Raw genomic sequence first — 57,671 nt, 5'->3', positions numbered from 1 at the left:
CATTTAAGTACGTCAATTCAATCAAGAATGCACATCCTGCAACGACACCGCCAAGTTTTTCCACAAGTTCCACAGTTGCACCGACAGTTCCGCCAGTTGCAAGAAGATCATCGACGATTAATACACGTTGGCCAGGCTTAATGGCGTCTTTATGGATTGTCAACGAATCTGTGCCGTATTCAAGATCATACTCGACAGCAATCGTCTCCCGCGGCAATTTACCAGGTTTCCTGACGGGGGCGAAACCTACTTCGAGCGCATACGCGACAGGGCAGCCAATGATGAACCCTCTCGCTTCCGGCCCAACGATAATATCCGTCCCGACCTGTTTTGCAAATTCAACGATCTGATCAGTCGCATATTTATACGCTTCTCCATTATCCATAATCGTTGTAATATCTTTAAAGCTAATACCTTCTTTTGGATAGTCCGGGACAATCGTCACGAAACTTTTCAAATCCATAATTGTTCCTCCCTATTGACGGTTTCATTGCAAATTTCGTCAAACCAATTTTTCAATTCCATATATGGTGCATAGACGAGCATCTTTTCCAATTCGATCTGATGCTCCCGCTGTTTGTAAGAAGGTGCTTCGGAAAGATTTTTCTTTCCTGCATCCTCCATTATATAAGCAAGACCATTCTCTATCTTAACAAATCCGAGCTCAGAAAACACCTTTGTCATGAAATAAATTGTGTCGATCTTCCAACCTCGGTGCTTGGACAACTCTTGCACTTGCTTACGCAAATCAAATGAGCCACGTTTCTTTAAAAAGCTATAATACCATCCGAAATGTTCCCGGCTCGGAATGCCCTCAAAATACAATGATTCGTTGACGAAGAAATGAGCATATACCCGTTTCGGATTCGTCCGCTCAATCAGTTCCTTCATTTGCTCCGTTCCAGGCGGCATATCCAAAATAATGACATGATCGAATTCCGTCAATTCCACTTTCCCGAATTGATGGATCTGTACATTTTGTAAAATAGACTTGAAATGGGTGATTGACGATTCATGGAATGCAATGAATAGATTATTCTTTTTCGGAATAGTTGAAATCCATCGATTCGGTTCCCGGATCCCTCTAAGATCGAAAAGCTGTCGATCTTTAGATTGAATGTCGTCAAGGAGCATTTGCGGTTTCTTCCGTCCGTTCCATTCGTTCACTTGCAAATCACCAGTAACGGACAATGTGACGCCTGGACTCATTTCATCAGCAATGGATCCGTTTCCGAAACCAATCACATCCAGACTATTCACTCCGTCAGTCAGTTCAAGCTTCAAATGATTTTTTGCCGCACCGATTTTCCTGACAGATGACGCAGAAAGATTTTCGATTAAAAAGACGGGCTTCTCAAACGCCACACCGAATGGCCGTAGCAATTCCAATGCTTCGAGAACGTCTACATCGATCTCCCCGATTTCAAGAGGGACATCGATCTGCACTTTAGGTGTAAGCATTTCATCGGTCAAACATAATTTACCTTGATCATTTAAACGGGTCCGAAGAGTCTCTACATCTTCTATCGAAAGCGACATACCTGCAGCCATTTCATGACCGCCGAAATGCGGTAAAATATCGGCGTTCTTTGACAGCTCCTTGAATAAATCAAAGCCGGCAATACTTCGCCCAGATCCTTTCGCTATACCTGTCTCACCGTCTACGGACAAGATGATGGACGGTCTGTAATACTTCTCGGTCAAGCGGGACGCAACGATACCGACTACGCCTGGATTCCAGCCTTCCCCTTCGATGACGATGACATACGGGAGCATATCCCCATACATATCGATCATCGTCTGTTCCGCTTCATCCGCTATTTTTGTGACGAGCGCTTGTCGCTCTTTGTTCAACGTATCCAATTGTTCTGCTATGGACATCGCTTCCATGCGATCTTCTGTTTTCAGCAGATGAACTGCAGGATCTGCACTTCCTAAACGTCCAGGTGCATTTAATCGTGGTCCAATCATAAAACCGAGAGATTCCTCGGAAAGTGTAAGCTGTTCGGTACCGCTCACCTTGACGAGCGCCTGTATCGCAGGACGAGAGGACTTCCGCATGCGCCTAATCCCTTCTTTGACGATGAATCTGTTTTCATCTCTCAATGGAACGAGATCGGCAACCGTGCCGATAGCGGCAATTTCGTACAACTCTTCAGGCACTTCACCGAGTAAAGCGCAAGCCAATTTAAAAGCGACCCCTACGCCTGCAAGCTCTCCAAAAGGATAATTGCCTTTCGGATGACGAGGGTGGATGATGGCATCTGCCGCTGGTAGCTCTTCACCGATTTCATGGTGATCAGTCACGATAACATCCATGCCAACCGATTTGGCATAGGCAATCGCATCAATTCCCGAGATCCCGTTATCGACTGTGATGATGAGTGAAGTGCCTGCTTGATACAACTCATCAAACAGCTCAACATTCGGCCCGTATCCATGCTTGAAACGGTTTGGAATAGCGAAGCCGACATTTGCACCTAGTCGTTCAAGAGCTGTCGTCAAGACAGTGACACTCGTCACTCCGTCTGCATCGTAATCTCCATAAACAGTAATTTTTTCTTCCCTATCAATTGCTAGACGAATACGTTCCACTGCTTTTTCCATGTCAAAAAGTAAAAAAGGATCGTGCAAGCAACGATCTTCCATATGTAAAAAGGACTTAGCTTCCTCCACAGAACTAAAACCTCTTGAAACAAGGATTTTGGCATGGATGGACGGGATGCTAAGCTCTTCCATAAATGTATTGACGATTTTTTCATCCGGACGATTAATCGTCCACGTTTTCATCGGTTCTATCATTACGATTCACATCCTCTTATGCCTATTATATAGGAATACAGCAGACTCTTAAAGGGGTATGCGAATTACTTATTAATTTATGATGCATCATTTTCACAAATAAAACAGCACCCCTGCAGGGATGCTCGTTAGTTATCTCCTTCTAATTTATCTTCTCTCGTAACTGGATACGCAAGTTGTTGCAATGCTGCAATTTCATTTTGCTGGGTCGCAATGGTAATCTCTTTTGCAGTCATTTCTTTTTTCAATTCATTGATTCGCCGATTGGCATGGAGGGATCTGAACATAGCCATCAACCCGCTGATGGCTGCACCGAGGAATGCCGTAAAAAGAATGACAAGGATGAGTGGTAGTTGCGCTTTACCGAACAAGTAATTCACTTGGACAGATTCAATATTTAGAATGGCGAAAAAGGTAATAATGATGGCAAATAAAATACTTAAAATCAACGACCATTGCATCTTCATTCTTCTTCACTTCCCTTCAATCAAATAAATGCCAAATAAAAACAGGGTATACAATAAAAGTATACCCTGTTCGAAATGGAGTTAAAACTTGCCTCTTCCGGAGCCGTCAGACGACTGGCTCATCAGAACCCCATTGTTTTTTCTCTGTATCAACTTTCAACGTGCCTGATTTTTGCAATTGCTTCTTCTTCAAGTCAAACCAGATTTGGGCAGAAATGAAGATAGAAGAATACGTACCCGCTATCAATCCGACAAGTAGAGCGATCGAGAATGGACGAATCGCTTCTGCTCCGAGAGCAATCAATGCCACAACAACAAAGATAACGGTCAAGACTGTGTTAACAGAGCGACCTAATGTTTGACGGAGCGATTTATTAACAATGTCCGCCAATGCATTTGCGTTGTCGATTTTGCCTAGCTTATGCATATTCTCCCTAATCCGGTCGAAAGTAACGATCGTGTCGTTGATCGAATAACCGACGATCGTCAGCAAGGCGGCAATAAATGTAATATCCACTTCCAGCCTTGTAATACTAAACACGGCGACCATGAAGAATACGTCATGGACTAAACCGATAATGGTTGCAACACCCATACGCCATTCAAAACGCAAGGCGATATAGATGAGGATTCCAAGTCCAGCAAATAACAATGCCTTAAATGCGTTTTTCGCCAATTCCTTACCGACCGTAGGCGACACGGTTGACACGTTAGGATCGGCGCCATAGTGGGCTGCAAGATCCGCCTTCAGTTTATTTATTGTTTCCTGCTTGAATTCATCCTTGTAACGGACAACCCCGATGTTGTTCGTTTCACCTGAAATGACAATTTCCGAGGACGGATGTCCAACTTCTTCAAGAGTTTTTGAAATTTCTTCTGTCGTCAAAGGTTTATCGGACAGGATTTCAACACGAGTACCACTGGAGAAATCGATTCCCAAATTCAATTTGAAGATGCCAAGCACGATGACACCGGAAATAAGTAGAACTGCGGAAATGACATAAAACTTTTTCCGCGTTTGTACAAATTCAAACCAGTCAAATTTGGTTGTAAGATCGAGTGTATCCAGTCCCTCTTCTGGAGCATGGACTTTTTTCTTTGAAATACCGAACAAGCCGGTTTTTCCATCAAGGAGTCCACTGTTCACGAGAAGTCCCAAAAACACACGTGATCCCCAAACAGCAGTCAAGAAACTGACAAGGATACTAATGATGAGCAAGATCGCGAATCCTTTAACTGAGCTTGTCCCGAAGATGAACAGGGCTATGGCAGCAATTAAAGTCGTGAGATTCGCATCCAAGATCGCTGTAAACGCTGATTTTGCTCCTCCGGCAAAGGAAGTCTTTACGGATTTTCCTACTCGCAGTTCCTCTCTGATCCGTTCATAAGTCAGGATATTTGCGTCAACCGCCATCCCGACACCGAGCATGAGGGCTGCAATCCCCGGTAACGTCAGCACCCCATTAATACGGGTGAAGACAAGCAATATGAGGTAAATATAAATCGATAATGTGACAACAGCGACAAATCCAGGTACGCGGTAATAAATCAGCATGAAAATGAAGATTAGTGAAATACCGACGATCCCGGCTAGTACTGTTTTTTCCAAAGCTTGTGCGCCGAATTGTGCACCGACAGAAGTGGAATAAATTTCTTCCAAATGAACCGGAAGTGCACCGGCATTCAAGATTCCTGCTAAATGTTTCGTTTCTTCGACTGTGAAGCTACCTGAAATTTCAACATTAGACGAATTGATCGTCTGACTTACATATGGAGCAGAAATGAATTTAGGTTTTTCCTTCATTGCTTCTTCTTTGAATGAATCAACGCCTTCGACGAAGTCGAGCCAGATGACCATGACGTTTTCAGGTCTCTTTGCTGCTACTTCCGACGTCACTTTACCGAACTTGTCCGGGTCTTTCATTTCCAATGTAACGACAGGATTTCCGGTTTGGCCGAAGTTCGCTTTTGCCTTTCCTTCCTTCAGGTCCGTTCCGTCCAACAGCAAATTATCGTCAGCATCCCTGAATGTCAGGTTCGCTTGTGTGGATAATAATTCACGAGCAGATTCCTGATCTTCAACACCGGCCAATTGTACACGAATCCTATTATTCGATTCGACTTGGATAATTGGCTCACTTACTCCGAGCACGTCAACACGGTCACTTAGAGCGCTGGCTGTATCAGCGACGACGTCTTCAGTGATCTTTTGGCCTTCTTTAAGAGGCTGGACTTCATATAGGACTTCAAAGCCCCCTTGAAGATCGAGCCCAAGTCTTACATCTTTTAAAATCGGATTTGTCGTAGCGCCTATCAATGATCCGAACATGACGAGCAATAACAGGAATGCTACGATCCGGCTTCTTTTTTTCATAAGTTAGTTCCCCCTCTGTACGTGAAGCGGTAAAAGCAATTCCTATGTACAGTTTTTAAATAAAAATATAACACTCCAATTATGAAACAGAGAATGGCATATGTCAAATAGTTGGACATTACAGGACTGATTGTTCCCCTTTACTTTTCGGCGAAAGAAGCAACTGCAGCTCATCACTATTTAAATCCGAAAACCAATTGGAATCCCTCTGTTCCTCGATTTGTGTATATGTCATGAATTCAGCCGGAGTTAGAGTTAGCACACCATTCACGATTTCATGGATTCGCATTGTTGATACATCTTTCTTCCGCCATTTTTTACGTATGCAAAATTTCCAAATCTCTTCATTCGTCACCGTCGAATAGCCATAAAGACGGAATTCATCCCTCTTGCTCTGAATAGCGGGCATTGCATGTTTGAATATCTGCTCGAATTGCATCGTCAACTTTTCCATCCCTTTCCCGTTCAGTCGTAAATAGACAAACCTAAGCATAGATTTAGTGTATACGAAATGACCGGAATTGAGAAGGAGTTGTTTTCATGTCCACTTTCATCCGTGGAACCGCCATACTAATGATAGCTGTTTTCATGTCCAAGCTATTGGGATTCGTTTATCGCATCCAATTTATGAGAGTGGCTGGGGAAGAAGCTGTTGGTATTTATATGACCGCCTATCCCGCTTTCATTTTTTTCTTATCACTTGTCCAATTGGGTGTCCCGATCGCAGTTGCAAAAGTGATTGCAGAGTTAAAGGTGAAAGGCGAAACCGCAAAGTTGCCTGCCGTCATGAAGACCGCAACTTTCATTACAATTTTCACAGGTGCTATATTCATCCCATTATCAATTCTTTTCATCCCGTATTTATCGGAAACATTATTAGGAAACGCAGCATCTTCTACAACATTATATGTAGGGATTGCCATTATTCCGATTTCAGCTGTCTGTGGATTGATTCGCGGATATTTTCAAGGAATCGTCAGGATCGAAGAAACAGCATGGTCCCAAATTATTGAACAATTGTTCAGAATCATTCTGATCACATGGTTGCTCCCTATTATGCTTGTCCCGGACAATAATCCGATGAATGCCGCTTATGCAATGGGCATCACATTGCTTGCAGAAGCTTTGTCGGCGCTTTATCTGTGGTTCAAATACCAACAACATAAACGCAAGGATCGGAAGCCTGTAGTCAAAAAAGAACGATATCCGGCGGAACCGTTGCTTTCCATTGCGTTGCCTTCTTCCGGAAGCAGATTATTCGGTACGTTTACGTGGTTCCTCGAGCCGATCATTTTCTTGCGTGCTTTATCAATGGCGGGAGTCGGAGCCGTTGCAGCGACCTCTCTCTACGGGATCATTTCAGGGGTTCTCATCCCATTGCTTCTATTCCCCTCTTTCATTCCTTACGCGTTGTCTGTCGTCCTCGTGCCTGCCGTGAGTGGGGCCGCTGCTTCTAGCAATAAGAAAAAGCTTCAAGAGCGTATCCATTTGGCGTTGCGCCTTTCCGCATTAACAGGAGCATTCGCGGCAGCTGTCTTTTATATTCACGGACAGGCGCTAGCCGAGAAGCTTTTCCAAATATCAGAAGGCGGTTCCTATATGTCGTTACTTGCGCCGATTTTTTTCTTTTATTACATCCAAAGCCCTTTGTATTCCATTTTGCAAGCGACTGGTGATGCGAAGGCCGGCATGATGAATTCGGTATACGGAGGAATTGCGAAATTAGGAGTCATGTTTGTTTTAGCCTCCCAACCTGGATTGCAGGAGACCGGGGCGGTACTTGCAATCGGATTCGGTGTTCTCGTAACTTCTTTCCTCCATATCGCAACTTTACGGAAAAACAAAGCTGCTGCTGCAGGGTTCACGATGTTCGCCTTGCCTTATGTATCCTTCATTTTAACAGCGGTCATACGCCCTATTTTCATTCCTGTCGGCGAGTACGGATTGGTGACTGAATGTGTAATTACAAGCGTTTTCCTTCTCGTCATCTTATTGCTGTTCGGGCAAGTGAAGAAAAATGATGTTCTTATGCTCAAGAGGTTGACAAAAATTTACTGACAATCCTTTTTAAGTTGAAAGTACAGTTCTCCTTCTTCATACGAACAGTAGAAGATTTGTTCCACACCATTTACACCTCTTTCTTTCAGTTCTTGAATGAGCCAATCATCGGATTTTCCGATCATTTGGACGTGCCGGCTTTGGATGACGCCATCTGAAATAAGTGCAAGGACCGGCTGAGTGTTTTCTTTTGTGAATACTGACAAATTTCCGGAAGGCTCCAAATAAGCATAAGACACATCGCGTATAGATCCAATTTGCTGTTCACGGAGCTGTTGGAATAAATCATCCAAATTGTATCTTTGCTTGCGCATTTGTTCTTCTTGAATAATTCCATCATGAATGATTAAGGTCGGATCACCATCGACAATGTCCCTAAATTTTTTGCTCTTCAAGGAAAGGTAAGAAGTTAGCAGCTGGATGCCGAGCAGAAGGAGCACTGGAAAGATTGAGTGAAGCAGTTTTTTATCGGGAGATTCCACTGCTACCGCTACGACTTCAGCCATGATGACAAAGACAACAACGTCGATAACGCTTAGCTCGCCTACTTCCCTTTTTCCCATGACTCTCAGGACGATCAGAACAAACACATATAACAAAATAGTCCTGTATCCGATGGTTAAAAGATCGTTCATCATGTATACCTCCTTTTACAGAAAGGATGCCTGTTCCCGATTAGGAATATACAAAATTGAAAAAGAGGCGGTTCACAGTAACTGTGAAACCGCCTCTTGAACTTGTCCAATGTTAAGATGCTTCAACAACCCGACCGACAGCTTGTCTATCGAATTGTAAAGTTGTGCCGTCAGCGACTTTCAAAAACACAGATGTGTCGTCTACAGCATCAATCACTCCGTGAAGTCCGCCGATTGTAATAACTTTATCGCCACGCTTCAAACTATCTTGCATCTGCTTTGTTTGCTTCTGTCTTTTTTGCGCAGGTCGAATCAATAAGAACCACATGATTGCGAACATCGCAATAATCGGAAGCAACGTACCGAGCATACTACCATCATTCATTATTTTCCCCCCTCTTCTATCGGTTTATTATACAAGATTCAAAAGTTTTTTGCATTTGGTTTGTTGAATCCGTATTGTTCAAAAAACTCTTCCCTAAAATCACCGAGACGGTCCTGTCGAATGGCTTCCCTTATCTTTTCCATTAACTGCAGGAGGAAGTAAAGATTATGATAGGATGTCAATCGGATGCCAAAAGTTTCATTTGCACGGATTAAGTGGCGAATATATGCCCTGCTGTAGTTTTTACATGCATAGCAATCGCAATTTGGATCCAATGGACCGAAATCTCTTTCGTACTTCGCATTTTTAACGACAACGCGCCCTTCGCTCGTCATCAAAGTTCCATTCCTTGCAATACGTGTAGGCAGTACGCAGTCAAACATATCGACTCCACGAATGGCTCCGTCGATTAAGGAATCGGGTGAGCCGACGCCCATCAAATAGCGCGGTTTGTTTTCCGGCAAGAGCGGCGTTGTAAATTCAAGTGCGCGATTCATGACATCTTTTGGTTCCCCTACCGATAATCCGCCGATTGCATATCCAGGGAAGTCGAGTGAAACGAGGTCTTTTGCGCTTTGTTTACGCAGCTCCTCGAATTCTCCCCCTTGGACGATTCCGAAAAGCCCCTGATCCTCTGGACGCGCGTGTGCTTGTAAGCAACGTTCCGCCCATCTGGACGTTCTCTCGACACTTGCTTTCATATATTCGAAAGTAGCGGGATATGGTGGACATTCATCGAAAGCCATCATAATATCCGAACCGAGCGCATTTTGGATTTCCATCGCTTTTTCAGGGCTAAGAAAAAGCTTGCTGCCATTCAAATGGTGACGGAAATGGACCCCTTCCTCTTCAATTTTCCGGAATTCACTCAATGAAAACACTTGGAAACCGCCGGAATCTGTCAAAATCGGCCGATCCCAATTCATAAATTTATGGAGTCCGCCAGCTTCTTTAATAATATCATGTCCCGGACGGAGCCAAAGATGATACGTATTGCTGAGAATAATGCCTGCCCCCATCTCTTTCAGTTCTTCCGGAGACATCGTTTTCACTGTTGCCTGTGTCCCGACAGGCATGAATGCAGGCGTTTCAAATGAACCGTGAGGCGTATGGACGATCCCGAGCCGGGCACCCGTCTGCTTGCACGTTTTTATATGTTCGTAAGTAATTGCTGCCATCTACATATGATCCTTTCTATTTTCGGGAAAAACGTCCCTTTACTTTTTTGAAGGTTTGATGAACATCGCGTCCCCGAAGCTGAAGAATCGATAGTTCTCCTTCACCGCTTCCTCATACGCAGCCAGTATATGCTCACGTGTCGCCATTGCCGAAATTAGCATGATCAAAGTCGATTTAGGCAAGTGGAAGTTAGTTAGCATGCCGTCGAGAATCCTGAACTGGTAGCCAGGGTAGATGAATATCGATGTCCAACCACTTGTCGGGACGATTTTTCCGTCATTTTGCGAAGCGATCGTTTCGAGCGTCCTCGCTGAAGTCGTCCCGATGGCAATGACATTTCCGCCTTTTGCCTTCGCTTCATTTATAGCATTTGCCGCCTTTTCAGTCACTTGATAATACTCAGAGTGCATCGTATGATCCTCAATCGTATCTACACTGACCGGACGAAATGTTCCTAAACCGACATGCAAGGTGATGAATTCGATCCCGACACCTTTGTCTTTTATTTCTTGTAATATCTCTTCCGTGAAATGAAGACCCGCAGTAGGCGCTGCTGCCGAACCTCTTTCTTTTGCAAAAACTGTCTGATAGCGGGATTGATCATCGAGCGTTTCTGTAATATAAGGAGGAAGGGGCATCTGGCCTAAGGAATCCAATATTTCATAGAAAATGCCTTCATATCGAAATTTGAAGATCCTTCCGCCTTGCTCCAGAATTTCAGTACATTCAGCTTCCAATCTTCCATCCCCGAATGTGACGACGGTGCCGACTTTCACTCGTTTAGCCGGCTTCACAAGTGTCTCCCATTCGTCTGGACCCGTCTCCTTCAGGAGTAGCACTTCAATGGATGCTCCCGTGTCCTGTTTTGTGCCGATCAACCGTGCCGGTAGGACCCGCGTGTCATTTAGGACGATAACATCTCCTGGTTGCAGCTCATCGACAATTTGACGGAATTGACGATGCTTGACCTCTCCCGTTACTTTATCCAAAACCATCAACCTGCTAGCCGTCCGATCTTCGAGTGGCGTTTGTGCAATCAGATTTTCTGGTAAATCAAAATCAAAATCATTTACATCCATAATGCAGGTGAACTCCTTCTAAGTAGAATAATATTGATTTTCGCTACAGGCGGACGCTTTCCAATCGAACAGCGAAGGGTTCGATTTGCCGTATTTCTGCGCCTTTTGCAGAAATTAAGGCAGCCTACATATCCTGCTCACAACGCTCCGCTTTTGCTCGCAAAAGCCGTTCTTCGTTACGGCAGGGAAAAGATGTGCTCACAACGCTCCGCTTTTGCTCGCAAAAGCCGTTCTTCGTTACGACAGGGAAAAGATATGCTCGTAACGCTACGCTTTTACTCGCAAACGCCGTTCTTCGTAACGGCAGGGAAAAGATGTGCTCGTAACGCTTAGCTTTTACTCGCAAAAGCCGTTCTTCGTTACGGCAGGGAAAAGATGTGCTCGTAACGCTTAGCTTTTACTCGCAAAAGCCGTTCTTCGTTACGGCTTTCGCTGGAGTCGCCGCCTTTCGCTACAATCAATGGTGCTAGCTAAATCAATATCTTTAAATTGGAAGCTTCGCTATTATTTATGTCATTGTCTCTGGAAACGTATAGCCGAAATGGTCATAGGCGAGTTTCGTTGCGATCCGGCCGCGTGGTGTCCTTTGGATGAAGCCGATTTGCAGTAAATAAGGTTCATACACATCCTCGATCGTAATGGACTCCTCGCCGATACTCGCCGCGATTGTATCAATTCCGACTGGCCCTCCGCGGAACCGTTCAATCATGCTGACAATCAATTTATGATCAATATGATCGAGGCCGTGTGAATCGACTTGCAGCATTTCAAGAGCTTCTTTGGCGATACCCATCGTAATGCTGCCGTCTCCACGTACTTGGGCATAATCACGCACTCTCCGCAAGAGGCGATTGGCGATCCGGGGGGTTCCCCTCGAGCGCCTTGCAATTTCAACAGCTGCATTGTCGTCAATATCGACGTCGAAGAGACTCGCACTCCTGATCACGATTTCCTTTAATGGACCTTCCCCATAATATTCAAGGCGAAGCGGCACACCAAACCGGTCACGGAGAGGTGCGGACAAAGAACCGGCCCTCGTCGTAGCCCCAATTAGTGTGAATGGAGGAAGATCGAGTCGAATCGATTTAGCGGATGGACCTTTTCCGACTACGATGTCAAGGCAAAAGTCTTCCATTGCCGGATAAAGCACTTCTTCAATCGACCGGTTCAAGCGATGGATTTCATCGATGAATAGGACATCGCCCGGCTCCAACGATGAAACAACTGCTGCCAGATCCCCTGGCCTTTCAATGGCGGGTCCGCTTGTCATCTTCACATTGACGCCCATTTCATTCGCAATAACGGTTGCCAGCGTTGTTTTTCCGAGTCCCGGCGGACCGTATAAAAGGACATGATCCAAGCTCTCACTTCTGCCCTTTGCGGCTTGGATGAAAATGCTCAGATTGTCCTTTACCGTATCTTGTCCAATATATTGCCGCAACGTCTGCGGTCTCAATGATTGTTCGAAGCTGTCATCGTAATTCGTTTGTTCACCTGATATGACCCGTTCCATAGCCCGCTCCTCCTTCCTTGAATACTATCTTATTTTTGCTTCAGTAATAGCCGCAATGCAAGCTTCATGTAACCTTCTGTATCCAAATCTTCCTTCTGCATGTCCTGTTTCACTTTCGTCAGTTCCCGTTGTGAATAGCCTAGTGCTTGTAAGGCGAGGATAGCTTCTTCGAGTGCACCATTTTCCGCCATCGAGAACAGTGTCATATCTGTATCCGGCATTTCGATTTCTGTGAATAAATCCCCGAGCTTTCCTTTCAAATCAAGGATCATTTGTCGGGCTGTCTTTTTTCCGACTCCCGGGAATTGAACGAGGAATGCTTCGTCTTCCCTTTCAATGGCGCCGATCACTTGGGATGGAATTCCGCTAGCCAATATGGCAAGAGCGCCTTTCGGACCGATTCCTGATACAGTGATGAGTTTCTTGAACAATTCTCGTTGTTCAAGGGATTTGAATCCTAGCAGCCATTGCACGTCTTCTCGAACGTGCAAATATGTGAACACTTGTTGGATTTCCTCTGTTAGGTGGAATGCATATGGATTAGGCGTCATGATTTGCCAACCGATGCCGCCTTGTTCAAGCGTTATGTATTCGGGTGTCACCCTCGTGATTGTTCCTTTTATGTAATCGTACAAGTCATTCTCCCCCTAAAGTATCGAAACTATTATAGCATACGAACGGGTTTTCTACCTATTGATGTGATACGCCACAAATAAAAAAAGCCGCGGACGAGGCGGCTCATTCACTTGCGTTATGATAAATGTTTTGTACGTCATCATCGTCTTCTAATGCGTCGATCATCTTTTCGAATTGGTCGGCATTGTCTCCTTGCAATTCGCTATAGATTGTCGGGATCATTTCGACTTCTGCCGAAATGAATTCAATCCCTTCAGCTTCCAACGCTTCCTTCACTTCCATGAAGCTGGACGGTTCTGTAATGATTTCAAAGCCGTCCTCTGACGACTCGATATCCTCGGCTCCCGCTTCCAGCGCGGCAAGCATGATCGATTCTTCATCGGTATCTTCCGTACGCTCGATGAATAGGCGTCCTTTACGATTGAAGAGGTAACCGACTGAGCCACTTTCCCCTAAACTGCCACCGTTTTTATTGAAAGCTACACGGATATTCGGTCCTGTCCGGTTCCGGTTCTCAGTCAAACAATAGACGAGAACTGCGACTCCGCCAGGTCCGTATCCTTCATAGACGACTTCCTCATAGTTTTCATCCGCTCCGGTTCCGGTCGCTTTATCGATCGCCCTTCTGATGACATCATTCGGCACGTTGAAGCTTTTCGATTTCTCGATTGCAAGCCTTAGTGCGGGATTCATCTCTGGATCTCCACCGCCTGATTTCGCGGCTACATAGAGTTCCCTTGACATCTTTTGAAAGATTTTGCCACGTTTCGCGTCTTGCGCGCCTTTACGGTTCTGGATATTTTTCCACTTTGAATGGCCAGCCATTATGCATCCTCCTACTTCATGATCCGTTCTATATCATACCATAGCTTCGGCCATGAAGAGAGGGCATATTCAGTAAATGGGATTAGCTTCCTTGAAAGGCTTTCCTGTTTTTCTTCCGGCATGTTCAACAAGTGCAACCATTCTCGTAGCAGCTCATTCGGATAGAGCAGCATCGCCTTCGAGGCGTTATCGAGATTCCGTAAAGATGACTGCTCCGAAAGAAGAAACTCCAAATTGTAATTAACATTCGGTAACACACGGTGCATCCAAAGAGCCAATTCCGTTCCAGAAGGTCCTAAACACGCAAGATCGAAATCGATGAATCGAATCAGACCATTGCCGTCTCTAAGAATATTATGATGCACAACATCTCCATGGAGCAGGGTAGAGTCGGTGACTTTCTTGTAGTTCTTTTTTAAGATAGGAAGAGCTTCTTCCCCGTACATGACGATTTCGTCAATCGCTTGTTTAGTTAAGAATTTCTCGAGCGCCATTCGTTTCTCGATAAATCGGCTCAATCTTTCCCGCCACTTATCAAGAAGTTGATATCTGTGCAAATAAGGGGAGGCGTTCCAATCAATCTGTTCCTTTGTCCTATGCAATGCTTGAAGGGCCAAAAGCGAATCCGTCCGATCTATTCTTCGTCTGAAATTGACGGGCTTTGTTCCTTCAATCCATGGCTGCATGATGAATAATGGATCCTCGGTCGGTATGATTGGAACGATATTCGGAAACCGGATTGCATGTAGCTGTTGGTGCACATACTCCACTTTCACAGCGGTTGATCGTGTATCATACCGCTTCAATGAATAGGCGGCTTCTCCTTCTTCGACTTTCCAGACGTTTTTTTTTACTTTTCGGATATTCTTTTCCAGCGCCATGCCGTCAGCATCCGCATCCACAACCATCAAAGTGGAATGGCTGCATATGCATTGGATATATGTGTCCAGGGTGCATATGCATTGGATACATATGTGTTGGATACATGTGTGATGGATACATATGCGTTGGATACATGTGTGATGGATACATATGCGTTGGACTTACTTGCATCGGCATCATATAATTCGGATACATCTCGCTCGGCCCAGAAGCAAAACCTTGACAATAAGGACAGCCACAAAGGTTTTGATGCGGCCTCATCCCATACGGACTTTGAAACGCGGGCGATACCATTTGCGGTATAAATGCATGCTCAGGCGGGAAGTATTCCGAAGAGTCCATCATCATAGACTCCATCATTGGAGACTCCATCATTGGAGACTCAATCTTTTCCCACCCTCTAATCGGATATGGCGGGGCAACTCCAGGACCTCCTCCCGGATAAATCGACGATTCCTCGAACTCCTCCAACTCTTCTGTCATTTCGATCTGTGGCGGTTTCACTCCCATATGAGCAGGAGGCATCGGCATTTCATGTGCAGGCATGACCGCCGGCATCTGATGAGGATATGGAAACGGCATCGGTGGACAGTCTGCATCGAAAATCGGCATCCATCCACAAGGAACTGGCATAATCGGTTGGAAGAATTGCATCGTCATTGGAGGTACCGGGACCGCAGGCGGTATTGACGGCAGTGGCATAGGCGGCGGTGGCGGCGGCAGTGGTTCAGCCGGCGGCGTCATCGCAGCGGGCGGCTTTGGTGCAGGCATGCTCGGAATAGGCTGTACCGGCACTGCAGGCGGCTTCGGCATTACAAATTCCTTCTCTTTCTTTGGCAATGGAGGCGGCGCTGCATGCTTTTCCTTTGGAGGTGGAGCCGCATGGTGAGGCGCTGCATGTTTCTCCTTCGGAGGTGGAGCCACGTGATGAGGCGCTGCATGTTTCTCCTTTGGAGGCGGAGCGGCGTGATGCGGCGCTGCATGTTTCTCCTTCGGAGGTGGAGCCGCATGATGAGGCTGCGTATGTTTTTCTTGGCCTTTCTCAACCGGGTGAGGCGAAGCTTTCTTCTTCGGCAGGAAAATCTTCATTCCCGGAACGATATAATCTGGGTTTGCCAAATGGGCATTTACCCTTTTCAAATCTTCAAAAGGGATACCGTACTGTCGTGCAATTTTCCACAACGTATCCCCTTTTACAACAATATGGACATCCACTAACAAAATCCCCCTTCCATCAATTCATCGTATGAACGAACGCCCATCTTTGTGACGCATTTTTAAGAAAGGCGCCCTCTCTCTTACTATGTATATTGTGAGAAAGAGTTGATTATTCACTTGAAAAATTGATGTTTAGAAGTTTCTACAATATGAAAAACCCTTCAAGCTAAATGATTTAGCGTGAAGGATTCTTTTCATACATAAAGTACGATCCTAAAGAACGGACGGTGCAATTAAGTGCAGCCAGTTCCTCGAGCGCACCTTTCATCATAGCATGGTCTTCGCTTTCCAACACATCAATGATGAAGAAATAGTTTCCTAGACCAGTTTTCATCGGCCGGGATTCGATTTTGCTTAAATTCAACTTCCGCCATGCAAAAACCGATAAAATTTGGTGAAGCACCCCTGAACGGTCGTCTTTCGGTAATTTTACCATTAAGGTCGTTTTCGGTATTTCCGAATGACCAGGCTCTTCCAAATATCCTTTTCGCATAGACAAGACGACAAATCGTGTATGGTTAAAATGAAAATCGTGGATTTTTTCCTCTGCGATATGTAAGCCGTATTTTTCGGCAGCCAAACGATTTCCTATTGCAGCAATACATAAGTCTGGATTTTCGGAAATATACTTTGCAGCTGCCGCAGTCGATGTTGTTTGGATCAATGGTGTACGGCGGTAATGGTATTGTAAATATTTATGACATTGCGCAAGCGCATGTGGGTGGGAATGGACTGATTCAAGTCGCTCCAAGTTATTCTTTTGCTTTTCATTCACCATAAGGTGCTGTTCGATCGGTGTCGATATTTCCGCATTGATGAACAGTTCACTCCCGTGGAATAAATAATCAATTGTCATTGGTACAGATCCTTCTAATGCGTTTTCAAGAGGGACGATAGCATATGCTACATGACCTTCCGAAACCGCCTCTATACAATCTGGTATTGTCGGTTTGGGCACTAAGCCTTGTGTACCAAACAGCTGAGCTGCCGCAATATGTGTAAAAGATGCTTCAGGCCCCAAATAAGCGACCGTCGGCTTGTAATTCTGTTTGCTCATTCCATTTCCTCCATATTTCGTTGTGATCTCTAGCTCCGTGTGCTCTTCTCTTTTTCATTTAAAGTGCTCCGGAACTGATTAAGTGGACAGAATCGATGAAATTTGGAGCTTTCAATCGCTGCATGAACTCCTCCATTTTAATCGGCATCTCAGTGACATCGAGCGATAATGTAATATTCGCACGTCCTTGCACCGGAATGGTTTGGTGTATTGTTAACACATTACATTTTGCTTCGGATACAATCTTCAGAATGGCCGCGAGCGAGCCTTTCCGATCCTCCAACTGAATGAAAATCGTCAAAACACGTTCGCGGGCGATTGATTCGAACGGGAAGACGGTATCCTTATATTTGTAATAAGCGCTACGAGACAATCCTACCCGCTTTGTCGCCTCTTGGATTGTCCTTTCCTCTCCGCTTGCTAGTAACCTTTTCGCTTCCAGCATTTTTAGCATCGATTCTGTCAGCACGTCTTCCCTAACAAGATAAAACTGTCCTTCCCCCAATGGCTTCATAGAATTCCTCCTGTTCGTTAATCCAGCAATATCCCCTATTCGAGGAATTCGAACTCGAAGTCGAGGATTCTAACCGTATCTCCGTCTTTTGCCCCCCGTTCCCGAAGTGCATCATCGACACCCATTCCACGCATTTGACGTGCAAATTTACGGACGGATTGATCGAAATTGAAGTCGGTCATCTTGAAGAGTCGTTCCAGCGTGTATCCCGAAAGGACAAATGCTCCATCATCATCGCGAGTAATTTTGAAATCTGCAGTTTCTGCTTCGTGCTTATAAATAACAGAACGATTTTCATCCTCTTCTTCAATTTCATGCATTGGAAACTCCGGTGTTGTTTCAAGCAAGTCCGCAACTGCAAATAACAGCTGATCCAAGCCTTCACGAGTAATTGCAGAAATCGGGAAGATCAACGCTTCTTCATCGTTTAACTTCTCTTTGAATTGTTTCAGATTCTCTTCCGCATCCGGCATATCCATTTTATTTGCAACGATGATTTGTGGACGCTCCATCAACCGAAGATTGTATTTTTCCAGTTCCTCGTTAATTGTAACGAAGTCATCATAGGGATCCCGTCCTTCCATTCCGGACATATCGATGACGTGGATAATAACTCTAGTCCTCTCGATATGGCGCAAAAACTGATGGCCGAGACCAACCCCTTCATGTGCTCCTTCTATTAGACCCGGCAAATCGGCAAGAACGAATGTCCTTCCACTTTCCAGCTCCACCATTCCGAGGTTCGGTACGAGCGTCGTGAAATGGTAGTCGGCGATTTTCGGCTTCGCTGCTGAAACGACAGATAATAACGTCGATTTTCCGACGCTCGGGAAGCCAACAAGACCTGCATCCGCCAATACTTTCAATTCAAGGGTGATTTCCCGTTCAACGCCAGGTTCTCCTTTTTCCGATAGCTCCGGAGCAGGGTTTTGCGGCGTTGCGAAACGCGAGTTCCCACGTCCTCCACGTCCGCCCTTGGCGATGACAGCAGTTTGCCCATGCTCGACGAGGTCCGCGATAATATGGCCTGACTCGACGTCTTTCACAATCGTGCCTGGCGGAACTTTGACGACCATATCCTCCCCGCCTTTACCGTGCTTATTTTTACTTCCTCCATGCTCTCCGCGTGGAGCTTTGAAGTGACGCTGGTAACGGAAGTCCATCAGTGTGCGCAAGCCCTCATCAACGATGAAAACGACATCTCCGCCTTTTCCACCATCCCCTCCTGCTGGGCCTCCGTATGCGACATACTTTTCGCGGCGGAATGCAACCATCCCATCGCCACCGTCTCCACCTTTAACATATACTTTAACGTGATCGACAAACATAATTATTCCTCCTATCGTCCACGTAGTGTGAACGTCCATTGCTCATCCTGTAGAATCTCACTCATTTCAAAATCTCCATCCGGCTGCGGCAAAGACATTGACCCCAAATGTCCAAGAGGCCCTTCGATTGTCAATTGGATCGACCAATCGTTTTCAGTAGCGTCGACCGCAATATGGACGATATATTCGTTTAGCGGATCCACTGACTGCTCTACTATGCCAATTAGCTTTTCCAAATAATCGGCAACTGCTACATCATTTGCAATCCTGTTTCCAGCAATGATATTACATTGCAGTCTCTTCGAAAAAGCGGTATGTCTCCATTCAAATGTGCTGAGCCAAAGTTCCGTTTTTGGCAAACGAAGCTTTTCTAGCATCGAAATGTGACGCATACGTTCCGTCGACTCTAACAATGTCCTTCTTGCTTCAGAAGTTTTCCCGAGATCCATATATAATAACATCAATTGCAATTCATTTAAAAAATCATGGCGCGCAAACTTCAATGCTTGTTCAATCGTCAGGTTTTCCGATTCCATTTTATCACCGCCAAATATTTCATATACTACAGTATAGCATCCCCTTCACAACATTCGTCAAAAATAAAAAGGACTGCACGGTAAAATGCAGTCCTTTCAATGTTAGTATGAACATTAAGCTTCTTGAGCTACAGGGTATACGCTCACTTTTTTCTTGTCGCGGCCAAAACGTTCGAAACGAACGACGCCGTCAACTTTCGCGAAAAGTGTATCGTCCCCGCCGCGGCCAACGTTTTCACCTGGGTGAATTTTTGTTCCGCGTTGGCGATAAAGGATAGAGCCGCCAGAAACGAATTGTCCGTCAGCACGTTTTGCGCCAAGACGTTTCGCTTCAGAATCACGACCGTTCTTTGTAGAACCTACCCCTTTTTTCGATGCGAAAAATTGGAGATCCAAACGTAACATAAGTGCCACCTCCTATCGGTTGAAAATAAGTTTTATATGTTGCCCGTAATCTCGTTCAATCGTCTGTAATGAAACAATCATCGCCTTCACGATCAATTGGATGTTCTCGTCTTGTTCCGTTTCCGGAAAAACCACCTTCAGATAACCGCCCTCAGAACCTTGTTCGATATCGGGGGTTATGCCGGTGAGTGCAATGACCGCATTGATAGCTCCGAATGAAACTGCAGATGCGCCTGCACAGACAAGGTCTTTTCCATGTTCTGCGAAATCGGCATGGCCTTTCATCTCAAATGAGCTGATGCGGCCGGATGGTTGTTCATTAATAGTGATTTTGATCATGCCGGCTTACAGATTGATGCCTTCGATGACAACTTTAGTGTATGGCTGACGATGACCTTGTTTTTTGTGGTAGTTCTTTTTCGGTTTGTATTTGAAAACCGTGATTTTCTTGCCGCGGCCATGCTTAACGATTTTACCAGTAACCGTTGCACCTTCCACGAATGGAGCGCCAACTTTCACGTCTTCTCCACCAACGAATAGAACTTTGTCGAATGTTACAGTTTCCTCAGCTTCGCCGACTACTTTCTCGATGTAGACTTCTTGGCCTTGTTCGACTTTGATTTGTTTTCCACCAGTTTCAATAATTGCGTACATACTTGCACCTCCTCAATAGACTCAGACTCGCCTTCAAAGGTGATCTTTTTCAGATGCTTGTACCTTGTCAGTGCGGTTGTAGCACGGGTGCGCTACAAACAATAACATTAAAATATTACCACGCACACTCTATGGCGTCAACTGTTTTCTTTTTAATTCCTCATAGGCTTTTTCATATTTCCGGAATTTGAAAGCGGAGATGTTTTGAAACAATAAAAATAGAGCTAGGGCAAGAAAGAGGGTTGTTTCTGGAAGTCCCAATAGTAAGAAAAAGATAATGGCAATAAGTATTATTATGGAATAGAGAAGAAATGCGGATCTCACTCCGTATTTCTGTTCCTCTGTCTCTAAGATGGCGCTAATAGCTTGTCCACCGTCAAGAGGCAATATCGGCAGGATATTCAATGCTAAGATGACGAGTTGAATGCGCAAAAACTGTTCATTACCTGGAAATTCAAATAGCACCGTAAGCAAGAGGAGAAACGCTGTCGCAATTGGTCCACCTATCGCTACGTACAATTTTTGCCGTCTCCCATAAAAGTTTCGATTCGGTATTATCAATTCTCCTCCATAGGGCATGATTGTACAAGAGCGGACTTTCATGCCCGACATTTTGGCAGCGGCAATATGGCCAGCTTCGTGGAAGAGGAGAGATGTGAAAACGAGAGAATAAAACGCTAATCCGCCGGTCGCCATCAATATGAGGAAGAATGGTACGAGAATGGGATGAAGACGAAGCTTCATTTCGTATCTGCCGAGAAATAAGTTGCCAATACCGAGGCTTCCAACACGACCCCTTCCCGTTTCACTTTCAAATAGATTGCCTCTTCATTCATAAGGGCAAGCGTGTCCCCTTTTTTCACGGTCGAGTACGGAAGCTTTGAGATCGAGCCGACAAATCCATACGTCACTTCGTCGCCGTCATCATACAATACGGTGAGCGTCTTCCCTGATTGTCTCGTAAAGCCTGTGAATACGATAAGCCCGTCCCCTTGTGCAGTAATCGGCATCGGATGTGCATAGGAAGCTATGACCCCATCCTTGTAAGGTTGCATTGATTCGTAAGCTGCAAACGGAAGTTCTTCTGCGGGGTCGGCCGAGACAGCAATCGTATCCCCTTCTTTTTCCCCAATAACGGAGGCGACCCACTTTTTCATGACGATGAAATCTTTACCTGTCGTAATATATTGGGTAACAGGCTTGTTGATGACGCCGATTTCTTCCAATTTGGCAAAGCTGAATACACCAATCACTAGTATGATCGCAATGACCCATTTCGTTTTCCATTTCACCCTGCCACACCACCTTTTTTCTCAGTATATGACGGGGGTACTATGAATATTATGGGCAATTGTCCAAGTAAGCAATTATAGTGTTTAGAAGTAAAAGTGCTTTTAACTAGGGTTGTTGCTTCCGTTCAAGCACTCGCTTTCCGCGGGCGTTGCCTCAGCCAATCCAACATCGGAGGGTTCGATTTGTATAAATTCTGCGTTCTTTGCAGAATTTATACATCCTGTGCTCCCAACGCTATCGCTTTTGGTCACAAACGCCGTTCTACGTGACGACGTTCGCAGGAGTCTCGCGCTTCCACTCCAGACAACAGATGACTAAATAATAGAAATCTTGTTATTATTACGCTCAACTCCTATGTAAGCCGTAACGAATAACTGCTTTTGCGCGAGTAAAAGCGAAGCGTTGCGAGCCCATCCAGTTTACAAACCAGATGGTATTGTGGAACTAACTGCTCTATGGTCAGCATTCCTAACTGTTCGGTTCATTGATTTGATTCTTCGTCATCATACCCTTTACCATATATATTTAATAAGAGATATTGTTGATTGGAGCGTAGGGCGGCGACTCCTGCGGGAACAGCACGAGCTGAAGACCCTGGACTGAGCGCAGCGAGGGAAGCGGCAGAAGCCGTGCCCGCGGAAAGCGTCCGCCCGTAGCGGAAATCAACATTTCTAGATTTCTTTCTATTAAAAGAAAAAAGACTATAGGCAAACACCAAAATCTCTGGTGTTTGTCTACAGTCTGAGTGCTCTACTTTTATTTAGCAAATAATGATTTCAATTTCCCGAAGAAACCAGGTTTTCCTTCGTCTAAAGACATCAGTGGCACAGATTCGCCTAAGATCCGGCGGGCAATATTCCGGTAGCCGATTGCTGCCGGATTCGATGGATCCATGACGACCGGTTCCCCTTTATTCGATGAAGAAATAACCTTTTCATCATCAAGAACAATTCCAAGCAAATCGATTGATAAATGAGTCGTGATTTCATTGACATCCAAAGCGTCGCCGCTATTGACGAGGCGGCTCTTGATCCGGTTGATGATCAGCTTTGGAGGTTCGATATCTTCTTGTTCCAACAATCCAATAATACGGTCTGCGTCCCGCACTGCTGAAATTTCAGGAGTTGTGACGACAATGGCACGATCTGCACCCGCAACCGCATTTTTATATCCTTGCTCGATGCCTGCAGGGCAGTCGATCAAAATATAATCGTAATCCCGTTTCAATTCATTGATCAATTCTTTTATGTCTTCCGGATTAACGGCGTTTTTATCAGTTGTCTGTGCAGCCGGTAGCAAAAAGAGTCCATCTTCAAAACGCTTGTCCTTGACGAGCGCTTGATGGATTTTGCATCGACCTTCAATCACATCAACGAGATCATAAATGATACGGTTTTCAAGACCGAGGATGACGTCCAGATTGCGCAGGCCGATATCCGTGTCAACGAGACACACTTTTTTCCCTTGTAGAGCCAATGCTGTCCCAAGATTTGCAGATGTCGTCGTTTTACCGACTCCACCTTTTCCAGACGTTATTACAATTGCTTCACCCACACTAGCTCCCTCCTTTGAATGTCGACAGGTTAGGCCGGAGAATCCGAAGCTCCTGTAAACGATCGATGGCAATAAAACCGTTCGGATGTATGTATGCGCATTCCATCTCCGGTTGTTCTGACAAAATCGTCAATTCATCCGTCATCGTTTCCAATTTATCCGCTATCATCAAGTGCGTAGCTTCGAGCCATGAAGCGGCGATGACCGCCTCTTCATTGCCAGTCGCTCCCGCATGAGCGATCCCTTTCAATCTTCCTAATACATAGATGCTTCCTGCAGCTACGACACGGCCGTTCGGATTGACGTCGCCAATGACGACAAGATCCCCATCGGCCTTCACGACCTGCCCGGAACGGACGATGCCGATATAGGTCTCCGATTGATTCTCCAGTACTTTACGTTTGCACTCTTCGATTGTAATGACTTCGCTTTGAATCTTTGAAACTCGTAAATGAGGCGATTCATGCACAACATTCATGATTTCCTTTAGCTCTTCTTCATTGCAATAGCGATGACCGGTATGGACTTTTACTTCAGCAAGCCCTTCTAAACTGTTTTCGCTCACTTTATTACGGAGTTCTGCAATCATGTCCGAATAAGCGCATTTGTCATCAAGTCGGAGGACAAGCCCGTCTTTTGTCCCTTTTATTGTTACATAGTGCTGTTTCGTCATTTGCGTCCCTCACAGTTTTCTTAATTATATTCCGGCTTTTTGCAATCCTCTTTCGGCGATCAGCCGTTTGAACAAATAGCCGAACATCGCCACAAACATGGAGTTGGCGATCATTGTAGGCATCAGTCGGACGACGACGAATTCTTCGAAGCCGACCGTAGTCAATGCGATCAGGCTAGCGAAAAAGAATGAAAGCAACTCAAGCAATGCAACCATTGCCACCGATAAAAGCATCACTGTAATGACATGGCGATGAATTTGCCGAATGACCATTGCGGCAAAATAACAGATCACCGGATATAAAAAAGTGTATATCCCAATAATATCAATGTGATACATATCATACAAGAGTCCAAGTACGATTCCATAGAGGATTGCACGCTTCCGTCCGTAGTAGACGGTGATGAAAATCAGATAGACGATTACGAAACGGGGTACGAGAGTGTAAGATACATCTGCAATCGATATAGGTGAAAAAAGACTAAATACTGGTTCGAGGAAAAATAATACGACAGCAATAAGAGGGATAATGAACCTGATCACGATCCATCCTCCCCCTCTTCTTCAACTTCGGGTTCGACTTCTACTTCCACTATTCCGTCCGTACCGCTCGAAATACGCGACGTCCGTTTCGCGACCATGACGTGGTCCAACATGGAAAAGTCCGCAGCTGGCCGGATATACGCCAATTTCGTCAATCCGTAATCGTCCGTCGATACTTCAGTCACTTCCCCGATCAGCAATCCTTTCGGGAAAATGCCACCTAATCCTGATGATTCGACCTTCTGTCCTTCCTTGACATCAAAGTTTGAATCGATACGCTTCATTATTAATTCGCCACGCGCCGGATCATATCCTTCAATCAAACCGAAAATCGCTTCTTCACCAGGAATGACTGCTGCCACTCTAAAATTGCGGTTTTCAGTTGAAAGCAATTCAACGGTCGATGTAAAAGGAGTGACGAGGACTACTTTTCCGACGAGTCCATTCGCCGTAATGACAGCCATATTCAGTTTCACGCCTTCCACCGATCCTTGATCAATGACGATTTTCTCTTCCCATTGATCGGGATTTCGGGAAATGACGGTTGCCTGGATTGGCTCGTAATCTCGTAGACTCGTTTCCTTACCGATAATTTCACGCAGCTTTTTATTCTCAGCTTTCACGTCCGATAGTTCAGCTTGTGTCGAGGCATATTCCTTTAATCGCGCTTTCAAATGCTTGTTTTCTTCGTATGTATTCAAAATGCCATCGATTTTATCTAATGTACCGGTGATATAATGGGCCGGTTTCGAGAAAAGCGATTGCCCGAAACCGACGACATCTTTCACAATTTGCTCTGGAAGGGTGGCGTTCTGCCTGTCTTTTAGGGAGAATGAAATCAATGCCACAAGGACGATGACGCCCACTAGCAATAAAATCAATCGTTTATTCGAAAAAAATCGCGGCATTGCCTAAATCCTCCCTCATTACCTAACTTGCATCTTTTTGATCACTTCGAAATTATCGAGCGCTTTCCCTGTTCCGATCGCAACGCAATCAAGAGGGTCTTCGGCGATGAAGACAGGCATATTCGTTTCATCCGAAATGACTTTGTCCAAGTTATCAAGCAATGCTCCCCCGCCTGTTAATACGATTCCGCGTTCCATAACGTCCGCGGACAATTCAGGAGGAGTCGCTTCCAATGTTTTCTTGACGCCTTCAATAATTTGAGTAATCGATTCACGGAGTGCTTCAACGATTTCGTCCGAAGAAACTTCCAATGTTTTTGGAAGGCCTGTCAATAAATCACGGCCTCTAATTTCCATTTTTTCCGGTTTCAAAGATACTTTCGCAGAACCGATTTCAATTTTAATAGCTTCCGCAGTACGTTCACCAATTGTTAGATTATAATTTTTACGAATGTAATTGATAATTGCGCCATCCATGGAGTCACCACCGACACGAATCGACTCGCTCGTTACGATTCCACCAAGGGAGATGACTGCAACTTCAGTAGTACCGCCACCTATATCGACGACCATGCTGCCCGTAGGTTCCCAAACTGGTAAATTAGCACCGATCGCAGCAGCAAACGGCTCTTCAATCGTATACGCGTCTTTTGCGCCAGCTTGTCTCGCAGCGTCAATAACAGCGCGTTGTTCAACAGAAGTGATGCCGAAAGGAACGCAAACCATGACGTTTGGCTTCTTCCATGCGCTGCCTGCAGCTTTCGTTGCTTCTCTCAGATAATGCTCGATCATCGCTGTCGTAATTTCAAAGTCCGCAATGACTCCATCTTTCATAGGGCGTGTCGCCACGATGGAACCTGGGGTACGTCCGATCATATTTTTAGCGGCTGAGCCGACTGCCACGATTTCATTCGTCACTGTGTTTTTCGCAACTACGGACGGTTCTCTCAGAACGATCCCTTTACCTTTAATGAAAACTAATGTATTGGCTGTGCCGAGGTCAATTCCGACATCTCTTGATCCTAATCCAAACAAATTTGTTCTTCCTTTCTATTCGACGCATAATTGGTCTTCTTGAAATCATACACCACATTATAACGGATTGGAGAACAAATTCACAGTGTCAATAGCAATAGACTGGATTTTGATCCTATCGCCTTCCATCGTCCCGCTTCTCCCAAAATCGCTTGTATCCCTATGAGACTGCGATGTTAAGAACCCTTACCCTTCATTGAAACTCACCAAGATAGTTGCCATTTTAGGAGTTAATTGCTAATTCATATATCCCTTTTCCTTAAGACTTACGAATCGGTGATCGCCTATGATGAGATGATCGAGCAATTCGATTCCAATGATGGAGCCAGCTTCAACGAGCCTTCTCGTCACCTCGATATCCTCAGGCGAAGGCGATGGATGGCCAGAAGGATGGTTATGCGCCGCAATGATAGAGGCAGCTGAACGCTTTACTGCTTCACGGAATATTTCCCGTGGGTGAACAATCGATGAATTCAAGCTGCCGATAAAAATCGTTTGTTTGTGCAGTACTTCATTTTTTACATTTAAAAACAAGACCACAAAATGTTCTTGGACGAGCGACGACATGTCTGTCATCAAGTATGCCGCGGCATCTTCCGGAGATTTAATGACATAGCGACCTTCCGAATGTTTCCGATGAACCCTCTTACCGATCTCTACGGCAGCTAGTATTTGAACAGCCTTCGCTTGTCCTACCCCTTTTACCGCCATCATTTCTTCCACGTTTGCATCCTTTAAATCCTGAATTTTATCGAATGACTTCAAAATCCTGCTGGCGAGCATAAGAACGGACTCTTCCTTCGTGCCTGTCCGAAGTAAGATAGCGATAAGCTCTTGATTCGACAGGCTCCCTGCCCCTTGGCGGATCAGCCTTTCACGAGGTCTATCAGCGATATGTACGTCTCGGATCATCATCTGCTTCTTCGTTTCAATTGTCAAAGAGTCATTCACCTTCCTTCAACTGGAGAATGCCTTCTTTACGCAACGTCTCAATCAGTTTCGATAAAGGTAGTCCAACAACATTTAAATAGTCGCCTTCTATCTTTTCGACAAGCAAAGCACCAGCTGTTTGGATGCCATATCCGCCCGCTTTGTCCATCGGTTCCCCGGAACCTACATAAGACTGTATCAACTGCTCGTCCAATACTTTAAATGTCACTTTCGTTTCCACAGAAAAGACGTTTTCTATTCCTTTCCCTAGAATCGCTACACCTGTGAAAACCGAATGTGTATTGCCGGAAAACTTTTTCAAGAAACTTTCAGCCTGCTTCTTTGATGATGGTTTTGGATAAACTTCTCCTTGAAAGACAACAATCGTGTCCGCTGCAATAATGACTGCTTCCGGTTTTGTTTCGGAAACTGCAGCCGCCTTTTTAATGGCTAGCTTCTGTACATAATCAGCAAAGTCTCCGTCCACCAATTCAACGACTTCTTCAACATTGCTTGGCATTGTTTCGAACGAAATGCCAATGTTTCTAAGCAACTCCTGCCTTCGAGGAGAGCCGGATGCTAATATAATCGGTTTTTCTGCAATGAATTCCATGTAAGCAACCTCCTTTTTCTTTATCATACTGTAGAAGTAGCTTAATGGAAATTTTCATTTTTTCGCAAAAACTTGAGTTTGTCCCGTTTTCCTGCGTTAAAAATTAATTTTCACACAGCCGTCCTTATGGGTATAATGCGAAAGCAACTGAAGCCTTATAATCCGTAAATCCGAAGAAAACGCCGTCACAGCAGCAATATTTTTACGGAACTCCGCTAATTTTTCATCTTCCTCTTCAGCTTCCGACACAGTCGTCAAAATTTTAATTTTCGACAGTTCGGTTTCCGACAAAACACTCGTCAATTTCCCAGCTCCATCGTTAGAGCATGTCGATGCATTAGCGAAAAAGGGTTTCCTGAACGTCCCTTCATATTCACTCACTTCAATCTCTTCCTCACGAAGACCGACTGCGCTCCACACGTAAAACTGTCCTTCAATTTCCAGAATGGCCGCTTTTGATAGACTTGCATCTTGCGACACGAAATCATGAGCTGTTTGTGCAGTTGAAAAAACACCATGCTGTTTTGCGAACAGTTGGAGAGGTGGATCCTCAGCAGAAACTGCAGGACCAGACGTTGGGGTCGTCATACCTGTCGCTGGTGGATTTGTTGTGACGACTTCTGTATCCAGCGCCTTTTCCTTTCCGCTGCCATTTGTGCTTATAATGATTGCACCGACGATTGCGACTGCAGCAATCCCGATGATTACACCGTGGAGCATCGCCATCGCGACTGTCACTTTTGAGTATTTTTTTCTGAAATTCATGCCAGACCACCCCGTTTTTAGTAACCGTACCAAAACGGACATAAAAAAGAACAAGACGTATGTCGCCTTGTCCTAAAAAACTTATCGACTTAAATGAATAATTGCTGATACCATTCGACAAATTCCGCCCCGAAGAAATAGGAAATGACAGCGGCAATTGCAATGGATGGACCAAACGGAATGGGAGTCTTCCGTCCTTTCCCTGTTTTCTTCATCACATAAATGCCGACGACAGATCCAATGAGAGAGGCAAGGAAGAGCGTCAAAAGTGTATTCACCGTTCCGAGCACGAGACCGATGACGAAGAACAGTTTAATATCTCCGCCACCCATTCCACCTTTCGACACGATCGCTATGAAATAGAGTACACAAAAACCAATTACAGCCCCTAACAGGCTATCCCACCACGGTGACGTAGGAATAAGCCATCGAAGGATCAAAAACGCAACGGCGAAAGGCAGAAGCACTTTGTCAGGGATGATCATATACGTTATGTCAGAAACAGTGATGATGACGAGCAACGAAACGAAAAGAATTGCAATAATCAACTCATAAGTAAATCCAACTTGGGTATAAGTGAAAGCAAACAATACACCCGTCGCGAATTCCATAAGCGGATACATCGGGCTGATTTTTTGTCCACACCCTCTGCATTTTCCTCGAAGTGCAACGTAGGAGAATATCGGTATTAAATCAAGCAGACGCAACCTTCGATTACATTTCGTGCAATGGGAAGGCGGGGACACGATGGATTCCTTCTTCGGCACGCGAAGGCCGACAACGTTGAAGAAGGAGCCAAAGATGATACCAAATATGAAAAATAAAAGGGACCAAACAATACTCATTCACTATCACCCAATCCAGGCATTTGATTGATCGGCGTTGGATCCCTTTTACCAGCAGGCGCGGGGGCATCCACTTTTGGCGCTTCTTCCACAAGATTCCCTAAATCCAGTCGGTAAAACGCTTGAAACGTAATGACTAACTCCAACATTTCATTCTCTTGCTCCATCGTTTTTACTTCTTCCGGGGCATCGAATTCAATACGTTCTACCATGTATATTCGTTCCATCGATTCAATCTCTTCAATGAACTGATCGACTTGACTGTATTCAGCTGCCTCAAGATGCACTTCGGTTAAAACCGTTTGCACATTTTCTACGTGTTCAGGTGGATTTTCAATGACTACATCTTCCAATGAAAAATTCACTTCATGGACATATGTATCCGATTTCACTTCAGCCTTCTGCACTTGCAATAGGATTAAATCTTCGAGGGGTTTCACAGGCAGTTTCTCTTGCAGAGGGCGGGAGCTGGACGATCCCGAAGGTTGTTGTTGGGCCTCTTGCCGTTGAAGCGCAAAAAGAATGTCCCTTTCGTTCGTTAACATTTGCAACGCCCGTTCGTTTGCATCTTTCGCGGGTGCGTATATTTGGAAATAGGAATAGGCTGCAAGGACAAGCAGGAAAAGGACTGCCAAAATAACGAGCCCCATTTCCTTCTGACGTTTTGATAAATTACTCATCAAGATCGCCCTCCTCACTATCCATCTCCCTCGACTCTTCAACTTCAACGACTGTGCCGCGGTCATCGATATACTCAATATGATACGTCGCTTCAAAACGAGGAAGCGTTTCTATACCGCTCTCTTCATCTACACGTTCAGCGACCAAAGACGAAATCGTCGCAGTTGAAACGACTGTCGATGATTTAATCCTCGCCAAATAATAAGCGGCGTCAGATTTATTATCGAATTGGACCGTGACTGTTGATTCATGAGGGGCTGTGAACTCAAAGGAGACGAAAAAACCGCGCTCCGGCAATAGAGCGATCAATTCACGCAACAAAGGCAGTGTTTCGAATCGATAAGCCTCCGCCCATTCGACTGTCGCAGCGAGTCGCTCCCAATCGTCTGCATGCGTGGAAGGTACAATCTCTTCCCGGATTGTCTCCTGTCTAGCATGCAAGGAGGCGATTTGCGTTTCCACATGAGCAGTCTCCTTCGACAGAGAAAGAGATAGTAGAAAAAGAGTTGCCCAAAAAAGAAGAGCCGCACCAATAACAATAAGTGCAGCGATGAGGAGAGTCGATCGCTCCCTCTCCCTTTCAGGCAATAGATTAATATCAACGAGCATGACTACACCTCTTTCAATGCCAAACCGATCGTCCGGTTGAAGGTTGCGGGCAATTGTCGCCCATCTTGCAGCTGCAGCGGCTGTTTCAGCAATCGTTCTGCTTTTATGGAAAATTGTTCCCGAATAGCAGACAATAGATTTTCCATTTCTCCATACTCTCCATTGACGAGCAAATGCGTAATGGACGCGGATCCGTTATGTAAATTATATCGATAAAAATTCATCAGCTTTTCAAGTTCCATCACAATCGATCTCGGTGTAATCAACTGGGGATCTGCATCGACATCCGCAACAACCGATAGATCGGCCGATTGTGTTAAATCAACAGGCCGCATGAAAAGCGGATAATGCTTATGGAAAATCGACACAGTAAGCATACCGTCGTGCATGTCCGCGATCAAAACATGCTCATGGCCTGCAAATTGATAGGTCTGAAACGCAAGCCGGTAAAGAGCAAGCGGTCCGATATCCGCAATAACAGGATTGAGCTTCACCGCTTTCAGGACGTCTTCGTACTGATCTAAAACACTTTCCTTCGAGGCAATCAAAATGGCTTCCTTGCTATCTTCATTCAGATAGCAAGGGACGACGTCAAATACCGGATCATCAAACGGCAAATAGATCGTCGAGCCGATTTCAATGAAAAAATGCCCCTTTAACTCATCCGGCTCAACATCATCCGGGTAAGGTACTTTCCGGATCATTACATATGTATCAGGCGCAAGGAATTGGACATCACGCTTCGCGATGCCCCACTCCTTCACGACCCCTTCAAGAATCATCACAAGAGTTTCGGAATCAACAATTTTCCCCTCGACGATCGTGTTTGGAGGAAGGCTAACTTCCTCTGCAACATCGACGAGGAGCGGATCCTGCGACTTCAACCGGACAAACCGGACGGCATCATCTTCAATTGTAAGTGTTGCCGGCTGTTTGCGGCGGTTGAATAGTGGCATTTTAGTGGCTCCTTAATCCAAATCTAATTACTAATTGTTTCTCCGCTTTTAACTTCAGTATTATTTATCCCATTTTTAGTCGCTTCTGAAAAAATGATATTGGTATCACCGTTCGCAGCAGTTCCAGAAATAGTGTTACCTGTTTTGACTTTCTTTACCGTAACACTTTCGTCAGCAGGAAAACCTCCAGAATCTTCCAAATACCCCTCTACTTTCAATGTTTCAGTCGTTACTGTGGCATCATCAGCACTTCCTTTTTCAACAAAATAAAGGTCAGCTGCCGATAATACATTAATAGCATCAGCTTTCAGTGCATTTAGTTTAGAGTTTTGGATAATATTCCCAATAGAAGGCACAGCAATCGCTGCAATAATCCCCAAAATTACAATTACCGCTAAAAGTTCAACAAGCGTTAACCCTTTTTCGTTTTTCAAACGTTTCTGCAATAACTTTTTCATCATGATTCCTCCCTATTCTAGCTTATTTTCATTTTCAAATTAAGAATACCAAACTACTAGTCTAATTGTAACTATCAACCTACAATTCTACAAAACTATTGGTTTTCCGACATAATTCGTTACATATTATCTATTTCTGTAAAGAGGCTAAACATAGGTAAAAGAATCGAAAGTACTATCGTTCCGACCAAGCCTGCCAAAAGGACTATCATTAGCGGCTCGATTAACGCTTTCAATCGATCTGTCGAAGCGTCGACTTCCTTTTCATAGAAATCCGCCACTTTTGCGAGCATCGCATCTAGTGATCCTGTCTGTTCTCCGATGGCAATCATGTGTGGAATTAACGGAGGAAATGCCCAGTGCCCCGCCATTGGTTCTGTTAATGAGCCGCCTCGTTCCAGCGATTCTCTCGATTTACCGACTACGCGCGAAATGACTTCATTTTCTACAATCTTTTGGGTCATCGATAACGCCTGTAAAATCGGGACGGAACTTGCAAATAACGAACTGAGCGTTCTCGTCATAGTTGACAATGCAGATTTTTTCATTAAATCGCCAAAAATCGGAAGCCGCAAAAGAAATGAATCAAGTAAATATTTCCCTTCCTTATTGCTGCGCATCATTACAAGACCAACCGTAATGGCAGCGACCAAAAGGATGAATAAATACCAATAAGCGACCATGAAATCACTAGCCTTCAATACGAATTGAGTTAGCCATGGCAATTCTCCGCCAACGCTAGCGAAAAGGTCCACAAACATTGGGACGACAAAGGTTAATAAGAAAATAACGACACCGATTGCAACGATTCCTACGACGATTGGGTAAGACATCGCCGATATGACTTTTTGTTTCGTCATATGCGCTTTCTCATAATGCTCGGCAAGCCTGTCCAACGAATCGTCGACCGTCCCTGACATCTCCCCCGCTTTGATCATATTGATGACGAGCGGCTCAAACGCCTTTGGATGTTTGATTAACGTGTCCGATAACGAGCCGCCGCCTCTGAGATCATCTCCGACAGAAACTAATATTTTTTGGAACGGCTTCGACTCGACTTGCAATGAAAGGATTCGTATTGATTCCACGATGGTGACACCTGCTCGAAGCAAGGTTGAAAATTGCCGGAGGAACATGATGAATTGCGTTCGTTTGATTGGTTTTCCGAGATGGATCTCTTTCGTAAGTACTGTTTCGGCTTGCTCAGTCAAATTAGAGACACGGATTCCTTGGCTCTTCAATTTCAGTGCAGCTTCCCGTTTATTCGCAGCAACGATAACTCCGGACCTCTTCGATTTTGCGTCTCGGCCATCATATTTGAAACGAGCCATCGTCAATCATCACCTTCGATATACGGCATTGCCGTTTCGTATGAAATGAGTCCACGCTCAAGAAGATTCCTGACCGACGTATCCATCATATGCATGCCCATTGATCGGCTTGTCTGGATGATATTTGGGATCTGATGGACCTTTTCCGATCGGATCAAGTTCGAAATGGCCGGGTTATTGATCATTAATTCCGTAGCGACTCTTCTTCCTTTTCGATCGACTGTCTGAAATAATCGTTGTGACAGTACAGCCGTCAACACGCCTGCCAGCTGAACACGAATTTGAGATTGCTGCCCGTGCGGAAAGACGTCGATAATCCGATCGATTGTTGAAGCAGCACTCCACGTATGAAGTGTCGCCAAGACAAGGTGACCAGTTTCAGCCGCAGTAATGGCTGTAGAAATCGTTTCAAGATCCCTCATCTCCCCGACAAGGATGACATCCGGATCCTGACGCAACGAAGCACGTAAGCCGTCTGCGAAAGAACTTGTATCGAAGCCGACTTCTCGTTGATCGATAATCGATGATTGGTGGGAATGCACATATTCGATTGGATCTTCAAGGGTAATAATATGTTTGCGCATGGTTTCGTTCATATAGCGGATCATCGCCGCAAGCGTAGTTGACTTCCCTGAACCTGTTGGCCCCGTAACTAATATGAGTCCTTGAGGAGTTTCGGCCAATGATTTCAAGATTCCAGGAACTTGCAATTCATCAATAGAAGGAATGTCCGTCGGGATTGTCCTGAATGCTAGCGAAATGGAACCGCGCTGTTGAAACGCATTGACACGAAAACGGGCGATTCCTTTTAATTCATACGAATAGTCTATTTGTCCTTTTTCAATGAATGTCTTATATAACTTATCCGGAATGGTTAATTTAGCTGCCTCTTCCGTGAAAGTGTCAGTAACCGACACTTTCCCATACCGCTTCAACTCGCCGTGAATCCGGAAAACGGGTGAGACACCGACCGTCACATGGATATCGGACGCTTTCAATTCAAATGCTTTTGTTAAAATATGATCTATTGTTTCATTCATGGCTATACCCCTATTCAATAAGTGAAACACGCAGAACTTCTTCCGTCGTCGTAATGCCCTGCTTCACTTTCTCAAGTCCATCGTCAATCAAAAATACAGTGTCGTTCCGTAATGCGATTTCCCTCAGCATTGCCGGGGTTCCATGGTTATTAATCACTTCACGCATTTCATCATTGAAGATGAGCACTTCGTGAATGGCAACCCGTCCACGATAACCGGTCATATTGCAAGCAGCACATCCCGGTCCGCGGACGATAGTGTCAATCTCTTTTCCACGTTTCGCGAAAATCTCTTTTTCCCGGTTCGAAGCACGCATTTCCTGTCCGCAATCTCGACAAACTCGACGAATCAGCCTTTGAGCAACAACTGCGTTGACAGAAGCTGTGACAAGAAACGGTTCAACTCCCATATCAATTAATCTTGTAATCGAAGCGATAGAGTCATTCGTATGAATTGTGCTGAGGACGAGGTGACCGGTCAATGAAGCACGGATTGCAATTTCCACCGTTTCACGGTCACGGATTTCCCCGACCATGACAATGTCCGGATCCTGCCTCAAGATCGACCGCAATCCGTTTGCAAATGTGAGTCCGACTGCAGGGTTCACTTGTATTTGATTAATACCTTCCAGTTGATATTCAACCGGATCTTCAACGGTAATAATATTCACTTCTTCTTGGTTTAATTTATTAAGCGCAGCATATAAAGTCGATGATTTCCCCGAGCCGGTCGGTCCAGAAATTAAAACAATCCCATTCGGTCGTTCAATTTCCTTCATGAACCGCTCCAAATTCACCGGACTGAAGCCCAATTTTTTTAAGTCATTTAACGAACTACTCAAATCCAAAATCCGCATGACGACTTTTTCACCGAATACGGTCGGCAGTGTAGATACCCGCAGATCGATTGGGCGGAAGTCAATGGTAGCTTTGATCCTTCCGTCTTGCGGTACACGGTGCTCCGTAATATCGAGGCTCGACATTATTTTTATTCGCGCAGTGAGCATCGCTTGCATATGTTTCGGTAAATACCGTTCCGTTTTCAAAAGACCATCGACCCGGAAACGAATGACAACTTGCTGCTCTTGTGGATCGATATGAATATCACTTGCCTTCTGCGTGATGGCAGACGACAGTATTTGATTGACGAGCCGGACGATCGGGGAATCAAGATCGGTCAATTCATCTTGCTGTTCCCTCGTTTCCTCTGGCTGCTCCACGAAAAAGTCTTCCAGCAAGTCATCTTCATAGTACTTCGAGATCGTCCGTAAAATATCATCCTTTGAAGCAATTGCCGTTTCAATATGAAAACCTGTCGACAAACGCAAGTCATCGACAGCCAAATAGTCCATCGGATCAGACATTGCGACAAACAGCCTGTCCCCATCAGCTTTCAACGGAACTAGCAAATTCCGCTTCGCAAACTCTTTAGGAACAACATTGAACAACTTCGGATCGAACGGATACCTGAATAGATTGACATGGGGAATCCCAAGCTGGAATTCTAGCACTTCGATTAGCTGCTGTTCGGTAATATAACCTCTTTGAAGAAGTGCATCCCCGAGTTTTTGATCTCGCGGCTTTTCCTCCAATGCAGTTTGAAGCTGTGCATCTGTTATAAGTCCTGATTCAACGAGTAAATCACCCAATCGTTTCCGTGTTGTCGCCATATGCATCCCTCTTTCACTTCTTGACGTCACTCATTTTCCTGATATCGGAAGGCCGCTCTTATCGTAAATAATTTCTTCAGTTGACTCTTGATTGTTGTATCCATTGATAGCATTTGATCCGTCTGCATCAATTTCGTCCGCATTAGATGATTCATAGCCTGTAGCTGTTTGAGACCCTCCACTTTGAGGAAGCCCTGTTTCCACGTTTTCAGCATCGGTCGTTTGAGACGCATTCCCTTTTACTAATGGATGAACTTCAATCCGATGAATAGGTGCGTAAAAGTCTTCGGAAATCTGTTCAGTATCCACAACTTGTCCATCGACGGATCGCGTACGTTGGACAATCGCTTCGATTCCTTCTTTGCCTTCTTGGGAAACAACGACTTGTCCATCATCGATGAAGGCGCTATATTGTCGCATAGTTCTCGGTTTATATGTTTCTATATTGGTAGTGCTAGGTTCGTATGAATAATAAAACGGTCGACCTTCAATAGATAGATGAATAGCTCCCGCGGACCATGCGGATCGAATGGTGAAATCCGTCTTGTTCGGATTCGTGAATTTGAAGTCAAGCCCTAATGTCTGATTCATTGAAGCTTCAAATCCGGGTTGAATAAATGGAGATATGGTTGTGCTAATGTTTCGTTCGGCGATTTGAAAATTAGTTTGTAAAATTGCAGTATAAAGAATAGATGATAGAAACGTCATTTCCTCGTCAGTAAGCGGTCCAACTTCAGAATTTGTCAGCAACTCTAGCATAGAAAACGATTCGTAAGGCTCAATGGCCACATCGTCAAGAGTTTGGATCGCTTTCGATAAAGACGGAGATATGGTGTCAATGCTATTTTCGGATGATGCTACTACTTCAAATGGAATCTCGTTTTCTATATAGTCGGTAATATGAACATTTCTAGGCATGATGCCTGTTTGCAGTTCTTCTTCAATTCCTGCAGCAACCGAATCAACCGCCCCCTCCGTGAAACGAATCTGTGGAAGTTGCTGGCTAAGTACGGTTCTTAATCCATCACGGGATACAGTCGCAATGATCGGATTGTCCTCACCTGAACTTGCGTTCGCAAGCGTCATGTCAATATCGAATTTGATTGTTTCGGGTGGTAGTGAAAATTGGGTGTCTTGGTAGATTAGGTTCACTTCTAATTTAGTCTGCAACTCGGAAAAGTCAGAAGCTAATTTTGATTTTGCTTGGTTGGTTTTATGATTGGAAATGTTGAATGGTCCGACGTATGTGTGATCAGTGTAATGCTTACCAAAGCGGAAGTCTGATGCTAAAGCGACACCTGTAAATAAAAACAATAGAAGTATGGAGGATAAACTTATAGAAACTATCTTTCTATTCACTTTGAGCACCTTCTTCCATTAACTTATCTATTACATCTTTTTTCTTTGAAACAAACATCGAATTATTCATAGTTTACATCTTCTATGATAGGATTCGACCATACAGCAGAATTACTATTCCCTAATTTACATTGTTCCCAAAATTCATTTTCATTGTTTACTTGGATCATCTCTCCAAACACTTTCTTTTTCCCACCAACCACGAAGTTGTCCAAATAAATAAGTTTACTCCCCCTTCCAACAGTTAAATGTCCTTCTACATTAGATGATCCACTGACGCAAACTAGCGAATTTTTAATATTTAAGTGTCCCCCAATATGGGCTGCTCCTCTAATTATCATCATTGAATTAGTCATATTCTGAACGTTACTATTTATGTCCAATGCCCCGTTAACTTTAATCGAAGAATTATAAATATTATTCATATTTTGCTTTACCTCAAAACTGCCATTTATATTTAGATCCGAACCATTTAGGTTATTAAATACATGAACTTCAAAATCATCATTGCTATATAATTTAGAGTAATTCACTTCTAAATTTCCATTAGGGCCATCAAATCCACCCGGAAAATAAATGGTTGAATTTTCCACACTATCATACCCGCCATTTTTAGCACCTTTACACGTAATATTTAATAACTTCTTATTGCTTCCACAACTAGAAGCCTCCACATTGTCTGGATAAAGATTATTCATATTTGGAGATGATGCCATCTCATCCACAATTGAATCCGATGATCCACTAAGATCTGGTATAATAAATGATTGTTGAAATGAAATCTTTTTCTTATTTCCATTTTTCATGCCTAATGATACCCCTTCTACGATCACTGTATGCCTTTCAGGATACCCTTTCACAGAAGTAGTCATTACTTCAAAATTATATAGTGCAATATTCTTTTCTAAGGTTAATTCAAGAATTTTCTCTTCCTCTTTAAATATCCTTTCCAATTCGCTAGTGGTATTTTTTCTAGTTAAATTATAATCAATGACCTTAGCTTTATTTTCGGGATCATCAAGTTGTTTTTTAATATCATTTTGAATAAATGTTTCCAAGTCAGGTATAATTGAAAAGTATAAATTTGAAACGTAAGTCTTATAATAGTCTACACCCGCTTCAGCAGCCATTACTGTAAGATGGCTTTCATCCACTTTGATTTCTTGCTTTGCATTTCCAATTGAGCCTCTTATAAAGACAGCTGAAACAGCCATTATAAAGACGACTAAAAAGAGGACTATTAATAATGCGTAGCCCTGCTCGTTATGACTTTTTCGCATTTATTACTCCTCCTTCTCCACTTTATATCTAGAGATAACTGTCGAGACACTTACTTCTAGTTTATCTTTAACCGGATCAGAAACTACTAGGTTAACATTCATAGATGAATCCGTTGTTTTCGCTTTAATTTCCTGTTCCGTTGGTAACCCACTAATTTTGAATTCATTTTCCGAACCGATTTTCTTATCTGATTGAGCGACAACTCCTGTACAATCCGTCAGCCAAATTTTCCCGTCTCTCTCTTCCAACCTATATGTATCGCATTTTCGGTGAATTTGCTGAAGATCAGTAATTATATAATTAGCCTCCTGTTGCATTTTCAACTTTTTTGTTTCCGTTATATTATATTTCATACTTGTAAGCACTGTTGTCCAAATTAACGTAATGACAAGCGCAGTTAATAGAAGTACGGCCAGTACCTCTACAAGTGTCATCCCTGTTTGCCTTGACGTTCTCTTGTCAAGCTTTTCATTTGCCGACTTCGATATAGCCAAAAGTCTCGCTGATAACTTTGCTATCCTTTTGAATAGATATATTGATTTCATGCAAACTCAACTCACCTTCAGAATCTCCCGCTGGCAAAGCGGCTTGTTTTTCAACTCTATACTTAACTTCTCCAAGTTCACTTTTTTCAGTTCGGATCCAGGCCTCATTTTTTTCGATATAACCATTTTCCGAAGTGAAATCATTTAAAGAATATGAGGAGTTTCTATAGTTATCCAGAAGCACCCTTACCTCGTTCATTGCACTCAGCTTGGACTCAGTCTTCTCATTAAAATTCGTCATCTGTGGGAAAACTGTCATGAATCCAACGAAGACGATGCCTAAAATGACGAGAGCTGCTAGGATTTCGACGAGGGTCATCCCTCTTTCATTTAGCTTTTGGCTTCTCATCAAGACATCGCCTCCCATTCTATTTATCTACTACTTCAAGCATACAAAATACAATACAACTAATCAACTAGTCCAACAAAGTAGTAGTTAAATCATAGAAAAAAGACCGATTTGCATCGGTCTTTCATTCACTAAATTGTAACTTTATCGTCTTCTTCATAAATCCCAACCTTGTTGCGTCCCGCTTGCTTGCCGCCGATATAAAGGGCGCGGTCTGCGTTCCGGAGCAGTTCCTTACCGTCTTTTGCGTCGATCGGCATGGTTGCGACACCAACGCTTATCGTTATATCTATAATGATCGGTTCACGGTCTTCGGATAGATCTGGGATGATTTTGAACTTAGTTTGCTCCACTTCTTTTCGGATCATTTCCGCAATCTCAATCGCATCCTCTTTCTCGCAATTCGGCAAGAGCATGACGAATTCTTCGCCACCGTATCTCGCGAGCGTCATATCTTCCACACGGAAACTTCTTAACAGATCTGCATAAGCTCGGAGCAAGTCGTTCCCGCTTTGATGTCCGTATGTATCGTTGATAGATTTGAAGTGATCGATATCCAGCATGATTGCAGACAATGTGGAAATTTCCCCTGTATGATAACGGATCATCTCTTCATCCAATTTGGATTCCAAGTAGCGGTAATTATAAAGGCCAGTCAATCCGCATGTTACGCTTTTCTCTACCGTCTTCTCATAATATCTCGCCTTTTCAACTGCTGTTGCAAAATAGCCGGTCAACAAATCGACTATCTTTACATGCACATCGTCAAATGCATATCGCTGATGTGAAGTAAGAATTAGGAATCCTTCCGTTTTTTCATTTCTTTTAATAGGTGCCGTCATTACACTTTCTACGGAAGGATCAAATGTGTATGCCTTCAATGCGTCTATACTTTTTCGATTCAAAAATAATCTAGTCGAATTTACTTCCAATCCATCCGACTCAGACCTCTTTGGTGGTAATGAAAATCGGTTAGCTACGCCGCTCCGAAATTCGCCTTCTTTAAAGGAGAGTAAAACGAGATTTTCACCCATTCTCAAATCGACAATGTAGGCGCTGTCATACGGAATGACTCCTTTGATCTTATCGATAAATGTGAGATGGACGTTTTCCACCAATAGGTTATCAGCAAGCTGATGGCCAATAACTGTCGATGAAGCCAATAATTGACTCATTTTATTTGAATTCATATAGTTGCTCGCAACGAGTAAAACGAGTAGGAATGGTACACCTATCAATAAAAATGCTTTGCTTCCGAATTGCTGCATGAGGAGACAAAATGTAATCGCAAACGGTAAAAGGAGAATGGACGAAACATAATCCCACACGATTACCTTTTTCATACCAGATGTGTCTGTCTTCAACCACTTGAAAAATAGATAAATTAGAGAGCTATTGATCAATGAATACGCAGACGCATAAAGGAAGCCTGCAAGCAAAAATGAACTTAAAGACATTTCGGAAAGCGGACCGCCAAATATATAAAAGATGGCACCGCTTATAATCGAAACAACAGCAAAATTGATTGAGTTGAATGCAAATCGGAAAGCTTTTGGCGTTGGTGACTTCATGATGAAGAGAAGTACGAAGCTCGCAATTTGCATGAAAATCATTTCCGCTACGACACCGTATTGGAAGAAGAGCGAGAAAATGACCCATCTTTCCAATGTAAGACTAACCCTATCCAATGGGATTGAAGTCTTTAATGTCGCTATGAGAATCGCCAAATAGATGGCCATATTTACATAATCGTATGATTCCGCAGGAAAATAATTGAGGGCTATGTAAAACATCAAAGGAACGACAAGAAGCCATAGGATAAAAATGCTTCTTTGCTGTTGTGCAGTTATTTTCATTTTATACCCTCCTCCTTTGTCATCTTACATATTCGGCCACCCGATCTCTTCCAGCTTGCTTTGCTCCGATATACAAGGCACGATCCGCATTTCGCAATAAATTCATTGCTTCATCTGTATCCGTCGGAGCGTTCGCAACACCAACACTCAACGTGATGAACACTTTTACCGGGTACTTGTCTTCCCCTAAATCCGGAATAATTGTAAATGCATGCTCTCGAACCATCAATCGAATTTGTTCAGCAAAGTCGATTGCTTCTTCTTTGGAAAAGTCCGGAAGTAGAAAAACAAATTCTTCCCCGCCGTACCGCCCAAGCGTTCCATAATCCGGCAATGCCTTTTCCAATATTCTTCCAAGCCCGTACAAAACGTCATTTCCACTCTGATGCCCGTACGTATCATTCACTTTTTTGAAATGGTCGATGTCAAGCATGATGAGAGATAAGTTGTCGATATCTCCCATTTGCATGCGATTCATTTCAAAATGTATTTTTTCTTCCAAATAACGATAATTATATAGCTTCGTTAATGCGCATCTTTCACTTCGCTGCAATGCTTCATGTACATATCGCGCCTTTTCAAGAGCAACGATATAATAAGATCCGAGCAGGTCAAAGATTTCCAGTTGATAATCCCCGAAAGCAGACTTCCGAGTAGAACCGAGCAGAAGAATTCCATTCGTTTTATTGTTGCGGGATAACGGGATACATAGTATGCTTTCCAAATCTTCAGGAGCTGAATTTGTCGCATATCGTTGCCAATCTTTTCTTTTCGAATAGATGATCGGTTCATTTTTCTCTAAAACCATCCCTGCAATTCCTTCTCCTATTTGAATCGCTCTATACGGTTTTTCAACAAACTGCTTCTTTTCATACCATTTATCCAATTCTAGCCATTGATCATGATTCGTGAAAAGAAATACATAATCCGCCTTGAATAGTTCACTCGTTTTCGTAATGAACTGGGTTGAAACAGTCTCCTCATCCGTCATGACGGAAAGTTCACTTCCGATTTTCCCTGCCCTTTTAATATAATCATTAATCTTTTCAGAACGACCATATAGGCGAATAATCGTGATTGTCATAAAAAAAGGAAATCCTAGAAGTAAAAAAGAAGCGATTCCGACCATATTCAGTAAGAAATAGAAGGTCAGCGCCAAAGGTAAAATGAGAATTAGTGTGGCATACTCAAAACCGATGTCCTTTGATGTAAAAGGACTTTTCACTCCTTTGGCCTTTAAGTAGGCAGTCAAAAAGCCGAAATTCGCGGTTGTATGGAAGATCCGATAGATTGCAACGCCTATTAGGAGTGGCCAAAAGTCCAATGACCCGATTTGGCCTCCAACGACGAAAAAACCACCTGCTGCTACAATTGATAAAATAAATACCATAATGGAATTTATAAGAAATCGTTCAAACGTTCCAAGGTTACTTTTTGTAGCATATAGAGTTGCGACGATTGATAATTGCATTACGATTATTTCGACTGCAATTCCATACATAAGAAAAGCGGGCAATGCAGCCCACATAACTAACGTAACTGGTTTTCCATTGTACATGATTGGGTATAGTGCCGTCAGCACACTAAACAAAATGAAGAGCGCCACATACATAATATTTACGTTTTCAGGCATTTGGGTAATAAGGAAATAAATAATTCCGGGTGGTACGATGAGTAACCAAATAATGAAAAGAATGATTGTAGACCTCTTTTTTTCAGACACCCCTCATGCACCCCTTACAAATAAATAAAAATAGTGAAATGATAAAGTGCCGTCTAAAAAGAAAGCGCATGTTTTGTAAGAATATTAGTTCAAAAGACTGCTTAGTAAATAAAGTGAACCTGCGACTATTCTCTTTCTATCATTTCCCTTTCTTAGTATTATAGTATCATCCCCAAGTTTTGTCATCCTTTTTCTATTATACTGACAACTTCCCATTAAAACTTCAGCACTGGCAGCTTGTGGATGTGGAAAAGTGATGAAAGTGAAAGAGTTAGCAACCGGTATTAGTTCATCTATCGTTTTCTTTAAATCTTTTGTTTTCAACATACCAATGACAAAATCGACTTTTTCCCCTGGAAATTCCGATTTGATCGTTTCCGTAAGCATCTTCGCAGCGGCAGGATTATGCGCCCCGTCGATAAAGACACCTTCTGCGATTTCCTGGAATCGATAAGGCAAGGATGCAGTCGCAACGCCCTTTGTGATCCTTTCTGATTTCATTGACACACCAGCTTGACGTAACGCCTCAATTGCCACTGCTGCATTTATAGCTTGGTGGGGGCCTTTCAGCCTGCGTTTTGTCAATTGAATTTTTATCGACCCTCCAATGAACTCATCTTGAATGACCGAAAAATCTTCCCCGTACATGACGAACTTACTGTTTGATGTAATAGCTTTAGTTCGGATGACTTGCATTGCTTCGTTCGGCAACGAACCGACGACTACCGGTTTCCCTTCTTTGATAATCCCCGCCTTGTGCATTGCAATTTCTTCAATTGTCCCGCCTAGAAAACCAACATGATCCAAAGCGATCGACGTAATGATAGACACAAGCGGTTCAACGACATTCGTACTGTCCAATTTTCCGCCCATGCCGCATTCAAGCAGTACATAATCAGGCGCAAGCCGTTTGAATGTGAGGAACGCTGCGACGGTCAACAATTCAAAATCAGTTAACATGCCGCTAAGACCCGCCTCTTTCATTTCCACAAACGTCTTGTCCATCTCTATTGGGCTAATTGGCATACTGTTCATGCGGATTTGGTCGTGCACATCGACCAATGCCGGAGAAGAAAAGACACCAGTCGAAAATCCATGCTCTTGTAAAATGGATTCCATGAAGGCGATGGTCGAGCCTTTGCCATTCGTTCCTGCAACATGGATAACACGCAAGTCCTTTTCCGGGTTTCCGACTTTTTGAAGTGCACGACGAATACTTTCGAGCCCCGGTTTTATTTCATCATCACTTTTTACGCTAAATCGCTCTTTATATTCATCAAATTTTGGAATCAATTCTATCGCCCCTTATGGTAAAATCAGCTTAGAAGTAGTATATCACGGCCGGAGGGAACGAAATGAAAAAATGTTGGGTCATTTATAACGGTAGTTTAACGAGCGATAAATTTCGAGATCAGGCGGAGCTTTTGAAAGATGCCGCTGAACGAGCAGGTATTAATGCTACCTTGAAAAAGAATTATGAGGTGCTTATGGCTCTTCATGAAGAGCTTGGTGGCCGCCCAGATTTTGTCGTCTTCCTGGACAAAGACATTCTGCTCGCGACCTACTTGAAAAATGCAGGCATCCCTGTTTTCAATGACCCAGAAGTAATTGAGACTTGTGATAATAAGGCGAAGCAATACATACAGCTTGCAAAAGATAAAATCGCAATGCCGGAAACGATTATTGCACCGAAAGTTTATCCGAAATTTACAATTGAAAAATCCGGCTATTATGAAATGGTTCTCGAGAAATTGGGCTTGCCGATGATTATTAAGGAAGGTCATGGTTCTTTCGGCATGAAAGTATATTTGATCGAAACGGAAAAGGAGTTTTTTGCGAAGGTCGATGAACTGAGAGGAGTCGACTATGTCTTTCAAGAGTTCATTGAAACGAGCAGAGGTAGGGATATCCGTGTCAATATCGTTGGCGGAGAAATTGTTGCGGCAATGCACCGTTCTTCCGAAACGGATTTCCGGGCGAATATTACGAACGGCGGCGTCGCAAGTGTCATTGAACTGACCCCCGCTCAAAAGGAATTGGCGATCCGCGCTGCAGAGGCGGTTGGGGCCGAATTTGCGGGAGTCGATCTGTTATTTGGCGAAAACGAAGAACCACTCGTCTGCGAAGTGAATGCTGCCGCGCATATCCGCAATATTTATAACGTGACGGGCATTAATGTGGCAGACAAGATGATTGAGTATATTGTAGGTAAGCTTGCATGAAAGGATATGTTTATTATTCTTTAGGGGAAGCGGAGCGTAATCGGGGATTTATAGATGATTTGATGAAGAACGCCTCGGGGATAGATATCGTATTGATGTTGATCGTTGATGGGGAAGAACCGGATCGAGATGCGGATTTCATTCTATTTCGCAACCGAAATCCAGTGCTCTCGGAAAAATGGGAGACGGAAGGATTTCGGATTATCAACCGAGCCGAAGTGAATAAAATAGCGAATGATAAATTGAAGACTTTTGAACTTGCCACTTTGTTAGGGGTACCCGCAGTTCCAACAAGGAAAGCGGAGTCCGTACGGGATGTCCCCTCCTTCCCAGTTGTGTTAAAAACAATCGACGGTCATGGCGGTAATGAAGTGTTTCTTTGTGAGACGAAAGAGGACGCAGAGGAGTTTTTCTCTCGGTTTTCTGAAAGACGGACTATTGTCCAGCCCTATATCGAATCCTGCTCAACAGACGTCCGGGTGTTCATGCTCGGTGAAGACGTTTTGGGAGCTGTCAAACGGACGGGAAGCAAGTCCTTCAAGTCGAATTATACACTAGGCGGTTCTGTGGAGAAGTACACACTATCGTCTTGGAAGGAAAAAGAAGTCCGCAAGATTGCAAGGGCGTTAAAAAGCGATTATATCGGCATCGATTTTCTTTTATTGCCGGACGGCGGTTGGATGTTGAATGAAATTGAAGATCCGGTAGGTGCAAGGTCACTGTATGTGACGCATGATTTTTCAGTTGCAGAGAAGTTGATGGAGTACGTGAAGCGGAAATTGAAGGGGTAATGAGCGCTTGTACGGGGTTTATGATCACTCACGCGGATTTATGATCACTCACACGGATTTATGATCACTCATGCGGATTTATGATCACTCATGCGGATTTATGATCACTCACACGGATTTATGATCACTCACACAGGTTTATGATCACATGTATAAAACAAAAGAGTTGGTCGTCTCCATTGCTGGAGGACCAACTCTTTTTTCAGCTTAAATTTCTTGTAATTCCTCAATCCGGCGTTCGACTGCTGCTTTTTTCTCCAAGTAGTCCTTCTCTTTCGCGCGTTCTTCTTCTACAACTGCCTCTGGTGCTTTCGAGACGAATCGCTCATTGGAAAGCTTTCCTTGGACGCGTTTTACTTCGCTTTCCCACTTCGCCAATTCCTTCTTCAACCGATCGATTTCTTCGTCAATATTGAGCAAGCCTTCTAGCGGAAGGAATAGTTCTGCTCCAGTAATAACGGCTGACATCGATTTGCCCGGTGCTGAAATGCCGACGCCAATTTCGAGTGTTTCGGGATTACAGAAACGTTCGATATAGCTCCGGTTCGACTCCAATACGGATACCGTCGCTTCGTCTTTCGCTGCAATATAAAGCGGTACTTTTTTACTCATCGGTGTATTCACTTCTGCACGGATGTTACGTACCGCATGAATAAGGTCGACGAGCAGCTTCATATCCGATGCCTTCTCCTTATCCGTCAATGCCGGATCAGCTACTGGCCAAGCCGCCACTGTGATCGACTCCCCTTCATGAGGAAGGTTCTGCCAAATCTCTTCTGTAATGAACGGCATTAACGGGTGCAAGAGACGCATCGTATTATCGAGTACGTAAGCAAGTACCGAACGGGTCGTTTTCTTCGCCGCTTCATCTTCACCGTACAATGGCAGCTTCGCCATTTCGATATACCAGTCACAGAAGTCATCCCAGATGAAATTGTACAATGCCCGGCCAACTTCACCGAATTCATATTTCTCGGCAAGCTTCGTTACTTGGTCGATCGTTTCATTCAACCGTGTCAAGATCCACGCATCGGCTACAGACTTTTCACCTGTTAGATCGATTTCATTATATGTCATGCCATCCATATTCATTAAAGCGAATCGGGAGGCGTTCCAGATTTTATTAGCAAAGTTCCAGATCGCTTCGACTTTTTCTGTTGAATAACGAAGGTCTTGACCTGGTGAAGATCCAGTAGCCAAGAAATAGCGCAATGCGTCTGCACCGTATTTGTCGATGACTTCCATTGGGTCAATACCGTTCCCGAGAGATTTCGACATTTTCCGGCCATCTTCCGCACGAACGAGTCCATGGATAAGAACGTCCTTAAACGGTCGCTCGCCAGTGAATTCAATTCCTTGGAAAATCATACGGGATACCCAGAAGAAAATGATATCGTATCCTGTTACGAGTGCATCCGTCGGGTAATAACGCTTGAACTCTTCATTATCAACATCCGGCCAGCCCATCGTTGAAAACGGCCATAATGCGGATGAGAACCATGTGTCGAGGACATCTTCATCTTGTTTCCAGTTTTCACTATCGGCCGGTGCTTCGTGGCCGACATAAACTTCGCCAGTCTCTTTATGGTACCAGGCTGGAATACGATGTCCCCACCATAGCTGACGAGAGATACACCAGTCATGGATATTTTCCATCCAGTTCAAGTATGTCTTTTCAAAACGTTCCGGAACGAAGTTGACTTTCCCTTCTGATTGCTGCAGCTTGATCGCTTCCTCCGCGAGTGGTGCCATTTTAACGAACCATTGTGTTGATAAATATGGCTCAACGACTGCTCCACTCCGTTCCGAGTGGCCAACCGAGTGCAAGTGATCCTCGATTTTGAATAAAACACCAAGCTCCTGCAAGTCTTTGACAATCGCTTTCCGGCATTCAAAGCGGTCCATTCCCTCGTATTTACCAGCGAGTTCATTCATGCTGCCGTCTTCATTCATGACGAGTACTCGGGACAAATTATGGCGGTTGCCGATTTCAAAATCATTCGGGTCGTGTGCAGGTGTAATTTTGACTGCCCCGCTTCCGAATTCCATGTCGACATAATCATCTGCGACTATCGGGATTTCACGTCCAACGATCGGTAATTTTACCGTTTTGCCGATCAAATGCTTATAGCGTTCGTCTTCTGGGTGAACAGCGACCGCAGTATCCCCAAGCATCGTTTCAGGACGTGTCGTTGCAATTTCAATGCTGCCCGTTCCGTCTGCCAGTGGGTAGCGCATATGATAGAATGCACCCTGTACATCCTTATGGATTACTTCGATGTCCGATAGAGCCGTTTTTGTAGCAGGATCCCAGTTAATAATATACTCTCCGCGGTAAATATAGCCTTTTTCATAAAGCTTGACGAAAACTTCGCGAACAGCTTTCGACAATCCTTCATCGAGCGTGAAACGTTCTCTTGAATAATCAAGGGCGAGACCTAATTTTGACCATTGCGCGCGGATATGGCCTGCATATTCATCTTTCCATTTCCACGTTTCCTCAAGGAATTTTTCACGGCCAAGATCATAGCGGGACTTTCCTTCCTCCCGTAGCTTTTCTTCAACTTTCGCTTGTGTCGCGATGCCTGCATGGTCCATTCCTGGAAGCCATAGCGCATCATACCCTTGCATCCGTTTCATTCGAATGAGAATATCTTGCAGCGTCGTATCCCATGCGTGCCCTAAATGGAGCTTTCCAGTTACATTCGGCGGTGGAATGACGATTGTGTATGGCTCTTTCCCGCTTTCAGGCTGCGCTTCAAAGTATTTCCCTTTTAGCCACCATTCGTACCGACCCGCTTCAATCGACTGCGGCTCATATTTCGTTGGCATTGACAAGTTTTCTGTTGACATCTGAACTCCTCCTCTTTACTCGAATAAAAGTGAATACAAAAAAACTCCGTTCGTCAAAAAGGACGAAGGAGTTATTCGTGGTACCACCTTTATTCGCGCAAACAAAAAACGTTTGCGCCTCAATCATAAATAACGGTTTCAAACCGGCTTCCGCTACTCGAATTTCACGAAAGCTGCTCCCGGGTGACTTTCCGCCAGTACATTTATAGGCCCTCCCACCAACGGAGCCCTCTCTTGGATAAATGTAAATCGCGTACTATCCCGATCAACGCATCATTATATAGTTATGAGTATTATATTCGATTAGTGGAGAAGTCGTCAAGTATATTATGAAAGGAAGGTAAAATGAGAAAGGGCTATAATCCTTATTTATTGCCGCCTTGGATACGGAAAACGCGGTTTTATTGTAAAGGGATCATAATTCCCATTTCCGTTTTTCAGCTAATCAGGCTTTTGCTTATTCCTACAGCTGGTGATTTCATTCTATTATGTGTCCTTGCTGGATTAGCTTTCTGTCTTTACAAAGATATCATTTGACCGGAACCGTGTCGACGACCATTCATCCGGCAACGCTGCAATGTATGACAGTATGTCATCTTGGGCATTCCATGAGCTGCTGTCATGCGTTGCAGTTGCAGTAGTTTCGCGGACAGGTTCCTTAGCAGTCCGTTTTGGTGCCGGGGCTGTTTTTTGACGTTCAGCTGTTTGTGTGATTTTCGCTTTCACAGGCTCTTTCTGTACTTCCATTGCTGTAGCAGTATCCGCCTTCTCATTCGTAGCTACTGCTTCTTTACTTGTTTCCGAGGCGTCGGCCATCGCCTTGCCAGTAGGCGCGTTTGCGGCTTTGGCCACTTCTTCACTTTCGAGATTGTCGGCGACTGTTGCTTCTTCTTTAGCCGCAGTCTCTTTCGCTGCTGTAGGCTTATCCTTACTTTCCTCCATTTGGGCGACGCGTTCGCTGTCTTCCGTTTCTTTGTTTGCTTGTTCAGGAGTCGCTTGCCCGTACAGGCAATTGACATTCCAAGCGACTGTAAATGAACCTTGTCCGTCAAAAAACCCTTTGACATCTGTCGCTTCGATTCGAAGAGGATGTTCCACTTCAGGCGGCAAATCAATATAAAGAGGAACGGCATATTCAAAATATCCAGCTTGCCCATCCATTTCGACATCGTCAACATAGACAACATCTCGTGGGATTTGTTCGATACGCTCCCCTTCTGTAAAGTCAACCTTCGCAGCGATATGGTAAATACCGGACAACCGCACTGCGTCTTCGGAACGTTTCTCCGTAAACCCTGCCTTCACTTTTAGAGTGCGTACGTCTTTCGGTACGCCTACGTCCTCCGGGAAAAAAAAGACTTCTTTCATATTCCATTGTAACTTCTTCATTTTTCGTTCCCTCCCCGTTTCATTCACTTGCCATTATATGCAGCAAGCTAGAGAGGTAGAAGAAATTAAAAAAACCCATTGTTGAAAAATCAACAATGGGTCAGCCTGTTGAAAAACGCTCGCATCCGTTGTTGCTCGTGTCGCTCGTCCGCTCATGAACCTTAAGTTCTATTCGCGTCTTCGCTCCACTTCGCGCGGGCTCGCAGGATGCGAGTCATGCAACCGTCGCCACAGGACGTGGCGCTCTTAGGTTGCCTTCATTGACAAGCGTTTTCAATCAGGCTGAAAATACCTATTCCCCTAAAACACTTTCTTCATTTCGCCAATTTGGCAAATACATTGTGGAACGCTTCGACAGTTTTTGCGATATGCTCTTCCGTATGGGATGCGGACAGGAACATGCCTTCGAATTGCGAAGGCGGCAAAAAGATGCCTTCCTCTGCCATCAAACGGAAGTATTCCGCAAACAATTCCAAGTCGGATGTTTTCGCTTTGTCGTAATTGGTAACCTTTTCGTTTGTAAAGAAGAAACCGATCATGGATCCAGCACGGTTTACAGTATGTGGGATATTGTATTTCTCCGCCGCCTCACGGAAACCAGCTTCCAGCTGATCGCCAAGCTTTTTGAAATGGTCATAGGAAGCAGGCGTCAATTTTTTCAACGTCTCGATACCTGCTGTCATTGCAAGCGGATTTCCAGACAATGTGCCCGCTTGGTAGACAGTACCGGCAGGCGCGACATTCTCCATAATTTCACGCTTACCACCATAAGCACCTACAGGAAGACCTCCGCCAATCACTTTGCCGAGACATGTAAGGTCAGGAGTAATTCCGAAATAGCCTTGTGCACAGTTGTAATCAACACGGAACCCTGTCATGACTTCATCAAAAATAAGCAACGTACCATTCTTCTCGGTCAATTCGCGTAAGCCTTCCAGGAAACCTGGCTCCGGTGGGACAACTCCCATGTTTCCAGCAACCGGTTCGACAATGACACCAGCCAAATCGTCTCCAAACTGCTCGAATGCAGCGCGGACACCGTCCATGTCATTGTACGCTACTGTAATGGTATTTTTGGCAATTCCCTCGGGAACTCCTGGGCTATCCGGCAAGCCAAGCGTAGCGACACCAGACCCAGCTTTAATCAACAGCGAATCGCCATGACCGTGGTAGCAGCCTTCAAATTTCAAAATCTTGTTGCGGCCTGTATATCCACGAGCAAGTCGCAAGGCACTCATTGTCGCTTCCGTACCAGACGATACCATACGAATGACTTCAATCGAAGGGACGCGGTCAATGACGATTTTCGCGAGCTCATTTTCCAGCAAAGTTGGAGCACCGAAGCTTGTACCCGTCTCGGCCACTTTCTTGATTCCCTCAACAACGTCAGGGTCGGAATGGCCCAAAATAAGCGGTCCCCATGAAAGGACATAGTCAATATATTCATTGCCATCTATGTCCCTAATGATCGGCCCTTTTCCACTCTCCATAAAAATCGGATCCATATTGACCGATTTGAAAGCACGGACAGGTGAGTTCACGCCACCTGGCATTAACGTCACTGCCTCCGTAAATGCTTGTTTGGATTTTTCATAATTTCTGCCCATTCATTTTCCCTCCAGCCAACGCGCTGCGTCTTTTGCATGATAGGTCAAGATGAGATCTGCACCAGCGCGTTTCATACTTGTCAATGTTTCCAATACGATTTCTTTTTCATTGATCCAGCCGTTAGCAGCTGCAGCCTTCACCATCGAATATTCACCGCTCACATTGTATGCGACAACAGGAAGAAGGACATTGTTTTTCACGTCACGCATAATATCCAAATAGGACAGAGCAGGCTTGACGATCAGGAAATCAGCGCCTTCCATGACATCCGACTCTGCCTCGCGAAGTGCTTCCATTCGGTTAGCGGGATCCATCTGATACGTCTTACGATCACCGAACTGTGGTGCAGAATCGGCAGCATCGCGGAACGGTCCGTAGTACGCAGATGCATACTTGACTGCGTAGGACATGATCGGAACATTCTCGAAACCAGCTTCATCCAACGCTTGGCGAATGGCGATAACAAATCCGTCCATCATATTGGAAGGTGCAATGATATCAGCGCCAGCTTTCGCTTGGCTCACCGCGGTTTTAGCCAACAGTTCAAGCGATGGATCATTCAACACCTCATCACCATGTACAACGCCACAATGTCCATGGTCTGTAAACTCACATAAGCAAGTGTCCGCAATGACGACAAGGTCGGGATGCTTCTCTTTTATGAGGCGCGTTGCACGCTGCACAATCCCTTCCTCATCAAATGCTCCTGTGCCAGTTGCATCTTTCTCAGACGGTATCCCAAACAGAATGACAGAAGGGATGCCAAGCGAGACTACTTCATCTACTTCCTCCATCAAACGATCAAGCGAAAATTGATGGATGCCCGGCATAGAGCTAACCTCATTTTTCACATTTTCTCCTTCGATAACGAACATCGGATAAATGAAATCCTCTTTATGCAAAATTGTCTCCCTTACCATCGAGCGCATCGTTTTTGAAGTGCGCAAGCGGCGATTACGTCGGAATTGTAGTTGAGTCATTGGATTTCTTCCTTTCGTCTCGCCAATGCCTTGACGAGTTCCTTTAAAGTATAAATTTCAGGTTTCACATCCACTTTAGCACCTGCTTCGAGCAACGCCTTTTCAGTGACATGTCCAATTGCACCGATCGTATACCCTTCCCAACCGATGACTGGAACGACGCCTTTTTCAAAAACACGCACTGCTGAAGGGCTCGCAAATAGGACAGTGTTGCTGCCATTCATTTGCAATAATTCGATGATCGAGTTGACCGAATCAGACTTGGCACCAGTTTCATAGACCGTCCATTCTTCCACGTGAAAGGGCAGTTCTTCACGAATGATGCTACCTGCAAGATTCCCTTTTAAAAATAGGACACGAAGCTTGCTATCCTCTGTTGGCTTGAATTGCTTAACAAACACGTCCGCACTGAAGATGGATGGAATAAATTCAACAGTAAATCCAATTTTCTCCAAAGCGGCAGCGGTTTGAGTTCCGACTGCCGCTATTTTGGACGGAATATCTTGAAAGGTCATCGTAAAACGGTTCATTTTCGAATGGAATGCTTTCACAGCACTTTGGCTCGTAAAAATCAACCAATCGAAATCTGCACATCGTTTTAATATAGATTCATCAGTAGCAGCTTCAATTTCGTTCACTTGGATAAGCGGCATGGAATACGGATTGCCACCGTACTCTCTGACGAGATCGAAAACCTCAAGTGATTTCGGGGTTCCCGTAAAAATAATCGTTTCCCCTTTTAAAGGACTTGATTCAGGCATCCATTTCCGCCTTCACTTTCTCAATCACTTCTGCAGCCCCTTCTGCTCGCAATGCGGACGCGACCGATTTGCCTACTTCTACCGGATCAGCACCTCGAACAGTTTTCTTAAAAACTTGTTTCGCATCTGGAGAAGCAATGAATCCTGTTAATTCGATCTCGTTTCCATTACTTACCGCAAATCCTGCAATCGGAACTTGACATGATCCGTCCATTTCAGAAAGAAAAGTACGTTCTGCATCGACTTCTGACCAAGTTTTCCCGTCAGATATTTTTTTCAGTTCTGCAAGCAATTCATCGTCATCACTTCTGCATTCAATGGCAAGAGCACCTTGACCGACAGCAGGAATGCAGTCTTCGATTGACATATATTCGGTAACGACATCATCGCTCCATCCCATCCGATTCAATCCTGCGGCAGCTAATAGGATAGCATCATACTCTCCGTCTTGCATCTTCTTGAGTCGCGTATCAATATTACCTCGGATCCATTTGATTTCAAGATCCGGACGAAGCATGAGCAATTGAGAACTACGACGCAAACTCGATGTGCCTACGACAGCACCGACCGGAAGATCCATGAATTTCACATGGCCTTTAGATATGAATGCATCTCGCGCATCCACCCTTGGCGGAATACATCCGATTGTCAGTCCTTCTGGCAAAACAGCAGGCATGTCCTTCATACTATGAACAGCAAAGTCAATTTCCTTATCGAATAGGGCTTGTTCAATCTCCTTGACGAATAAACCTTTACCTCCAACTTTTGAAAGCATCACATCGAGTATCTTGTCCCCTTTTGTGACAATTTCCTTCACTTCAAATTCAAAAGGTGCGCCGGCAGCTTTCATCTGGTCGATAAACCAATTCGTCTGCGTTAAGGCAAGCTTGCTCCTTCTAGAGCCAACGATGATTTTTCTCAATATGATCTTCCTCCTATTTGATTACCATAAAAGTCAAACCCAAAAATGGAACTGGGATAATCTGCTTCCAAGAAAAAAGTTGATAATAACAAAAAGAAAAGCGAAGACGTTCGCCCATGCAAAATCATTCGCTGTCAGTCTACCTCTTCTTTGCAAAAACAATACTAAACTATAAAGGATAATAACGAGGAATGACCCGATGATCTTCATGTCGGATATCGACCATTCATCCAATGCGACAGTCGCCCATTGAATCCCTAATACAAGGCTAATAAACAATAACGGGATACCTGTATAGATTGACACCTTCATCCCTGACAATGATTGTTGAAGAGACGGAAGACGTCCGAACTGCTTTGTCCATTTTTTCTTCTTCAGCACTTTGTATACGAGCAAATACAGAACGGCAAAAACGAGGGACAACGCAAATGCTGCATATGACAGAATCGCAAATGTAATATGTATAAAAAGCAATTCCGAAATGAGCGATTCACCAACCGGCGATTTTTCGAACTTCATCGGTGTGAATGTATAGATTGTCATGAAAATGAACCCAATGACATTTAAAAAGAAGACAGCGAACCCGACCTTTGAAAACACTTGGAGAATCATCGAAAGTGTCAGAAGCAGCCAAGCGTAAAAATAGACCCCTTCGTAAAGAGAAAGGACCGGGAATCGCTGTGTATCCATCACCCGCGCTAGTAGGAAGCCGCTTTGCATCAAATAGACAATCGATAGTATGCAAATAGCGCTTCGATGGGCGAATTTATTATTATTTACATAATCAATGAAGTAAAATACGAGGCTTACCGCATACAGGACGACGATTACTTCGTGAAATCTCGCCATAGTCATTTCGGCCATGATGCAACCTCTGCCTTTCACATATAGATCAATTAAGCCTCGGCTAATTTTCGTTCTTTTGCTACGTTATGAGTTTTCTCGCGAATGATTTCCTCTTCTTCGTCTTCATTCAAACCGAAAATTTGTTTGAAAAAGGCTAATTTTTCAGCTGCCTGTCCATCCGTCGCCAATTCTTTTGCTTGAAGTATCGGTTCCTTCAGCATTTGGTTAATAATTGACTTCGTATGTTTGTTCAATATTTTCTTTTCACGTTCTGTAAGATTAGGCATTTTATTCTCAATGCTAGCCATCGTGTCCGCTTGAATTTGGAGAGCCTTCTCCCGTAATGCAGAAATGACCGGTACGACTCCGAGCGTCGCAATCCAATCCTTGAATTCAACGACTTCCTCTTCAATCATTAAACCGATTTCCTCTGCAGCACGTTTTCGTTCTTCTAAGTTCGCTTCGACGATACCTTGCAAGTCATCGATGTCATAAAGGAAGACATTTGGCAAATCACCGATTCGAGGGTCCAAGTCTCGAGGTACAGCGATATCAACCATAAAGATCGGCTTTCCTTTACGCAGTTTTTCTACATGTTGCATCAGTTCAAAATCGATGACAAAGTCAGTTGCGCCCGTCGAGCTGATTAAAACATCCGCTTCCAATAGAGTGCATTGCAATTCACCCATCGGTTTCGCGACGCCACCGAATTGCTTCGCCATCTCCTCTGCCTTCGACAATGTCCGGTTGAGAACTGTCACTTTACCAGCTCCGCTTCCATGTAAGTTTTTGAGAGCCAATTCTCCCATCTTACCCGCTCCGAGAATCGCAATATGCTTATCATTCAAGGAACCAAAAATTTTCTTTCCAAGCTCGACTGCCGCGTAGGAAACGGAAACGGCATTCTCCCCAATTGCAGTCTCAGAATGTGCACGTTTTGCAAGCGTAATCGACTTCTTGAACAATTCATTGAATACTGTCCCCGTCGTCCCAATCTCCTGACCTTCGAGAAAGCTCTTACGGACTTGTCCTAATATTTGTGTTTCACCAAGCACCATAGAATCGATGCCTGCAGAGACTCTCATCAAGTGTTCAATCGCTGAATCATTTTCATATATAAGTAAATGCGGGGATAATTCTTCAAGTTCCATATCAAACCAGTCGGCTAAAAATCGTTTGACATAATAACGGCCCGTATGGATTTGATCAGCCACCGCGTATATTTCTGTACGATTGCAAGTTGAGATAATGACGTTCTCCAGAATACTTTTCTCTTTTTGTAAAGCTTCCATCGCCTTTGGCAACTCGGTCTCTATAAAAGATAATTTTTCCCTGATTTCTACTGGAGCTGTTCGGTGGTTGACACCGACCACGATTGTATACATTAGGTGCTCACACCTCTCCCGTTCTATTTAACATATACGATTATAACATATTCATTTGTCAGTAACGGATGATTTTGTGACTAACTATTGAAACATCAACGGTTCATTCCACATATTTGTAATAATTCTAATGTGTAGTATACACTATAATTAAAAATCCGGATGACAATTTCGTTCATCCGGATTTTCGGTTACATTCTATTCTCTATTTCACGCCACGCCTCATCCATGCCGATTCCCTTTTCGGAAGAGAAAAGGACTAGAGGATCTCCGGGGCGCATATTCAATTCGTTTCTCACAATTTTCTTATGCTTTTCCCATTTGCCTTTTGGGATTTTGTCCGCTTTCGTC

At 44.2% G+C, this 57,671-nt stretch carries 58 protein-coding genes and 2 other annotated features (2 of these 60 cut by a window edge); of the genes, 3 read left to right on the top strand and 55 right to left on the bottom strand.

The window, feature by feature from the left end; translation table 11 throughout:
- The 5 genes from MHZ92_RS13000 to MHZ92_RS12980 form a co-directional block, all read right to left on the bottom strand.
- Positions 1 to 463 carry the 5' portion of an adenine phosphoribosyltransferase gene (locus MHZ92_RS13000; protein WP_239432148.1) on the bottom strand. It extends 50 nt beyond the left edge of the window, so 463 of the gene's 513 nt are visible here — the first part of the coding sequence; it begins with the start codon at positions 461 to 463; its stop codon lies off the left edge, out of view.
- On the bottom strand, positions 454 to 2,802 hold the full coding sequence (gene recJ, locus MHZ92_RS12995; RefSeq protein WP_239432147.1) for a single-stranded-DNA-specific exonuclease RecJ: 2,349 nt from the start codon (positions 2,800 to 2,802) through the stop codon (positions 454 to 456). Before recJ ends, MHZ92_RS13000 begins: the two co-directional genes overlap by 10 nt.
- 128 nt (positions 2,803 to 2,930) lie before the next feature.
- A complete protein-coding gene (locus tag MHZ92_RS12990; protein WP_239432146.1) occupies positions 2,931 to 3,269 on the bottom strand; it encodes a LapA family protein in 339 nt (112 codons plus the stop codon).
- A gap of 106 nt (positions 3,270 to 3,375) precedes the next feature.
- A complete protein-coding gene (gene secDF, locus MHZ92_RS12985) occupies positions 3,376 to 5,643 on the bottom strand; it encodes a protein translocase subunit SecDF (protein ID WP_239432145.1) in 2,268 nt (755 codons plus the stop codon).
- A gap of 118 nt (positions 5,644 to 5,761) precedes the next feature.
- Complete coding sequence (locus tag MHZ92_RS12980; RefSeq protein WP_239432144.1) at positions 5,762 to 6,136, bottom strand: post-transcriptional regulator; 375 nt, start codon at positions 6,134 to 6,136, stop codon at positions 5,762 to 5,764.
- Between the two features lie 47 nt (positions 6,137 to 6,183).
- On the opposite strand from MHZ92_RS12980, the gene MHZ92_RS12975 reads away from it, so the two are divergent.
- Complete coding sequence (locus tag MHZ92_RS12975) at positions 6,184 to 7,701, top strand: putative polysaccharide biosynthesis protein (RefSeq protein WP_239432143.1); 1,518 nt, start codon at positions 6,184 to 6,186, stop codon at positions 7,699 to 7,701.
- Here the strand turns inward: MHZ92_RS12975 and MHZ92_RS12970 are convergent.
- The 41 genes from MHZ92_RS12970 to MHZ92_RS12770 all read right to left on the bottom strand — a co-directional run bounded on the left by MHZ92_RS12970 (position 7,695) and on the right by MHZ92_RS12770 (position 44,856).
- A complete protein-coding gene (locus MHZ92_RS12970) occupies positions 7,695 to 8,336 on the bottom strand; it encodes a DUF421 domain-containing protein (protein ID WP_239432142.1) in 642 nt (213 codons plus the stop codon). The two genes, MHZ92_RS12975 and MHZ92_RS12970, sit on opposite strands and share 7 nt — an antisense overlap.
- Before the next feature lie 112 nt (positions 8,337 to 8,448).
- The gene (gene yajC, locus MHZ92_RS12965) at positions 8,449 to 8,721 is read right to left on the bottom strand and encodes a preprotein translocase subunit YajC (protein ID WP_239432141.1); all 273 of its coding nucleotides are present in this window, start codon (positions 8,719 to 8,721) and stop codon (positions 8,449 to 8,451) included.
- A gap of 38 nt (positions 8,722 to 8,759) precedes the next feature.
- Positions 8,760 to 9,899, bottom strand: coding sequence for a tRNA guanosine(34) transglycosylase Tgt (gene tgt, locus MHZ92_RS12960; RefSeq protein WP_239432140.1), 1,140 nt, complete (start codon positions 9,897 to 9,899; stop codon positions 8,760 to 8,762).
- Between the two features lie 39 nt (positions 9,900 to 9,938).
- A complete protein-coding gene (gene queA / locus MHZ92_RS12955; protein ID WP_239432139.1) occupies positions 9,939 to 10,979 on the bottom strand; it encodes a tRNA preQ1(34) S-adenosylmethionine ribosyltransferase-isomerase QueA in 1,041 nt (346 codons plus the stop codon).
- Positions 10,980 to 11,487: 508 nt separating this feature from the next.
- Complete coding sequence (gene ruvB / locus MHZ92_RS12950; RefSeq protein WP_239432138.1) at positions 11,488 to 12,492, bottom strand: Holliday junction branch migration DNA helicase RuvB; 1,005 nt, start codon at positions 12,490 to 12,492, stop codon at positions 11,488 to 11,490.
- A gap of 29 nt (positions 12,493 to 12,521) precedes the next feature.
- Positions 12,522 to 13,127 carry a Holliday junction branch migration protein RuvA gene (gene ruvA, locus MHZ92_RS12945; protein ID WP_239432137.1) on the bottom strand — a complete coding sequence of 202 codons (606 nt, stop codon included), beginning with the start codon at positions 13,125 to 13,127 and terminating at the stop codon, positions 12,522 to 12,524.
- A 103-nt stretch (positions 13,128 to 13,230) separates the two neighbouring features.
- Positions 13,231 to 13,953, bottom strand: coding sequence for a YebC/PmpR family DNA-binding transcriptional regulator (locus tag MHZ92_RS12940; RefSeq protein ID WP_239432136.1), 723 nt, complete (start codon positions 13,951 to 13,953; stop codon positions 13,231 to 13,233).
- 11 nt (positions 13,954 to 13,964) lie between these two features.
- On the bottom strand, positions 13,965 to 14,861 hold the full coding sequence (locus MHZ92_RS12935; protein WP_239432135.1) for an aminoglycoside phosphotransferase family protein: 897 nt from the start codon (positions 14,859 to 14,861) through the stop codon (positions 13,965 to 13,967).
- Positions 14,839 to 16,050 carry a LysM peptidoglycan-binding domain-containing protein gene (locus tag MHZ92_RS21505; RefSeq protein ID WP_370644706.1) on the bottom strand — a complete coding sequence of 404 codons (1,212 nt, stop codon included), beginning with the start codon at positions 16,048 to 16,050 and terminating at the stop codon, positions 14,839 to 14,841. The genes MHZ92_RS12935 and MHZ92_RS21505 overlap by 23 nt, the downstream gene beginning before the upstream one ends.
- A 178-nt stretch (positions 16,051 to 16,228) precedes the next feature.
- A complete protein-coding gene (gene pheA / locus MHZ92_RS12925; protein ID WP_239432134.1) occupies positions 16,229 to 17,110 on the bottom strand; it encodes a prephenate dehydratase in 882 nt (293 codons plus the stop codon).
- 58 nt (positions 17,111 to 17,168) lie between these two features.
- Positions 17,169 to 17,624, bottom strand: a complete 456-nt coding sequence (locus MHZ92_RS12920; protein ID WP_239432133.1) for an ACT domain-containing protein — start codon at positions 17,622 to 17,624, stop codon at positions 17,169 to 17,171.
- Between the two features lie 35 nt (positions 17,625 to 17,659).
- Positions 17,660 to 18,952, bottom strand: a complete 1,293-nt coding sequence (gene obgE / locus MHZ92_RS12915; protein WP_239432132.1) for a GTPase ObgE — start codon at positions 18,950 to 18,952, stop codon at positions 17,660 to 17,662.
- Between the two features lie 11 nt (positions 18,953 to 18,963).
- Positions 18,964 to 19,488, bottom strand: coding sequence for a Spo0B domain-containing protein (locus MHZ92_RS12910; protein WP_239432131.1), 525 nt, complete (start codon positions 19,486 to 19,488; stop codon positions 18,964 to 18,966).
- Positions 19,489 to 19,602: 114 nt separating this feature from the next.
- Complete coding sequence (gene rpmA / locus MHZ92_RS12905; RefSeq protein WP_239432130.1) at positions 19,603 to 19,893, bottom strand: 50S ribosomal protein L27; 291 nt, start codon at positions 19,891 to 19,893, stop codon at positions 19,603 to 19,605.
- Positions 19,894 to 19,905: 12 nt separating this feature from the next.
- Positions 19,906 to 20,232 (bottom strand): ribosomal-processing cysteine protease Prp, encoded by a 327-nt coding sequence (locus MHZ92_RS12900; RefSeq protein WP_239432129.1) that lies wholly within the window; start codon positions 20,230 to 20,232, stop codon positions 19,906 to 19,908.
- Positions 20,233 to 20,238: 6 nt separating this feature from the next.
- Entirely contained in the window at positions 20,239 to 20,547 is a 309-nt protein-coding gene (gene rplU, locus MHZ92_RS12895) for a 50S ribosomal protein L21 (RefSeq protein WP_184210394.1), read from the bottom strand.
- A gap of 13 nt (positions 20,548 to 20,560) precedes the next feature.
- Positions 20,561 to 20,635 (bottom strand) — a sequence feature (ribosomal protein L21 leader region).
- Positions 20,636 to 20,676: 41 nt separating this feature from the next.
- The gene (locus MHZ92_RS12890; protein ID WP_239432128.1) at positions 20,677 to 21,291 is read right to left on the bottom strand and encodes a metalloprotease; all 615 of its coding nucleotides are present in this window, start codon (positions 21,289 to 21,291) and stop codon (positions 20,677 to 20,679) included.
- On the bottom strand, positions 21,288 to 21,839 hold the full coding sequence (locus tag MHZ92_RS12885; RefSeq protein ID WP_239432127.1) for a M23 family metallopeptidase: 552 nt from the start codon (positions 21,837 to 21,839) through the stop codon (positions 21,288 to 21,290). Before MHZ92_RS12885 ends, MHZ92_RS12890 begins: the two co-directional genes overlap by 4 nt.
- 757 nt (positions 21,840 to 22,596) lie before the next feature.
- A complete protein-coding gene (gene minD / locus MHZ92_RS12880) occupies positions 22,597 to 23,394 on the bottom strand; it encodes a septum site-determining protein MinD (protein ID WP_239432126.1) in 798 nt (265 codons plus the stop codon).
- Position 23,395: 1 nt separating this feature from the next.
- Positions 23,396 to 24,067 carry a septum site-determining protein MinC gene (minC, locus tag MHZ92_RS12875; RefSeq protein WP_239432125.1) on the bottom strand — a complete coding sequence of 224 codons (672 nt, stop codon included), beginning with the start codon at positions 24,065 to 24,067 and terminating at the stop codon, positions 23,396 to 23,398.
- Positions 24,068 to 24,091: 24 nt separating this feature from the next.
- Positions 24,092 to 24,610 (bottom strand): rod shape-determining protein MreD, encoded by a 519-nt coding sequence (gene mreD / locus MHZ92_RS12870; protein ID WP_239432124.1) that lies wholly within the window; start codon positions 24,608 to 24,610, stop codon positions 24,092 to 24,094.
- Complete coding sequence (gene mreC, locus MHZ92_RS12865; RefSeq protein WP_239432123.1) at positions 24,607 to 25,518, bottom strand: rod shape-determining protein MreC; 912 nt, start codon at positions 25,516 to 25,518, stop codon at positions 24,607 to 24,609. The genes mreD and mreC overlap by 4 nt, the downstream gene beginning before the upstream one ends.
- Before the next feature lie 18 nt (positions 25,519 to 25,536).
- Positions 25,537 to 26,553, bottom strand: coding sequence for a rod shape-determining protein (locus tag MHZ92_RS12860; protein WP_239432122.1), 1,017 nt, complete (start codon positions 26,551 to 26,553; stop codon positions 25,537 to 25,539).
- A gap of 237 nt (positions 26,554 to 26,790) precedes the next feature.
- The gene (gene radC / locus MHZ92_RS12855) at positions 26,791 to 27,468 is read right to left on the bottom strand and encodes a RadC family protein (protein WP_239432280.1); all 678 of its coding nucleotides are present in this window, start codon (positions 27,466 to 27,468) and stop codon (positions 26,791 to 26,793) included.
- 28 nt (positions 27,469 to 27,496) lie between these two features.
- Positions 27,497 to 28,096, bottom strand: coding sequence for a Maf family protein (locus tag MHZ92_RS12850; RefSeq protein ID WP_239432121.1), 600 nt, complete (start codon positions 28,094 to 28,096; stop codon positions 27,497 to 27,499).
- Between the two features lie 96 nt (positions 28,097 to 28,192).
- Entirely contained in the window at positions 28,193 to 28,861 is a 669-nt protein-coding gene (locus tag MHZ92_RS12845; RefSeq protein ID WP_239432120.1) for a hypothetical protein, read from the bottom strand.
- Positions 28,862 to 28,950: 89 nt separating this feature from the next.
- The gene (locus MHZ92_RS12840; protein WP_239432119.1) at positions 28,951 to 29,706 is read right to left on the bottom strand and encodes a prepilin peptidase; all 756 of its coding nucleotides are present in this window, start codon (positions 29,704 to 29,706) and stop codon (positions 28,951 to 28,953) included.
- Positions 29,703 to 30,386, bottom strand: a complete 684-nt coding sequence (locus tag MHZ92_RS12835) for a pilus assembly protein PilO (RefSeq protein WP_239432118.1) — start codon at positions 30,384 to 30,386, stop codon at positions 29,703 to 29,705. The genes MHZ92_RS12840 and MHZ92_RS12835 overlap by 4 nt, the downstream gene beginning before the upstream one ends.
- Positions 30,379 to 30,996 (bottom strand): PilN domain-containing protein, encoded by a 618-nt coding sequence (locus MHZ92_RS12830; RefSeq protein ID WP_239432117.1) that lies wholly within the window; start codon positions 30,994 to 30,996, stop codon positions 30,379 to 30,381. The genes MHZ92_RS12835 and MHZ92_RS12830 overlap by 8 nt, the downstream gene beginning before the upstream one ends.
- A gap of 2 nt (positions 30,997 to 30,998) precedes the next feature.
- Complete coding sequence (pilM, locus tag MHZ92_RS12825; protein ID WP_239432116.1) at positions 30,999 to 31,952, bottom strand: type IV pilus biogenesis protein PilM; 954 nt, start codon at positions 31,950 to 31,952, stop codon at positions 30,999 to 31,001.
- Positions 31,953 to 31,975: 23 nt separating this feature from the next.
- Positions 31,976 to 32,410, bottom strand: a complete 435-nt coding sequence (locus tag MHZ92_RS12820; protein WP_239432115.1) for a type II secretion system protein — start codon at positions 32,408 to 32,410, stop codon at positions 31,976 to 31,978.
- A gap of 119 nt (positions 32,411 to 32,529) precedes the next feature.
- Positions 32,530 to 33,741 (bottom strand): type II secretion system F family protein, encoded by a 1,212-nt coding sequence (locus MHZ92_RS12815; RefSeq protein ID WP_239432114.1) that lies wholly within the window; start codon positions 33,739 to 33,741, stop codon positions 32,530 to 32,532.
- A gap of 2 nt (positions 33,742 to 33,743) precedes the next feature.
- Positions 33,744 to 34,781, bottom strand: coding sequence for a type IV pilus twitching motility protein PilT (locus MHZ92_RS12810; RefSeq protein WP_239432113.1), 1,038 nt, complete (start codon positions 34,779 to 34,781; stop codon positions 33,744 to 33,746).
- 10 nt (positions 34,782 to 34,791) lie between these two features.
- Positions 34,792 to 36,450 carry a GspE/PulE family protein gene (locus MHZ92_RS12805; RefSeq protein ID WP_239432112.1) on the bottom strand — a complete coding sequence of 553 codons (1,659 nt, stop codon included), beginning with the start codon at positions 36,448 to 36,450 and terminating at the stop codon, positions 34,792 to 34,794.
- 30 nt (positions 36,451 to 36,480) lie between these two features.
- On the bottom strand, positions 36,481 to 37,809 hold the full coding sequence (locus MHZ92_RS21615) for a VanW family protein (RefSeq protein WP_239432111.1): 1,329 nt from the start codon (positions 37,807 to 37,809) through the stop codon (positions 36,481 to 36,483).
- 62 nt (positions 37,810 to 37,871) lie between these two features.
- The gene (locus MHZ92_RS12795) at positions 37,872 to 39,089 is read right to left on the bottom strand and encodes a hypothetical protein (RefSeq protein ID WP_239432110.1); all 1,218 of its coding nucleotides are present in this window, start codon (positions 39,087 to 39,089) and stop codon (positions 37,872 to 37,874) included.
- 3 nt (positions 39,090 to 39,092) lie between these two features.
- Positions 39,093 to 39,584 (bottom strand): prepilin-type N-terminal cleavage/methylation domain-containing protein, encoded by a 492-nt coding sequence (locus MHZ92_RS12790; RefSeq protein ID WP_239432109.1) that lies wholly within the window; start codon positions 39,582 to 39,584, stop codon positions 39,093 to 39,095.
- Positions 39,559 to 39,984 (bottom strand): PulJ/GspJ family protein, encoded by a 426-nt coding sequence (locus MHZ92_RS12785; RefSeq protein ID WP_239432108.1) that lies wholly within the window; start codon positions 39,982 to 39,984, stop codon positions 39,559 to 39,561. The genes MHZ92_RS12790 and MHZ92_RS12785 overlap by 26 nt, the downstream gene beginning before the upstream one ends.
- Before the next feature lie 131 nt (positions 39,985 to 40,115).
- On the bottom strand, positions 40,116 to 41,840 hold the full coding sequence (locus tag MHZ92_RS12780) for a sensor domain-containing diguanylate cyclase (RefSeq protein WP_239432107.1): 1,725 nt from the start codon (positions 41,838 to 41,840) through the stop codon (positions 40,116 to 40,118).
- 19 nt (positions 41,841 to 41,859) lie between these two features.
- Positions 41,860 to 43,563 (bottom strand): sensor domain-containing diguanylate cyclase, encoded by a 1,704-nt coding sequence (locus tag MHZ92_RS21610; protein ID WP_239432106.1) that lies wholly within the window; start codon positions 43,561 to 43,563, stop codon positions 41,860 to 41,862.
- A gap of 84 nt (positions 43,564 to 43,647) precedes the next feature.
- Positions 43,648 to 44,856 (bottom strand): bifunctional folylpolyglutamate synthase/dihydrofolate synthase, encoded by a 1,209-nt coding sequence (locus tag MHZ92_RS12770; protein ID WP_239432104.1) that lies wholly within the window; start codon positions 44,854 to 44,856, stop codon positions 43,648 to 43,650.
- A 62-nt stretch (positions 44,857 to 44,918) separates the two neighbouring features.
- On the opposite strand from MHZ92_RS12770, the gene MHZ92_RS12765 reads away from it, so the two are divergent.
- Together MHZ92_RS12765 and MHZ92_RS12760 are read left to right on the top strand one after the other, a co-directional pair.
- Entirely contained in the window at positions 44,919 to 45,785 is an 867-nt protein-coding gene (locus tag MHZ92_RS12765) for an ATP-grasp domain-containing protein (protein ID WP_239432103.1), read from the top strand.
- Positions 45,782 to 46,576 (top strand): ATP-grasp domain-containing protein, encoded by a 795-nt coding sequence (locus MHZ92_RS12760; RefSeq protein ID WP_239432101.1) that lies wholly within the window; start codon positions 45,782 to 45,784, stop codon positions 46,574 to 46,576. The genes MHZ92_RS12765 and MHZ92_RS12760 overlap by 4 nt, the downstream gene beginning before the upstream one ends.
- Before the next feature lie 207 nt (positions 46,577 to 46,783).
- Here the strand turns inward: MHZ92_RS12760 and MHZ92_RS12755 are convergent, their stop codons facing one another.
- The 9 genes from MHZ92_RS12755 to yihA all read right to left on the bottom strand — a co-directional run.
- Positions 46,784 to 49,429, bottom strand: coding sequence for a valine--tRNA ligase (locus MHZ92_RS12755; RefSeq protein WP_239432100.1), 2,646 nt, complete (start codon positions 49,427 to 49,429; stop codon positions 46,784 to 46,786).
- A gap of 55 nt (positions 49,430 to 49,484) precedes the next feature.
- Positions 49,485 to 49,707, bottom strand: a binding site (T-box leader).
- Between the two features lie 226 nt (positions 49,708 to 49,933).
- A complete protein-coding gene (locus MHZ92_RS12745) occupies positions 49,934 to 50,818 on the bottom strand; it encodes a hypothetical protein (RefSeq protein WP_239432097.1) in 885 nt (294 codons plus the stop codon).
- 314 nt (positions 50,819 to 51,132) lie between these two features.
- Complete coding sequence (gene hemL, locus MHZ92_RS12740; protein ID WP_239432096.1) at positions 51,133 to 52,425, bottom strand: glutamate-1-semialdehyde 2,1-aminomutase; 1,293 nt, start codon at positions 52,423 to 52,425, stop codon at positions 51,133 to 51,135.
- Entirely contained in the window at positions 52,426 to 53,406 is a 981-nt protein-coding gene (gene hemB / locus MHZ92_RS12735) for a porphobilinogen synthase (protein WP_239432095.1), read from the bottom strand. It lies immediately after the preceding gene.
- Positions 53,403 to 54,167, bottom strand: a complete 765-nt coding sequence (locus MHZ92_RS12730) for a uroporphyrinogen-III synthase (protein ID WP_239432094.1) — start codon at positions 54,165 to 54,167, stop codon at positions 53,403 to 53,405. Before MHZ92_RS12730 ends, hemB begins: the two co-directional genes overlap by 4 nt.
- A complete protein-coding gene (gene hemC, locus MHZ92_RS12725) occupies positions 54,160 to 55,089 on the bottom strand; it encodes a hydroxymethylbilane synthase (RefSeq protein WP_239432093.1) in 930 nt (309 codons plus the stop codon). Before hemC ends, MHZ92_RS12730 begins: the two co-directional genes overlap by 8 nt.
- Before the next feature lie 33 nt (positions 55,090 to 55,122).
- The gene (ccsA, locus tag MHZ92_RS12720; protein WP_239432092.1) at positions 55,123 to 55,953 is read right to left on the bottom strand and encodes a cytochrome c biogenesis protein CcsA; all 831 of its coding nucleotides are present in this window, start codon (positions 55,951 to 55,953) and stop codon (positions 55,123 to 55,125) included.
- 32 nt (positions 55,954 to 55,985) lie between these two features.
- Entirely contained in the window at positions 55,986 to 57,320 is a 1,335-nt protein-coding gene (gene hemA / locus MHZ92_RS12715; RefSeq protein WP_239432091.1) for a glutamyl-tRNA reductase, read from the bottom strand.
- Between the two features lie 191 nt (positions 57,321 to 57,511).
- Positions 57,512 to 57,671, bottom strand: the final stretch of a protein-coding gene (gene yihA, locus MHZ92_RS12710) for a ribosome biogenesis GTP-binding protein YihA/YsxC (protein ID WP_239432090.1). 422 nt of this gene lie beyond the right edge of the window; only the last 160 of its 582 coding nucleotides appear in the window; the start codon falls outside the window, past its right edge; the stop codon is at positions 57,512 to 57,514.

It is taken from the genome of Sporosarcina sp. ACRSL, assembly GCF_022346605.1.
In the GTDB taxonomy this organism is placed as follows: domain Bacteria; phylum Bacillota; class Bacilli; order Bacillales_A; family Planococcaceae; genus Sporosarcina.
The sequence above is the reverse complement of the archived record's forward strand: the minus strand, read 5'-3'. Positions and strand labels throughout refer to the sequence as shown.

What these genes read in the sequence shown, in the direction of transcription:
- recJ (WP_239432147.1), bottom strand. Translation starts at nt 2,802, where the DNA reads ATGATAGAACCGATGAAAACGTGGACGATTAATCGTCCGGATGAAAAA.
- MHZ92_RS12990 (WP_239432146.1), bottom strand. Translation starts at nt 3,269, where the DNA reads ATGAAGATGCAATGGTCGTTGATTTTAAGTATTTTATTTGCCATCATT.
- secDF (WP_239432145.1), bottom strand. Translation starts at nt 5,643, where the DNA reads ATGAAAAAAAGAAGCCGGATCGTAGCATTCCTGTTATTGCTCGTCATG.
- MHZ92_RS12980 (WP_239432144.1), bottom strand. Translation starts at nt 6,136, where the DNA reads ATGCTTAGGTTTGTCTATTTACGACTGAACGGGAAAGGGATGGAAAAG.
- MHZ92_RS12975 (WP_239432143.1), top strand. Translation starts at nt 6,184, where the DNA reads ATGTCCACTTTCATCCGTGGAACCGCCATACTAATGATAGCTGTTTTC.
- MHZ92_RS12970 (WP_239432142.1), bottom strand. Translation starts at nt 8,336, where the DNA reads ATGAACGATCTTTTAACCATCGGATACAGGACTATTTTGTTATATGTG.
- yajC (WP_239432141.1), bottom strand. Translation starts at nt 8,721, where the DNA reads ATGAATGATGGTAGTATGCTCGGTACGTTGCTTCCGATTATTGCGATG.
- tgt (WP_239432140.1), bottom strand. Translation starts at nt 9,899, where the DNA reads ATGGCAGCAATTACTTACGAACATATAAAAACGTGCAAGCAGACGGGT.
- queA (WP_239432139.1), bottom strand. Translation starts at nt 10,979, where the DNA reads ATGGATGTAAATGATTTTGATTTTGATTTACCAGAAAATCTGATTGCA.
- ruvB (WP_239432138.1), bottom strand. Translation starts at nt 12,492, where the DNA reads ATGGAACGGGTCATATCAGGTGAACAAACGAATTACGATGACAGCTTC.
- MHZ92_RS12940 (WP_239432136.1), bottom strand. Translation starts at nt 13,953, where the DNA reads ATGGCTGGCCATTCAAAGTGGAAAAATATCCAGAACCGTAAAGGCGCG.
- MHZ92_RS12935 (WP_239432135.1), bottom strand. Translation starts at nt 14,861, where the DNA reads ATGGTTGTGGATGCGGATGCTGACGGCATGGCGCTGGAAAAGAATATC.
- pheA (WP_239432134.1), bottom strand. Translation starts at nt 17,110, where the DNA reads ATGAGCAAACAGAATTACAAGCCGACGGTCGCTTATTTGGGGCCTGAA.
- MHZ92_RS12920 (WP_239432133.1), bottom strand. Translation starts at nt 17,624, where the DNA reads ATGAAGCCATTGGGGGAAGGACAGTTTTATCTTGTTAGGGAAGACGTG.
- obgE (WP_239432132.1), bottom strand. Translation starts at nt 18,952, where the DNA reads ATGTTTGTCGATCACGTTAAAGTATATGTTAAAGGTGGAGACGGTGGC.
- MHZ92_RS12910 (WP_239432131.1), bottom strand. Translation starts at nt 19,488, where the DNA reads ATGGAATCGGAAAACCTGACGATTGAACAAGCATTGAAGTTTGCGCGC.
- rpmA (WP_239432130.1), bottom strand. Translation starts at nt 19,893, where the DNA reads ATGTTACGTTTGGATCTCCAATTTTTCGCATCGAAAAAAGGGGTAGGT.
- MHZ92_RS12900 (WP_239432129.1), bottom strand. Translation starts at nt 20,232, where the DNA reads ATGATCAAAATCACTATTAATGAACAACCATCCGGCCGCATCAGCTCA.
- rplU (WP_184210394.1), bottom strand. Translation starts at nt 20,547, where the DNA reads ATGTACGCAATTATTGAAACTGGTGGAAAACAAATCAAAGTCGAACAA.
- MHZ92_RS12890 (WP_239432128.1), bottom strand. Translation starts at nt 21,291, where the DNA reads ATGAAGCTTCGTCTTCATCCCATTCTCGTACCATTCTTCCTCATATTG.
- minC (WP_239432125.1), bottom strand. Translation starts at nt 24,067, where the DNA reads ATGACGAAACAGCACTATGTAACAATAAAAGGGACAAAAGACGGGCTT.
- mreC (WP_239432123.1), bottom strand. Translation starts at nt 25,518, where the DNA reads ATGCCGCGATTTTTTTCGAATAAACGATTGATTTTATTGCTAGTGGGC.
- radC (WP_239432280.1), bottom strand. Translation starts at nt 27,468, where the DNA reads ATGATGATCCGAGACGTACATATCGCTGATAGACCTCGTGAAAGGCTG.
- MHZ92_RS12850 (WP_239432121.1), bottom strand. Translation starts at nt 28,096, where the DNA reads ATGGAATTCATTGCAGAAAAACCGATTATATTAGCATCCGGCTCTCCT.
- MHZ92_RS12845 (WP_239432120.1), bottom strand. Translation starts at nt 28,861, where the DNA reads ATGAATTTCAGAAAAAAATACTCAAAAGTGACAGTCGCGATGGCGATG.
- MHZ92_RS12840 (WP_239432119.1), bottom strand. Translation starts at nt 29,706, where the DNA reads ATGAGTATTGTTTGGTCCCTTTTATTTTTCATATTTGGTATCATCTTT.
- MHZ92_RS12835 (WP_239432118.1), bottom strand. Translation starts at nt 30,386, where the DNA reads ATGAGTAATTTATCAAAACGTCAGAAGGAAATGGGGCTCGTTATTTTG.
- MHZ92_RS12830 (WP_239432117.1), bottom strand. Translation starts at nt 30,996, where the DNA reads ATGCTCGTTGATATTAATCTATTGCCTGAAAGGGAGAGGGAGCGATCG.
- pilM (WP_239432116.1), bottom strand. Translation starts at nt 31,952, where the DNA reads ATGCCACTATTCAACCGCCGCAAACAGCCGGCAACACTTACAATTGAA.
- MHZ92_RS12820 (WP_239432115.1), bottom strand. Translation starts at nt 32,410, where the DNA reads ATGAAAAAGTTATTGCAGAAACGTTTGAAAAACGAAAAAGGGTTAACG.
- MHZ92_RS12815 (WP_239432114.1), bottom strand. Translation starts at nt 33,741, where the DNA reads ATGGCTCGTTTCAAATATGATGGCCGAGACGCAAAATCGAAGAGGTCC.
- MHZ92_RS12810 (WP_239432113.1), bottom strand. Translation starts at nt 34,781, where the DNA reads ATGAATGAAACAATAGATCATATTTTAACAAAAGCATTTGAATTGAAA.
- MHZ92_RS12805 (WP_239432112.1), bottom strand. Translation starts at nt 36,450, where the DNA reads ATGGCGACAACACGGAAACGATTGGGTGATTTACTCGTTGAATCAGGA.
- MHZ92_RS12795 (WP_239432110.1), bottom strand. Translation starts at nt 39,089, where the DNA reads ATGCGAAAAAGTCATAACGAGCAGGGCTACGCATTATTAATAGTCCTC.
- MHZ92_RS12785 (WP_239432108.1), bottom strand. Translation starts at nt 39,984, where the DNA reads ATGAGAAGCCAAAAGCTAAATGAAAGAGGGATGACCCTCGTCGAAATC.
- MHZ92_RS12780 (WP_239432107.1), bottom strand. Translation starts at nt 41,840, where the DNA reads ATGAAAATAACTGCACAACAGCAAAGAAGCATTTTTATCCTATGGCTT.
- MHZ92_RS12765 (WP_239432103.1), top strand. Translation starts at nt 44,919, where the DNA reads ATGAAAAAATGTTGGGTCATTTATAACGGTAGTTTAACGAGCGATAAA.
- MHZ92_RS12760 (WP_239432101.1), top strand. Translation starts at nt 45,782, where the DNA reads ATGAAAGGATATGTTTATTATTCTTTAGGGGAAGCGGAGCGTAATCGG.
- MHZ92_RS12755 (WP_239432100.1), bottom strand. Translation starts at nt 49,429, where the DNA reads ATGTCAACAGAAAACTTGTCAATGCCAACGAAATATGAGCCGCAGTCG.
- MHZ92_RS12745 (WP_239432097.1), bottom strand. Translation starts at nt 50,818, where the DNA reads ATGAAGAAGTTACAATGGAATATGAAAGAAGTCTTTTTTTTCCCGGAG.
- hemL (WP_239432096.1), bottom strand. Translation starts at nt 52,425, where the DNA reads ATGGGCAGAAATTATGAAAAATCCAAACAAGCATTTACGGAGGCAGTG.
- hemB (WP_239432095.1), bottom strand. Translation starts at nt 53,406, where the DNA reads ATGACTCAACTACAATTCCGACGTAATCGCCGCTTGCGCACTTCAAAA.
- MHZ92_RS12730 (WP_239432094.1), bottom strand. Translation starts at nt 54,167, where the DNA reads ATGCCTGAATCAAGTCCTTTAAAAGGGGAAACGATTATTTTTACGGGA.
- ccsA (WP_239432092.1), bottom strand. Translation starts at nt 55,953, where the DNA reads ATGGCCGAAATGACTATGGCGAGATTTCACGAAGTAATCGTCGTCCTG.
- hemA (WP_239432091.1), bottom strand. Translation starts at nt 57,320, where the DNA reads ATGTATACAATCGTGGTCGGTGTCAACCACCGAACAGCTCCAGTAGAA.